This window comes from Candidatus Hydrogenedens sp. (assembly GCA_035378955.1).
Lineage (GTDB): Bacteria > Hydrogenedentota > Hydrogenedentia > Hydrogenedentales > Hydrogenedentaceae > Hydrogenedens.
The window spans coordinates 1-57,671 of record DAOSUS010000005.1; the positions used below are offsets into that span (position 1 = coordinate 1).

Here is a 57,671-nt window from a genome sequence, read left to right on the forward strand (position 1 = left end):
CTGGACATGACGAATATCAAGTGTGATATGTGCTTCAATTGTGTGTTTGGTCTGTAAAACGCAGTTGATACTCAGCAAAATCCCTACTACGAAAAGAAGGGTCAAAATCTTTTTCATATCACAGTTCCTTTTTAATAAGTAACTATCTAATTATTATACGAACTTACTCATAATTTTATTTCATTATACAAACAAATTAAGAAAAAAATAAATTTACTTTCTTTATATAGATATTGTTCTGTTTGCTTTTAAAATAGTGATTTTCTTAATCTAACTATGAATTGAAAATTAAAATTCCTGACAGTAGGAGAAGAGTATGAGGAATATGAACGAACTTGCAATATTAGGAGGAGAACCTGTAAGACCTCCCGAAAAAAAGTGGCCTACCTGGCCTGTGTTCGATGAACAAGAACGAAATGCTATTTTAGAAGTTCTTGAAAGTGGCAAATGGTTTTACGGTGAAAAAGTAAAACAATTTGAAGAAGCCTATTCACGGTTTCAAAAAGCAAGATATTGTGTTTCTTGCAATAGCGGAACAACCGCATTGGAAATAACATTACAGGCAATAGGTTTAAAACACGGTGAAGAGGTTATCGTTCCCCCCTATACATTTATTGCAACGGCTTCGGCTGTCGTGCGTATGGGAGGAGTTCCTATTTTTGTAGATATAGATGATACATGGTGTATTGACCCTGACCTTATAGAGTCAGCAATTTCTCCTCGAACCAGAGCCATAATCCCGGTTCATTTTGGTGGAAGAATCTGCGATATGGATAAAATTAATGCAATAGCCCAGAAACATAATCTTATTGTGATTGAAGATGCCTGTCATGCTTGGGGTGGAGCGTGGGAAGGGAAAGGAGCAGGAACATTAGGGCTCGGGGGTGTATTCAGCTTCCAGATGTCAAAGAATATTACTGCGGGTGAAGGTGGCGCCATTGTTACCGATAATGAAAATTTCGCTGATACCTGCCGTTCTATAAGCAATTGCGGGAGGTCAAAAACAGGTCCCTGGTATTATCATGAACGAATTGGCACCAATGTCCGAATGAATGAATTTACCGCGAATATTCTGTTAGCCCAGTTGTCGCGTGCTGAAAAGCAATTTCAGGTTCGAGAAGCAAATGGGACTTATCTAACCCGAGCACTGATGGAGATACCGGGTATTTACCCACAACCTTTAAGTAATCGTATTACTCGAAGGACATATCATCTTATTTGTATCCGTATTAAGGAAGATGAATTAGGTTGCTCCCGAGAGCAGTTTGTAAAAGCAGTACAGGCAGAAGGATTACCTCTAACTTCAGGCTATCCCTATCCTATTTATAAACAACCGGCATTTCAAAATGCAGATTTTTATGATTATTCAAAAACATATTGTCCTATAGCAGAGGATTTATGTTATAAGAGTGGAACATGGTTGCCCCATCATATTTTATTAGGTAAAGAAAAAGATATGGAAGATATTGTAAGAATTATCCGTAAAGTACAGGAACATACTCCTGAATTAAGGAAATTAGATGCATAAGATACCTTTTCTATGTCAGACCTATGATTTATTTGATAAATCAGACCTATCATGAATAAAAGGAATATTCTCATTTCAAAGCAATTAATATGGATATTTCTTATTCTTTTAATAGGATTAGGGGTAAGGCTTATTTACCTCTCCGATGCAATTCAGAACCCGGATTTTTCAGCACCTCTCCACGATGCAGAATTTAAAGATTACTGGGCAAGGGCTATTTTGTCCGGTGATTACACACCTCCAAGAAATGAGGGAAACCCGTTTATGGAAGGACACCCCCTTCCCAATCCACCGGGTTATCCTTTGTTTCTTGCGTTTATTTATTGGTTAACGGGGGGTAGTTATCTTGCCGTGCGATGGGTACAAATTTGTATTGGACTTCTTAATATATTCCTTGTATATTTGTTAAGCAAAAACCTTTTTGATTATAGAGCAGGACTTTTTTCCGCATTAGGGGTTGCAACTTATTGGGCATTTGTCCACTATGACATGGAACTTAATCAGGTTACAATTTATATAGCCATAAATTTATTATGTTTCCATCTCCTTTTACAGGCACATAAAAGAAACAAATTGCGACTACTCCCTTTTGCAGGTATTGTATTTGGGATAGGGGCATGGTTCCGTGGTGAAGTGTTTGTTTTCATCTTCCCTTTAGCGATATTCGTTATATTCCTTTTTTATAATTCGAAAAAACTCAAAGTTGCTATTTGTGCAGGATTATTGTTTCTTATTTTTGCTCTACTACCTGTAATTCCATTATCTTCATATAACTATTATCTCTGTGGGTCATTTACTTCAGGCTCACATAACAGTGAATGTAGCCTTTCTATAGCCTTTCATCCGGACACTCCAGAATATGCTTCATATACACCCGAGATGCTTCGATGGCTAAATAAAACACCGGAGGATACAGTAGAAATATTTGATTTAGATGGAATGACTCGGGGTTTAGGAAAGGAATTAGGATTAGGTCGAAGAGTAACTTATAAGGAATGGAAAAATTACCTTATTTCAGGGGCTATACATAATATAAAAGAATACCCCTGGCTCAATTTAAAAAAATGTTTTAAGCGGTTTCTATGGACTTTTTCTCCTCAGGAATTGGACGAAAATAAAGTAATTTATTACGAGCGTGAAGTTTCTACAATTCTTAAATATTTGCCTCGTTATCCTCTCCCTATGAGTTTATTCACTTTAAGTCTTATTTTGCTTGGTATTTTATGGTTATCCAAAGGAACTCAGACGATAAGGATAACTATGAATTCATGGAAATTTTTATTCGTTCTACTGTTTTTTGTTGCAATAAATATCAGTATTTTTTCACTTATAATAGCAGGAAGTCGTTATCGTGTGTCCCTTATCCCATATTTTTTCATCTTAGGGGGTGTTGTTTTTTCTTCATTATCGGAAACAATTCGGAACAAGAAATGGAATTTGTCGATTTTGATTGTTTTGGGTTTCGTTATCCTATTTTCGTTAGCCCATATTCCGTTTTTTGATTATCAGCCTAATCGTTCTCGCTGGTTGGATGAGCGGCGAAAATGTTATCAAAGGATTGGTAGGATAGAAGATGGGTTAAGATTTTTTGAGAAATGGTTGGAGAAACATCCAGATGCGGATGCTCATTATCATGCAGGGGTGCTTTGTTATGAATTAAACGAACTGACGAAAGCAGAAGAACATTTTTATACATGTCTTAAACTGTGTCCGGACCATCCTTCTGCTCCCTATAATTTAGGATTGGTTTTTGCAAAAAGAGGTGATTGGACAAATGCGGAAAAGTATTTTAAGGAAGCAGTGAAAAGAAATTCGAACAAGGCGGATATGTGGTTTGCATTAGGTTGGGCAACTGAAAATATCGGAAATACGACTACTGCATTAGAGAATTACACACATGCATTAACTATAAACCCGCTACATGCTCAAGCATTAAATCACAGTGCTGTGATAATGTTTCAAAGAGGAGAACGAGAGCCTGCAAAAAAATATCTTGAAAAAGCAATTAGCATTGCTCCCAATTATACAGATGCTCGATTTAATTTGGGTCAGGTTCTATTAGCGGAACGGAAACCTGCGGATGCCTTGAAGCAATTTATGACCATTACAGGAAAATATTCGCCGGAACATGAATTGTTAAAAAGTATAGGGTTGTGCTATGTCCAGATGCTGGATTACGGGGAAGCACTGAAATATCTCTTAAAAGCGAAGGAGATGAAACCAGAACAATGGAATGAAGAATCTATTCTCGCCGTTTGTTACGCTGGATTGGGAATGAGAGAGGAATGTATTCAAGCAATCGAGGGATTAAAAGGAAAAACATTTAATTCCTTGCAGGTTTTTAATTTAGGTCATGCATGGGAATTGTTGGGGGAATGGGATAAAGCAGAAACTTATTTTAAAACTGTTATTGAAAAAGACAAAAGTAATGCAGATGCGTGGGCAGGTTTGGGAAATATTTCTCTAATGCATGGAGATAAAAACTCCGCTTATATATATTTCAAACAGGCATTGGAAATTAATCCTCATCAAGTTGGAGCATGGTTTAATTTAATCCTGTCGTGGGTAGAAAATCGAGAATGGGAAAAAGCAAAGTCTCAGTTGATAGAGTTTATAAACTATTATCCAGAGCATGTAGAGGCTCATTATCATTTAGGGATTGTAAATGAAGCATTAGGAAATAGGGAGGATGCCAAAAAATCTTATGATAAGGTGCTTGAAAAGAAATCTGACCATCCCGGGGCTTTATTTTCCCGTGCTACTATTGCTCTATCCGAAATGGATTTGGAAAAGGCAAAGGAACTGTTCGAAAAACTTAAACCTATGGAACCTTTCAAATCTTTATATCATTTAGGTATTGTTTATTCGTTAAAGGAAAATTGGGAAATGTCCCATGAATGTTTTTTAAAATCTTTCTTTATAAATTCACCACCATTTTTTAATGATTATATATATGCGTTCAATATCGGTAGAAGTTACGACCGACTTGATTGCTTGTATGATGCAGAAAATTTCTACCGTATTTCTTTCGGATTGAATAATGATTTTGTAGATGTTAAAGATGCCCTTTCTTTTCTTCTTTTTCAACAAGGGAATATTGAAGAAGCCTATTTTTTGTTAAATTCGATGTTCTTATATCAAATACCTACTAACTGGTCTTATTACCACTTTTCCCTTGTATGGGATAGTATGAAGGAACCCGAAATAGCATTAAGTTTTGCGGAAATGGCTAATATAATTTTGCCGAAACAATCGCCAATTCTTCATCAATTAGGTGCGCTGCACCGCAAATTGAAAAATTATAATCTTGCTGAACAATACCTGGAGCAAGCAAAGGAACTTAATCCCGATGATGCAACCATTACAAAAACATTAGCATTTTTACAATCAGACCGTGAGCGTTATAAGGAAGCAAAAGAACTGTTTATAATTTGTACCAACTTACTCCCTGATGACCTGGAAGTTTATGAAGGTCTTGCTGATGTTTATATGAAGACTGGGGAATTGAAACAGGCGGAAGAAAACTATCGAAAAGCATTAAAAATTAAGGAAAGTCCCACGGTGATTAACAAGTTGGGGTTATTACTGGCGGATTTGAATAATGTGTATGAAAGTGTCGGACTACTGGAAAAGGCCCTTAAATATTTTCCAGATGATGCTATTACTCTTACACGACTTGCAGACCTAAAAGTAATTTTACACTCAGATATGGATGCAAAATTACTTTATGAAAAGGCATTAACAATAGATACTCAAAATTATCTAACCCATAGAAACTATGCAGATTTATTAGTCCGTTCAGGTGAATATGAACTCGCTGAAAAACACTATAAACTTGCATTAGAGCTGCAGCCGAAAGATACTATCGCTCAAGCAGGATTAGGATTGCTTTATGCCCGTATGAATAAATATGAGGAAGCAAAAAAATATTTAATCCCTCTGGCTCAAATAAAAACGGATTTACTTAATGTAAACCAACAACTGGCAATGATATTCCTTTCTGAAAATCAACCAGAAAAATCTATTAAATATATAAAGCGGTGTATTCTTGCCCAGCCCGATCGTAAAGAGTTTCGGGAATTGTTACAGCAGGCTACTCAGATGAAACAGTAGAACTATTTACTAATCCCAGTCTTTTTTCCAGATAAGGAATAAGTGTTTCTGCCATAATCTGGGCTTTAAGTTTTATTCCTTCCTGACGCATGTGGCAGATATCACCAAAATATTTTGTGCTGGCAGGAATATTTTCTTCTACAGGGATATAAAGGATAGAATTCTTTTTACAATATTCTTTTAATATCTCATTAAATAATTTCATCACTTCACAGTATTGCTGGAATGTTGAGTGAGGATATCCCCATTCCTTTTCATAATAGAAATCATAATAATCACGGTCTTCACTATTTAGCTTATCGCGATAGGGAACACCTATACTTGAAATACACACATCAATGTTTTTTAAAAAGAATACTTTACAAAGGTAGTCAATGTAGTTCATAATAAATCGGTCTATATACAACTTTATTCTATCCTCAGGATAGGAAATGAATGCCCTCATCTGTTTTCGCACAAAGTGTGATAAAAGAAAAGCAATTCGTGTTGTTAGTAATGTATTGTCAAATGCTTTCTGAAATACCTCATATACTACATTATTAATCCCTTCGTATAAAATAACCAAATCCGGCTGCAAGTATAAGTAGTCCGGTAATTTGGCACAGTGCTTTTTTAACACCATTCCTGATACACCACAATTAAAAACCTCTATACGGTTATCGCCAAAGTGTTTTTTTAATCCCTGTTCTAAAAATTTAGGATAAGTTTCTTGATTTGAAATCCCCTCCTCGGTAGTGGAAGCACCGATACAAAGAATTCGAAAGACCCCTTCCTCTTTTGGCACTTTAAAATCTCTATCCCTAAAGCCAAAATTGTTAATACGGAAAGGCATCTCCGTTGAATTAATATGAGGTATGTATGAAAAATAATTTATGTCCCACAAATCATTTATTGCTAATTTCTTTAATATGGGATTTATCCCCTCGTTTTTACCTTTTTGGGGATGAACGAATACATAATAGGAATAATGATTTGAGGTATTGTATATAGGACAGAAAAAGAACTGGTAACTTTCTCCTTTTATATTTTCATCCCATAAAAAAGCAAGCCCCACTTCAAACTTGCTCTTAGGAATTTGTTCAATAATCGTTTTGTATTCTGAAATATGTGGAATTGCTTCCAGAGGCTCCTTAATGGGGGAGAATATTAAGTCAGAATTATTTTGATTTATTTCTATACAAAATTGATGTATATTGTAAATGTCACAAAAGCTACTCTGAAAAGGTTCTGTTTCTGTGAAATATATCGAAAAACGATAACTCCACATTTCAAGTGGGTCCGGTTCAGCGTAGCACCATAGCTCACCGATTAACAATTGTTGAGGGACAAATATATTTTTCCCCTCACCATAGTGCACACTTTCCTCAGCCCCATTATCCCATTCCTTGATTAACAATTCGCCTTTGCGAATGCGAACAAATTTGTTGGTTTTTTCGATATGTTTCCATCTTAATCGTTCGAATAATTCCAGAGATAAGCAGATAACAATAATCCAGAAGAAAATAAAAAGACTATAACCTAAAATATAGACAATTTTTCTTTTCTTTTTAGATTTTAACTCCATTAACTTTTCCCTAAATGTTCTTCAATATATTTCACCAAATATGGCATTGCTAATTCCGATTTTTTTTGTATCCCTTCCAATTTTTGATGACATAAATCATTAAAATAAGATGGAGGTTTATTCTGAAACATTTCGTACATCGGTATATACAAAATATTTCTGTTGTTAAACTTTTCATTTAATAGTTTATTATATATGTTGAGGACATGGCTATACATACGATAATTTATAAAATCACCTCCCCACCATTTTTTTGTAACAAACTGAAAATAATCTTTTTCCTGCCATGTCATCAAAGAATAATTAGGTGCAGGGATACTCATTACGGCAAACAATACACCCTTTCGTTGAAGGTATTTCTGTATTTTTTCTATTTGACTTAATATATCTTTGCTTATATCACTCTGTATTTGTATATCGTGGGGTAAAAAGAAGAGAGGAAAAATATTTCGACATAGCTTCGATTGTATAAGGATTTTTTTTATTCCGTTCAAGTGATTTAACCAATAAGGTAATAAGATATGGGTTATATCATTTGTCCCTTCACAATAAATAATCAAGTTCGGTTCCATTAGTAGATAATCGGGCAATCGTAGCCATAATTTATTAGCAGTGATACCCGGTATCCCTGCGTTAATCACTTCAATTCTATATTGTTCATGGAACTGCTCGGATAATAGTTTTTCTGTGATATTCGGATAGGTTTCTTGTTCTGTTGGACCCTCTTCCGTGGTTGAACCTCCTATGCATACAATACGGAAGACATCGGGCAGTTTTGGAACTGCGACATCTTCATCACGGAAACCGAAATTGTTTGTATGAAATTCATGAGAATACAATTGGGCATGTTTTTTGTATTCAAAATAGGGTATCTCCCAGATATTATTTTCATCTTTTGTTTTTTTTGTATGGCTATCTTTCGCCTTATATCCGCACACGAACATCCCTTGATTTTCTATTTTTGCAGGATAATAAAGAACAAGGTCTGAAATAGTTCTGTTTCCTACGGTAAAAGAAGCATAATATTTTGAAAAAGCACTGTGGTTTATATCAGGAATTTCTTTTTCTAATGCCGTTAGCAATTCATCATCGAAGTAATTTGTTGTATCGGGTTCAGGAAGATATATTTTCTTTTCCCTTTTATTCCTATCCTTTATAAGAATAGATATTTGATAAAAAGAAGCAAATAATTGTCGGTCGTTTTCATCTAATTGCAGGAAAAATTCTAAACGATTGGAATACCATTGAGACATGTCTGGCGAAGGTAGTTTTTCTGTTGATTGTAATGTATCTTTCGAAGTAACCTGACTGTAACTCCATGGAGGCTGATTATTTAAAGAGGAAATGAGGGGGTTTTTCTGTGCACCAAAATATTCATATACTCGAACGGCACACTCAGCGAGTATAAGTATCAAAATAAGCCATAGGAAGAAGATAAATATTTTGCCTATACTTTTTACGATAGGATATTTCATTTAATCGAAGGAGATGTTTGCTGAGGGTTATTTTTCAGTCGCTCTAATTCGGTAGCAGGACGCAGGTCTGTTGGGTCAAGTTCTAGGGCTTTCTGGAAGTATTCAATCGCTTTTTCACGATTTCCCAGCCCTAAATAAGCTCTACCCATACAGGTATGAGCAAACGAATCATTGGGCAATAATTGAAATGCCTTTTCCAATGCAGAAATAGCCAATTGATATTGGCCTCTGTTAATATGAATGTCCGCAATATTAATCCAATTCCATGGGTAATGTTCTGGCTTCAATTCGACAGCCTTTGTAAATGCATCAACGGCAAGGTCCCATTCTTGTATCTCCTTATAAGACATCCCAAGATAAGAGTATGCTTGAGCATAACCGGGGTCAAGCTGAATTACATGTTTACAAGTATCGATGGCAGACCAAAAATCTTTTACCCGCCAGAATTCCAGAGCCATAGCACATAAATCTTCTAATAAGGCTACTGATTTTTTATTAAATGTTTTAACAGAGTCCTGTAAAGAATAAATCTGGTGATATACAACGACTCGCTGGATACCGGGAAACTCCTGTGCTTGATAGATAATGCCTTTTTCCTTCAAATATTTTTCAAAATGATTGAGGGGTGCAGATTCAAAATAATCTCCCTGAACAACAATCCATAATTTTGCATTGGGTCTCCGTTCAGGCAATAGTTTTGTAATTAAAAATTCAGCAATTTCTGCGGTATTCTCAAACTGCGAACCATAGCAAACAACATTTGGCACAGGACCTAAATTATATAAGAAAACACGCTTCCATAACTCATTATTTACAAGGATAATATCTTCCGTTTTTGCATTGTGCTTAATAAACACACCTGCATTTCTCCAATTGGTATGTTGCGGTTTACCGAGGATTAAACTTCCCTGATACAAATACAAAAGTAGAAATGTGGTAAAAAGAAGTCGTTTCATCCATTTCTTGTGTTCTATATTGCTAAGGGTATAACCAATAATTAGATAAAGAGCAATTGAACTATGCAGGGTGTATCTTGGCATGATGCAAGGACGCCATAAATGTGAAACGAAATATAAAAATAGGGGTGGGAATAGCCACCAGATACAATATAGCAAGATGAGAGAGTGGCTTGTTTCCCCATTGTTATTCGACTGCGAAACTTTATCGTTTTTACTCTTAAGGAAATACCCCCAGATAGCCCAAATAAAACAAATAATATATAAAACGGCCATCACACCCCCTATAAAATATCGCTGAGATACAAGGGTGTGGGCAGTCTCTTTACTAAAAAAATTTATCCAGAAGTCAGGTTCTGCACGGAGTTGATAAGTCCAACCAATGCAATCATCGGCAATAAGGTCTCCGGTAAATTCGCGAAGAGTAGGTATTTTCATCCAGGAAGAAGTCATATCGGGTGACCAGAAATTGATAGTCAGAATGTATAAAGTAGAAGGTAATGAGATGAAGAACAAGGGAATAGCCCATTTAATAAGAAAAAAGACTTCTTTCTTAAAATAATTTTTATATACGAATTTGTCCGGTTTATCGTTATGATATTCCCATGCAAGAATAATTAATCGGTCTACTAGTAGATATACCCCCTGAACCATAATAACCAATATAGCAAAGGGATGTGTCCAGAGAAGGAGAAATGTAATGATAAGATAGCCAATGAATGTTCTTCGTCTCTGTTGTTGATACCAATGTATAAAAAGAAGCATGGATAGAATAGACAGAAGGGTAAACAAACTATACATTCGTATTTCTTGTGAAAATTGCCTGTGTATCGGAGACAAAGATACAAGAAGACAAGCCATAAGTCCTGCAGAAGCATTAAAACTTATATTCCCCAAGATGTAAGTGCTGTATATAACTGTCAATCCAATAAAAACAGAAAGTAAACGAAGAGAATAATAAGATTCATCAATATAGGTGTGCCATAAATATTCAATAGAATAATACAATGGCATGGTTGCAGGGTCCATAGAGCGATTTTTAATCAGGAAATGTAAAATATTCACCGAAGGCTCATAATGAACGCCCTGAGCCCAACGCGTAAAATCTGGCGAAGATTCATATTCTTGCAAAGGTTTCATATGAACAACACTACTAAATTCGTCCCACCATATTGATTCATTACTTAAACCAATAGAACGGTATAAGTAACCAGCAAATAAAATTAAAAATAAATATAGAAATATTTTTGAATTCATATCTGAATGTTAGTTCTCTGTTTGTATGTTAAATCTTTTTACACCTCAAATTATTTATAATAACATATCATAATAAATTTTAAATATCTAGTATAGATAGTTTCTCAATCAAAACGATGGAGTATCGGAATGAAATCGTTTTTTAAGAATATAATTTTGATATTGGCTTCTATATTCTTGGTTCTTGTTTTGACAATGATATTAGACCGAGTTCTTGGAAATATTTTACCTAAGCCCTTCCCCGAAGGAACACATGATTTAATCTTTCCGCCGTTATCACGACAGGAATTTGCTTCTGTTGATTTTAAGTATGTGGTAGAAACTAATTCATTGGGAATTCGAGACCGAGAAATACAAAGACCTAAAAGTGCTGGAACCTATCGAATTATCGCAGTTGGTGATTCCTATACTTATGGTTGGGGCGTGAATATAGAAGAGACATGGCTCCGCAGACTGGAACAAAAACTTTCATTGACGAATAGACAGATAGAAACTGTAAATTTAGGCAAACCCGGAACGGGTCCTCCTTTTTATGCAGAGATTTCTCGCACTGTTGTTCCTTTATTAGAACCCGATTTGATATTGGTAGGAATTTTACAGGGAAATGATATTGCATCTTCAGGTTCGGAAGGTTTGGAGCAAATGAGTTCGGGATTGGTTCGATGGACAAAGTTATTGTATCCCAATTTTGTCCGCACTGTAGAAATGATGCGATTAACGCGTTCCCTTGAAACACGGACACAGGAGCGACCCCCAGAAAAAACGACTGCAGAAGATAACACAAGATGGGCAGCCAATACTGCAAAGGAATTTTACGAGAAAATGTCTCCAGAGGAGAAACAAAGATTTGATAATTTTGATGCAAGTGTCAAACAAGCATTTTTTGACGGGCTTTTAAATCCTTATATGATTGACCTTGCCTTGAAGAATAAACATATTTATACACTAACACTAAATCCCGAAGACCCATGGATTTTGCAATGTATCGAAAATATGGCAAAGGCATTACAAATCATAAAATCAGTAGCAAACCAATCCAACGCTCAAATTGCTGTGGTTAGTATCCCAGATGGACCGTATGTTAACGAGGTTGCATGGAAGAATATTCAACGAGTGGGATTTGATGTCGTTCCAGAAATGCTAAGTTCCGATGCCCCTGATAAAGTTATTCAGATTGCCTGTGAAAAAGCAAATGTCCCCTGTTTTACCGTTTCTGATGCATTTCGCCAGCGAAAACAAGACCCCAATTTGTTTTTTACACTCGATGGGCATTTAACGGCTGAAGGGCATAAATTATTAGCAGAAACACTTGCACCTAAATTGCAAAGGTGGTTAACCAAAAAATGAATGAAACAGCAAAAAAAGAAAATTTAAGTAAAAAAAAGATTGTTCTGTTTACCTTCTTACCCCTTGTTATTTTGCTTTTAAGTCTGGAACTGATAGCACGAGTTGTTGAAATATGGCTTCCACCCCTGGTGACAGATATTGGTTTGGGATTTACAGAAGATTCCCGATTATTTATTCCCGACCCTTACGATAGTCGATATTTGATAACACATCCTAATAAAACGGTTGCATTCCAAAATCAGCGATTTTTAAAAAATAAGCCATCAGGGACTTTACGAATATTCTTTCTGGGAGGTTCATCTGTTAATTATGTTCATTACGAATTGCCAAACTTATCCGAGCGATTAAAAGAAAATCTTAAACCCAAATACAAAAATGTTGAAATTATTAACTGTGGTGGGCTTTCTTATGGAACACATCGGCTCGTTTTGATTGCTCGTGAGATTGTAAATTATGAGCCAGACCTTGTGATGATATATTCCGGTCATAACGAATTTGAAGAGATTGAACAATTACATTTAGCACGAATACAGTCAACAAAATTGCAAAAAATTCTGTATTCTTCCGCCATGATGCGATTTATTCGTGACCGAATCGCAACATATCAAATATCCCAATTGGAAAAAGAGCATAATCGAAGGATATTGGCTCAATCTTTGCCCGATGCCGGTAAAGGCTGGAACCATGTGTTCACGCCACAAGAAATTGCAGAACGAATGGAGAAATACAAAAATAATTTAAATGAAATTATACAGTTATGTAAAGAGAAAAATATAAAAGTCATTATCGCAACCGTTCCCTCAAATTATATAAAGCCAAATTTAATAGGAAAAAGTGCCGAAGAATATGAACAAGTATTACAATTAATCAGAGAAGAAAAGTACAAAGAAGTGTATGAATTGGGCAGAAAGATTATTCGCGAAACTTCACCCCGACATCAGTCTTCCGACCTTGAAAATAATATCGTCAGAGAACTTGCGGAAACAAATCATATTCCCCTGGCAGATGTCTTATCTGCAGTAGAACAGGCAGAACCCCACCACATTCCCGGCGAGACTCTATTTAACGACCATTGCCACTTAAATCCGGAAGGCAACAAAATTATGATACATACATTTGAGGAAAAGATATTACAAGCATTGTCAGAATAATATTGTTTGTTAATTACCTCCCCTTCTCCAATGATGGAATAAAACTTCCAACAAATTACTTCATATAAACAGCATCCTCTATACAGACCTGTACATACTTCTACTTGGAACAATAGATGACTTCAACTTAGTTAAAATAATTTGCAAATAGGATTAGTTAAAAAAAGTTTTTAGTGGGTGCTGAGTTTTAGTAAGGCGACACCATGTCGTGGGATAGATGTAGAGAAGTCTTTTTTGTAAATTCCCAAATCCTTTTGTCTCCATAAGTCTCGGACTTTTTGGTTCTCTGCCAGTCCTAAATCTTGCCACTGCACGGTTATATTTTGCTCAATTTCATCTAAATTAAATAAACCGATAGCAATGGAACCATTATAAAGTGGTTTTATCCATATTTCATAATTTTTTTCTTTATTCGTAACGACAGGGTGCCCCTGAATACCCTTGGAGTCCTGATTGATTTCGATAACTTCGGGATTGCAGAGAACATTTTTCGTAAATTCATCTAATAGCGTCATATCTCCGCTATAAAAAAGAGGAGAAGCCATAAGGCACCATAGAGACATATAGGAATATTGTTCGCTGGGCGTTAGAGGACAAGGTTTAGGTTCTCCCATTACACTGGCATCTCCACTGTAACCAATAAGAATATAATCCGGGTCATTCCAGGCACCGGGACCGGCATATTCCCAATAGCGGGCATTTCTGCGGGCAACTTCATGATATTGAAGCAATTCAAAACCAAGGTCTCCAGCGGTTCTCCAGCAATTTCCACCGACTTCTTTGCCCCATTTCCAGACCTGTCCCATGCCGTATTGACATAAGTTAAAAACAATGTCGCGGTCTAATTTCTTTAAAATAGTCCCCATTTCTTGATAAGGTTTTTTTAAATTCTCAATCTTATTAGGAGATAGAATATTTGAGTAAGAGCACCAGTCATATTTCAGAAAATCAAAGCCCCATTCTGCAAATTGTTTGGCATCTTGTTCCTCGTGTTTGTAGGCTCCGGTAAAACCAGCACAAGTTTTAGGTCCCGGTGAGGTGTATATACCTACACGAAGTCCTTTGGAATGAATATACTCTGTTAACCCCTTCATATCCGGAAAATATTTATTAGGCAAAATGTTTCCATTATCATCTCTCGCGGGACCGACACGCATCGGGTCCCGATGATTTTCCGAATTTGCCCAGCAATCATCAATGCTTACATATTGGTAACCCACATCAGCCATACCGGATGAGACCATCAGGTCTGCAGATTGTTTCATTATGTTCTCTGTTATTCTGTCGTAATGCGTATACCAGTGATTCCATCCCATTGGTGGTGTTAATGCTAATGTATCTCCAACCACAATATCTAAATAATTTTGGTCGCTGCCATGTTGATTTTGTGCTACGATTTTAACCGTATAAGTTTTAGGTTCGCGATTGGTAATAGTTCCGTATATAATCCCTTCCGGGTTTACAGTTAATCCTTCTGGCAAATCTTCCAATTGAAACTGTATAGGTCTTTCACCTGTGCAGGGAATACGGAATATAAAAGGAGAACCCGCTCGAACAGCAGTAATACGCGGACTATTTATTCTTGGAGAAAGAGGAGGAGGAGGAGTGAGAAGGTAAGGGTCTTCTTTAGGTCTAGTTATAAGTTCAGGTTTTCCATTAGTCATTATAAAAAAGGCTTCTGCTATGTCCACATGATCATAAGAAATATCATCATAGGCATCATTAATGGAAATGGTGAAAGTAGATATTCCCTGTAAATCAATATACACCTTTTCAGGTTCTTCTCCTCCTTTTAAAGTGCGTGTGGCATATAATAATTTATTATCGCCAAAAAAGCGAGCAATAACAGACCCTTTCCCTTCTGTTTCATCATCAATTCCTACGGTGGCTTCGAACTTAGAAGCAGAACCATTCAGTTGAATATAGAAAACAACATTTGCATGTGTGCCAACACCGCGATTATATGTTGTCCCTTGCAATTTTATTGGATTTCCTACACAGGATAAATTTTTCTTAGGACCTTCTCCCCAGCCTTGTCGAATATTTTTTAGGTCCAGCTCATCTAAATATGTGGTGTTCTCCTGACAAAAACTATTCCATGCATAAAAAAACACAATACAAACTATGTAAATAAACATAAAGAAATGAACATTGGAATTAGATGATGTAGGTAGCATTGAATTTTCCTCCCCGTAAGGATGTTATTTTAATTTGTTTTTATGAGAAGTCCCTGTATGTCCAAAACCACCGAGACCGCGATTGGATGATGGGAGTATAGAAACAGGTTTCCATTCTACACGGGATACAGGAGCCACAATCATTTGTGCTATACGGTCTCCGCGTTTGATATGAAACGGTTCCTGTCCCCAGTTTATCAAAATGACACAGATTTCACCCCGATAATCAGAATCAATGGTGCCGGGTGAATTAGGCATGCCGATACCATATCTAATTGCCAAACCACTTCTCGGTCGAATTTGTGCTTCATATCCCTGTGGGAGTGCGATTTTAATGCCTGTGGGGATAAGTTTCCGTTCTCCCGGCATAAGGACAATTTCTTCTTTTACTGCCGCATGAAGGTCCATCCCTGCAGATTCTTCCGTTTGATATTCAGGCAGAGGAATATCTTCTGTGCCGGGCTCTCTATAAATTTTTACCTTAACGATATTTTCTATCATACCCATTCACAATTCATTATTGAATAAATTTTATTAAAAGGATGTTGAAACAGAATTCTATTATACATAAGTCCTAATTTTTAATGTATTCGGATTCTAATTGGGCAATTCTGTCGGGATAATCGGATAATATCCAATCCACTTCAGAATAAATATATTTCTTAATGTCTTCAGGTTTGTTTACCGTGAATACGATGATTTGAATGCCTTTTTCTTTTATTTTCTTCATTTCTTCTGTAGTTATATTAAAACTATCTTCCATCTTTTCATTGATTGCCAGCATTTGAGCAGGTGGTTTGTAATTTGACCAATTTTCACTTCGCAAGGCAGACAAGAAATCAGTAGCATCGGAAACTGTAAAACAAGTCTTAATTTGAGGATATTCTTTTCTGATTTTCTCAATTACTTGCGGATGAACGGATGCAAGATAAACTCTGTCTTGCATGTTTCGCCTGATGATAGGTTCAACAATAGGTGATAGATTTTCTGTAAAAGGTTTTATTTCAAATAAAAATGTATGCTTCGGAAATGCTTCTAAAACTTCGTCCAGTGTTGGAACTGTAATGCCTTTTCCCCGAAATGGAAAAGTCTGCCCTCCATCAGTAGAAAATTTATATCCCGCATCCAACTCTTTAATTTCCTTTAATGTTTTTTCTTTAACAGGACCCTGTCCATTGGTTGTGCGGTCAACAGTTGTATCATGCATAAGAATAGCAATGTTATCGGCTGTGATTTGTATATCTCCTTCTAATAAACAATTACTCCATCGGGAAACGGTTTGCTGATACGCATAAAGAGTGCTTTCAGGAAATAAAGCCTTACCTCCACGATGTGCAGCAATTTTGGTTTTATAAGATTTGTTCTGTGCAAGTTTTTCATCGTTATCAGCAAAGGATACAACTGTGCAAATACAAAAAACAAAAGGGGTTAAAAACAAAAAAATACAACATCTACGCATAAAACAAAACCTTGTTTTTTGATTATATTGACAAAAAAACCTTAAACTAAGTTTCATGATAAAATATATGTATATTAAGTATAAAACCATAAGTTTGAAAGGAGTTTGTTATGGAACAGTGGTTCAGTAATCAGGTAGTGATTGTTACAGGTGCCGGAAGAGGAATTGGTTTCTCAACCGCTAAATTATTCGCTCAATATGGAGCCAGTGTAGTGATTAACGATTACGATGCAAACTGTGCAGATAATGCGGCAAGCGAACTGAAAAATGCAGGGTATAAAGTATTATCTATTCCCGGGGATGTAACCGACCCACAATATCCGGATATGTTAATGAAAAAGACCGTAGAAACTTTTGGTAAGGTCAATGTAATTGTGAACAATGCTGGTTATACCTGGGATGGTATGATACATAAAATGAGTGATAAACAATACATGGCGATGTTAGAAATACATAATGTTGCTCCTTTCCGAATTATCCGAGCGGCATCTCCTTATATGCGTGAAGTAGCCAAGCAAGAAAAAGCAGAGGGCAAAACACCAGAACCAAGAAGTATTGTTAATGTTTCCTCTCTTTCCGGTTTGCATGGGAATACGGGACAAGCCAACTATAGTACTGCTAAAAGTGGTATTGTAGGTTTAACAAAAACTGTGGCTAAAGAATGGGGACCGTTTGGTATTCGTTGTAATGCGGTGGCGTTTGGTTTTATTGAAACGCGGTTGACACAAGACCAGGAAAGTGGAGAACAAATAGAGGTAGAAGGTGAGAAAGTGCAATTGGGTATTCCCTCGCACATGAAGGGAATGATAACCATGCTTATACCTTTAGGAAGACCCGGAACACCTGATGAAGCAGCAGGAGCCATTGTTTTCCTTGCTTCACCATTATCTTCATATATAACAGGTATTTGTCTCGAAGTTACTGGAGGATTGCAAGTTTAATAATGAAACCCCGTGATGACATACAACTGGTTCGCACCATTCCCGAACGATGTAGGATTTGCTATACCTGCGTTCGGGAATGCCCTGCTAAGGCTATCCGTGTAGTTCATGGGCAGGCAGAAGTCATACGGGAACGATGTATTGGTTGTGGAAATTGTGTTAAGGTTTGCAGTCAACGCGCAAAAGAGATATACAGTCCAATTGAGAGTGTTTTAAATCTTTTAAAGAGAAGTGAACCTTGTGTCGCATTATTAGCACCAAGTTTTCCAGCGGAATTTACAGAATTTCCTCCTCGAAAACTATGTGCTATCTTGAAGCGATTTGGTTTCTCGTATGTAGTAGAAGTAGGAGCCGGAGCAGACCTCGTTTCAAGAGCCTATCGTCAATTACTAACAGAAAATCCATCGCGTTCTTATATTGCTACGACCTGCCCTGCTGTTGTTGCTTATATTGAACGATATTTCCCTCAACTAATTCCATTTATGGCTCCAATAGTCTCACCAATGGTAGCTGCGGCAAGAGCAGTCCGACGCATGTATGGCAAGAAACTATCTATAGTGTTTATTGGTCCATGCATTGCCAAAAAAGGGGAAGCCCAATCCGAAGCATTAAACGATGAAGTAACAGAGGTGCTAACTTTTTCGGAAATGAGACAACTTTTAGAAATACATTTTCCGGAATGGAAGCAGGTAGATGCAGAACAAAACTTTGACCCGCCTATTGCCGGTCCGGGAAGTCTATTCCCTATAAGTCGTGGCTTAATACAATCTGCTTCAATCCCGGAGGATTTAACAACGGATAATGTTATTGTCGCAGAAGGTAGGTCTGATTTCGTAGAAGCCATACGGGAGTTTGATGAAGGACAATGCCGTCCGAATCTTCTGGAAATATTAGCCTGTGAAGGCTGTATTATGGGTCCCGGTTATTCCCAAAAAGCGACACTGTATCGAAGACGAACCTATGTAAGTCAGTATGTTCGCGATAAACTCAAACATATTGATTGGCAATTATGGCGTCAACAAATGGCTTTGTTGGCACAAATCAATATGTCTCGTCAGTATATCCCTTATGAACAGCAAACACCAGAACCTACCTCTTTACAAATCGAAGAGATTATGCATTCTTTAGGAAAATTCAAACCTGAAGATGAATTGAATTGTGGGGCGTGTGGTTACGATACTTGCTTGGAACATGCGATTGCAATATATCACGGATTAGCACAAACAGAAATGTGTTTGCCTTTCACTATTCAACGATTAAGGGAAACTATCCAGAATCTGGCAGAATCCAATGAAAAACTGGAAAAAACTCAGGAAACCCTCATGCAAGCAGAAAAACTGGCAAGTATCGGGCAACTTGCAGCAGGAATTGCTCATGAATTGAATAACCCGTTGGGTGTTGTGCTTATGTATGCACACCTTCTTTTAGATGAATACGGCACAGAGGAATCCTTGAAAGAGGATTTAAAAATGATTGCGACTCAGGCAGACCGTTGTAAGCGGATTGTATCCGGATTACTTCACTTTGCACGACAGAACAAGATTTCGATGGAGACAACGAACATACCTAAGTTGTTAGAACATGCATGTAAATTGGTTATTATTCCATCGAATATTCAGTTAAAGATAGCAAACCATATGCGGAACCCCATTGCAGAATTGGATAAAGAACAGATTACCCAGGTGCTTACAAATCTAATGACCAATGCTATACAAGCAATGCCCAATGGAGGAACTTTAACTTTAATTACTGAAGATGCCTCAGATGAAATTTATATAACTGTTGAAGATACAGGTACAGGTATCCCTAAGGAAAACCTATCTAAAATATTTGAGCCGTTCTTTACTACAAAAGAGATGGGAAAAGGGACCGGAATGGGGCTTGCTATTACTTATGGGATTATAAAAATGCATCGCGGACAAATCACTGTTGAGTCCAATGATAATCCTAAAGATGGACCTACAGGAACCCGTTTCTATATTTCTTTACCCCGAAATGTAAACCCTATCAACGGGATTAAAGAAGTAGACATTAAAGAATGGTTTCACGAAGCAGAAATGATAGAAAATATGCCGAAATCTTCGTAAACAAATTAAGTGAGGAAGTAGTGTATGAAGGAAGAAATTTTTCGCGTGCTGGTTGTTGATGATGAGCCGGGTATTCGTATTGGTGTTTCCCGTGTCTTACAAAACTATTCCATCGAAATGCCTGAGGTAGAAACAAAAACATTATTTGAGGTGGAAGTTGTAGAAACAGCGGAAGAAGCCATTGAAAAGATTAAAACAAAGCCCCCTCATATTTTATTATTAGATAACAAGCTACCCGGAATGAGTGGACTTGAAGCATTGGAAAAGATTGTTGCTATGAAATTATTAGAAACATATACTGTGGTAATAACTGCGTATGCTTCTATTGAGACTGCGGTTAAAGCTACAAAACATGGGGCTTATGATTTCCTTCCCAAACCCTTTACACCTACCGACCTTAAAAACACTATTTACAAGGTGGTGAAACAATTAATCGTAGAACGCAAAGCACGTGAATTAGCCAATGAGAAGAAACGAATTCGTTTTGAATTTATATCATTGCTGGCACATGAACTTAAGGCCCCTATAAATGCTGTTGATGGTTATTTAAGAATTTTGAAAGATATGAACATTGCAGATAATCCACAACTTTGTCAGGACCTTGTAGAACGTTGTCTTATTCGCAATGAATATATGCGGAAAATGATTAACGACTTGTTAGATTTAACGCGTATCGAATCCGGGCAAAAGGTGAGAAATATCGAAGAAGTCAATTTGAAAGACATCGCGCAACTGGCTATAGAAACATCTCTGGTAGAAGCCCAAAAACGGAACATTACGATGACCCTTCATGTGAATGAACCAGTTATGATTAAAGCAGACCGAAATGAAATGGAGATTATATTAAATAATTTAGTGTCCAATGCAGTGAAGTATAACAAAGATAACGGTAAAGTTGATGTGTTTTTATCCAAAGAAGGAGACAAAATTAAATTGCAGGTGAAAGATACGGGTATTGGAATGACGACTGAAGAATGTGCCCGTCTTTTTCAAGATTTTGTTCGTATCCGAAATAAAAAGACAGAGTCTATTTTAGGGAGTGGGCTGGGTTTGTCTACGGTGAAGAAATTAGCCCAAATTTATGGGGGAGATGTATCTGTCCGAAGTGCTCCTGATGAAGGAAGCACTTTTACTGTCGAATTGCAAGATTATGAAGAGCCAGTAGAGAAAACGCCTGCTCCTGCAAGTTAAAGATTCTCTTTATTTCTTTGTTTTTGAACCAAATTCCTGATATAAGCAATTTCCGCAGGGGTTAAATACCGCCATTCCCCTGTATGTAAATTACCAAGATTTATACCTGCAAAAGAGATTCTTTTCAAAGAGGTAAGAGGAAAGCCCACTGCATCAAACATCCTTTTTACTTCTCGTTTTCTTCCCTCATGAATGGTGATTTGAAGCGTGGAAGATTTTAAGTTTTGCTGTAAAACCTTTACTTGGGCAGGACGGGTTTTCCCATCTTCAAGCATAACCCCTTTTTCTAATTTCTTAATAGCAAGGGTTGTTATAAAACCTTTTACGACCGCAATATAAGTTTTGGGGATTTCATTGCTGGGATGTAACAATTTATTTGCCAATTCTCCATCGTTTGTCAGGAGTAAAGCACCTTCAACATCTAAATCTAACCTCCCAACAGGAAATACTCTTGTCTTCAAATTTCTGATGAGGTCAATAACAGTGGGTCTTCCAAATTCATCACGGGCTGTAGTAACATATCCCTTGGGTTTATTAAGCAAGATATATACTTTTTCGGGGATTTTCAAGGAAATAGGTTTGTTGTCTAAAAAAATCTTATCTGTTTCGGGGTTAATTTTTTGTCCTAAACAAGCGGGTATGCCGTTTACGGAAATTTTCCCTTCCTGAATAAAACGCTCTATTGCTCGTCGTGAACCAATACCACATTCTGCAAGATATTTCTGTAATCTAACCAAGGGACTACCTGAACTCCTTTAATTCTTCAACATTAGGTAAATCCTGCAAACTATTTAGCCCGAACATGCTCAAAAATTCATCAGTGGTTCTGTATAGTTTGGGTCTACCAGGGAGTTCGGATATACCACAAACGCGTATGAGATTGCGTTCCTGAAGTTGTTCAAATGCATGTGCAACAGATACCCCACGAATAGCCTCAACTTCAACGCGTGTAATGGGCTGTTTGTAGGCAATAATGGCTAATGTTTCAAGTAAAGAGGGAGACATTCGCCGTGTCTTTTTAATTTGCAAAAACTTGCGGATAAATGGGGCAAATAACGGACGCACAAGCAATTGGTAACCACCAGCAATTTCTTTCAAAATATAAGGCAAGCTGTTATTGTTTATCTCCGTTTTGAGTTCTTCCAGCAATGATTTCACAATTTCTGAGTCTATATCCCCGAGTATTTCCGCAATACGATTAGCACTTAACGGCTTATCACTAACAAAAAGTAATGCATGCATGGCTTGTTTGGTCTGGTCTCGGTCAAGAGAAAAGAGGAGAACTTCTTCTTCACTCATTTCCTCTTCGGAAGAAGTATTTACAGCAGAAATATTATTCTCCGAAGGGGTATTATCAGCCCTTACTTCCATGTCCATGTTATTTTTTTCTATCCTTAATTTCAGAGGTTTGTGTTATAGAGTCCTGTTTACAATGCCCACAAGCGGTTTAATTTCGTTCATCAATTGCTCAAATGTTTCCAGTTTTAATGATTGAGCACCATCGGATAATGCTTCTGCAGGATTGGGATGTACTTCTACAATAATACCATCTGCTCCTGCGGCAATGGCCGCTTTTGACATAGGAATTACTAAATCCCATCGCCCACTTGCATGGCTTGGGTCAACAACAACGGGCAAATGGGAGTATTTTTTTACTATAGGAACGGCCTGAATATCAAGTGTGTTTCGTGTTTCGGTTTCAAAGGTTCTGATTCCGCGTTCACACATAATTACATTTGGGTTCCCTTCAGCGATGATATATTCCGCAGACATAAGCCATTCGTTAATTGTGGACATCATCCCGCGTTTTAATAGTATAGGCTTATTTAATTTGCCTACCGCCCTAAGAAGTCCGTAATTCTGCATATTGCGAGCACCTATCTGGATAATATCTGCGAAATCTGCAACTACGGGAACTTGTTCTACGGTCATGGCTTCTGTAACTATAGGTAGGTCATACTTTTCGGAAGCCTCTTTAAGTAAACGCAAACCTTCCAGCTCCATACCCTGAAAACTATACGGCGATGTGCGAGGTTTATAAGCACCCCCTCGGAGAATGTGAGCTCCACACTTTTTTACAAATTCCGCAGTCTGCAAGATTTGTTCACGGGATTCTACGGCGCAGGGTCCTGCCATAATACAAAAAGATTTTGGTCCTATTCGGGCTTTACCTACTTGTATAACGGTATCTTCTTTTTTTACTTCCCGACTGGCTAACTTATAAGGTTTTAAAACAGGCATTACCTTTTCTACATGGGGTAGTGCCTCTAAAGCTAATACTCCTTGTAAAATCCGTTCATCACCAATTACTGCTATAACTGTTTTTTCAACACCTTCAAGGACATGAGGTTTCAGCCCTAATTCTTCAACACGGTTTACAACATAAGCCACATCTTCGGGTTTTCTACTTGCCATTACTATAATCATAATTTGCTTCCTTCCAACTTGTTTCTATTATTCAAATATATTTAAAAGGTCTGTATTCCTGTCCAAATTTGAGATTATATAATACCTTTTTTAAGGCTTAATCTTCAATATCCGATTTTATAAAGCATGTTTTAAGATTTTTTCATTTTAATTATAAGTATTGGTTTTCAGAACGAAAATAGCATTACTATTTCCATTTGTTGCATAAGATAGAGGAGAGAAATAGGATATATGAGGCTAACCGAAGGATGCGTTAACAAAAGATTAAAATTATGCATTCGTTTATGAATAATAGGATTGTCCTTTTTCCTTTATAAGAAGATATTTTTAATTGTTTGTTTGTGCGTATTTTTATCCTGATTTTGCGTTCCTCCTTATTAAATTATGATTCGGGATGGGTAGGTGTTTCAGCATGAACGCGAACACGATAGAAATGAGAAAGAGCATTAATATAAAGAGCCATAGTTTCAATGGAAATCCCGGCAGAATTTATATCTGAGTTCGATGGCGATAAATCAAGGTAAGGTGTATCCGAATTTTGGGAAGTAGCACGAATTCCGAAAGGAATTACACCCACTAATTTTCTCGAATCTACACCCGATTTAATATAAGGATGAGCATAAACAGGTAGATTTTTCGTCCCTAATCCTTCAATAAAACAAATCCCAAAAGGATTTACACCTAATATCCAGTTTATATGGTCAAAAAATAATTTTTTTGCTGTATCTTCGGGAATAAAACGGAATGCTTTCCCTGCTAATTGTGCTATTTGGAGTAGATATAAATTATTCCCCATTTTGTCTTCATCTTTTTGGGTTGTTATACCGAAGAAATCCATTTCGGATTTCCATCTCATAGGGCAGATTCCGAAAGGATTCTGATTTGCTTGTTCCGAATAAAGTTGAAGGGTGTTTTTTAAAGTTTGAACCAATTCATAAGTTTTAGTTTCATATGTAAAAGCGTCATATCTTGGAATGGCTTCAGATATATTAAGAATATTTTCAGGCATGTATGTTTGTAGGGTAGATATATAATTCCCTGTATTTTTGATTTCTGCCAGGTAAACAAGAGCAGAGAATAGTCCAGCATTTTTCTTCCCCTGGGCTAATGCAGACTGGGTTAATTTTTCCGTTTTGCTGATATAAGGGCTTTCCATCTTTGTCTTTGATGATAAATAGGAAACATTTCCCATAGCCGCAAAAACAACCTCTTCATCTGTAAGGGATTGTTCGATAGGTCTCTCATTGGCTGTGTTCGGTTGATTGTCCGTTTCTTCTTCAGGTTTTTTTACAGTACTTTCAGGTTTTGAAATAATATTGCCCAAAAGTGTTCCATCTTCCTTGATACGGTTGGCAATATATTCAGCACCCCAATCTATTTCTTCCTGCATTTTTGAAATCAGGTCTTTATCTTTTAATAAACGCCACATGCAAATGTTATAACTCTCGGCAAGTAGGTTCAAACAAAGGGCTGATTTTGTTTTGCTATATGTTTCTCCATCATGCCATCCTCCTTTTAGTGAAATACCTTCAAAAGAATCATCTATATGACAGGGTTCGTGAATACCTTCTATTTTTGTGCCACAACGATGTAATCGAATCCCATCCAATACCTTAGGAATGGTTTTTTCCCAGAGAATATCCTTGCCTATTAAAAAATAAGGACTGTAATATCGCTTTTCTCCAATATTAACCATAATCCGATAATTCCCCTCCTCGTTATAATCCGAAAAATCTGCACGATAGAACCATTTCCCCCAGTCTGATTTATTTGCTCCGATAATCCGTGACGGTTCTCCAAAATATATTTCTCGCACCTCAAGGTCAGATTCACCTAAAAGGTAAGAAGTTATTTTTTCAGGCTTAAAATTTGTTGCAAGAATACATGTTTTAGGATAGAGCAAATCGTAACCTACCTGATTTACAAAAATATCAACGGTTTTGGGCTGTTCAATAACTCCTGTGAAATTTGCTTCATCCCACCAAACAGTCCCCGTAGGATTAAATTCAGTAATTAATTGAAGTCGTATAGCAACCGCACCTGAAGGGACAGATGTCTCAGATAACATAAATCGTTTCCATTCCGAAGCCGCATTTTCTATCAATCGCAACTCTTTTTTATCTATCGTTTCATCGCCTTTTAACCATTCTATAATGACTTTTGAAGGAAATGTCCCTTTATAAAAAATGCTTCCTGTAACCGATACCATACCCGGGGGAATGGGAATATCTTCTGTATGGATATTTAGCACTTCTTTTCCCTTAACCCGAAGAGAACTTTTCCCTGAAAGATAGGTTGTATTATCAAGAGAAATTTTGTTTTCTGTGTTTTCGGAAGAAAATTTCCAGTTATTTAATATGGATACCACATCCGAATCCTTTTCAGAAAGTTCAAAACCCCCATTATAAATCAGAGGAATTGTTTCCCAAATAAAATCATCCTCATTAGAGGTAGAGGATGAAGTATCTTCACTAAAAGAAGGATAAAGACAGAATAATACAATCCCTGTTACAAATAGTAAAAGGAACAAATAATTATTAAAAAAAAGTTTTTTCATATATCCGTCCTATCTTAACTATTTAATTTTATTATTTGGAAGGGAGGTTCGTTTTGTATTTCCTGAACGAGTTCATTTGCGTGATATTCTTGTTCCTCTGTTCCGCTAATGGCAAACCATAAAGCCCCTTCTGCCCCATTAACTCCACCTCCACCTATTAACTCTACATCTGCACCTGTGAGGATTTTTATGGCATCTATTTCTGTGAAAACCTCACCCGGAACAGGAAAAAATCGAGGACCATTTCCATGAGCAGAGTTTATTTTTAATGCAATTGTATCAAGATTTCCAGAAATTCGTTTTTCAAGTCCCACAGGAATAATAAGTTTTACACGACGACCTATTACGGCCGGTATTGTAACACCGATTGTTCCACCTTGTGGATGTGCCACAAAAATTCCGGCACGCCGATTATTCATATCCAGTGCATTTGCCCCTTTTAGAATAACATCGGATTGTGCTAATTGTTGGGCTACATCGAAAAGATTTTTACCTCGTTCCCAATTCCCTTTGACAATTACTACATCTCCGGGAAAAGTAGATTCATCAGGAAGCCTTCCCATATCTGTTAGTGGATAAAACGGAGGTAATGTTATACCTCTAAAAAAACGGTTTTTTGGAAAAGGGTCTTCGTATCCTAAATATTTCAATATTTCCTCAGCGATATATCCATTCGTTGTCCCTGCAACAATCACTATCGTATGAGCATTTATGGCTCTTTGTATTTCAGGATGTCGAACTATCCCTTTTGCTATAAGCCGTTTACATGCCGATACAGTTAGCACCACTTGCAACATAAAAACATCTCCTTTTTACAATTGTTTTTGAAACGGGAATAGGTAGTAGTATAAATTATAAAACATATCTTGTAAACGAGTATAAATAACAAAAGTTAATGAAGATATATTTAAAACAATGAAAGGGTTTGTTTATGTCAGGTTTGCGTATTACAGTTTGGAATGAAGGTGTTCATGAGAAAATTAGTGAAAAGGTGCAAAAGGTGTATCCGCATTCTATTGGTGGGCAAATTGCTCAATATTTGGAGAAACAACCGGGTATTGCCTCTGTTCGTTCTGTGCAGTTAGATGACCCAGACCAGGGACTATCCGATGAAATTTTAGAAAATACGGATGTGATGACATGGTGGGGACATCTGGCTCATGATAAAGTATCCGAAGAGAATGCAGAAAAAGTGCAGAACCGTGTTTTGAACGGGATGGGCTTGGTTGTCTTGCATTCAGGGCACATGTCAAAGCCATTTCGTCGTCTTATGGGCACAGGTTGTATGCTGAAATGGCGTGAGTGGCAAGGCGAAGGGGAACGGGAACGCGTTTGGGTAGTTGACCCGGCACATCCTATAGCAAATGGTATCCCTGAGTATATTGAATTAGAACGCTCAGAAATGTATGGAGAACATTTTGATATACCTCAGCCCGACCAATTGGTTTTTGTTAGTTGGTATCAAGGGGGAGAAGTTTTCCGTAGTGGTTGCTGCTGGCATCGAGGATTGGGAAAAGTATTTTATTTCAGTCCTGGACATGAAACTCTGCCAATTTACTATAATGAACATATCTTAAAAGTTATCTATAACGGGGTCTTATGGTGTGCCCCGACAAAACCTGTGAATGGTGTATTTCGTGGAAATTTTGACCCACCCATTGAAAAAATAGGATAAACATTATGAATAAAAGAAGATGCTATTGGATGGTTATATCGTTATGTATAACCATCACCTGTATGTTTTCTCCTATGTATGGGGATTCCTCTAATTCATCAGACTTACCTCCCTTGTGGAAAAAAGCAGAAATTTTCCAACAAGATATGGAAGAGCGGTTTTTACTGGATGGACAGGCTCTTTGTAAGTTGATTCTTCCACGAAAGGACAGAGGACTAACTTATAACATGCCGGACAATGCCTATATGACAGGTATTTATGTGGGTACCTTATCCATGAAGTATTCCATAACAAAAGAGGACAAGGATAAGACAAAATTAATTCAATCCGTTAAAGCCCTGAATTTTCTGTGTCGTGCCAGTGGTATAGATGGTTTACTTGCCCGTGCTGTTATTCCTATTGATTCTCCGTGGCAGGATAATGGTATTTGGAGACCTACTCCTGATGGTAAATATAAGTGGCGGGGCGATGTAAGCAGCGACCAGGTAGATGGAGTTTTGTTCGGATTTTCGTGGGCATACGAGACGATTAGCGATGAAACTGTAAGAAAAGAGATAGCCAGAGATGTAACGGCAATTGTAGACCATATATTGAGGAACGACTTAAGAATTATTGATGCAGACGATAAGCCAACGACCTGGGGTAAGTATTTCCCCCAATATACAGTGATAGAATCGTTAAATGCTTTGCTATGGCTACAAGCCTTAAAAATTGCATACCAGGTCTCCAATGATAATAAATATGCTGAACTTTATAAAAAATATGCTATAGAAATGAAATATGCAGAACGAGCTATCCAGGCGAGGAGAAATCTTGACCCAACACGAAAAGGTTTTGTTAACCATTCCGATGATGTCCTTTTCTTCTTAGGAATAGAACCTCTCCTACGATTGGAACAAGACCCTAAAATACGGAAATATTACATTAAGTCCTTAAAACATGCCTGGGAAGGTTCTCCACCTTTTCCAGGATTAAAACCTGAGGCAAATCCGCTATATTCATTCTTAACGGCAAAGTATTTGAAGGATACCTCTGAAATTGAAAATGCCATAAAAACGCTTGAGTGGTTCCCTTTTTCTATTAAATGGAATAAAGATACTATTGCGAAATATGAACAACGATATGGCATCCGATTGATTTGGGATGTCCAAAGTCCAGAGCCAGAAGAAGGGAAACCGATACCTATTGATAGACGGATGAACACATGGTCAACATGGGTTCAAGACCCATACCTTTCTCTCGGGAACCCGATGAATGATTTTCTTGCCGAATACAATGGACATGACTATCTTTTAGGATATTGGCTCGGAAGATATTACGGCTTTATTGATAAAGACAGATAAATTTTCTTTTATCAGGTGTTTCTAATAGTTTGTTTCACTCGTTTACTACATACGATATATATTCTTCAAAAGAATATAATGTTTATTAACGAAATACCTGATGTTAAATTCATAGGACAAAATAAATGCTTGTTTTTTATCTTCTTACTTTATGGATTTGCTCCGGAGATTTTTCTGATAATCAGAATGCTTTTCAGCAATTAGAAGGTAAATATGCGATTATTTATTATATGGATGCAGACAGGACTGAAGCGGAAAAAGTGCAGGAAGTCGTTGAAAACTCCTGGCTTGAATTAACCCAATATTTCCCAATTTCCAATAATAACCCCGTCCAAATTTGGATTGTTCGCTCACCGGAGGATTTTTCTAAAATGGCGTCGGGTCGTTCTTCTTTCCTTTATGGAGGTATTGCCAGACCGGGGTCAGGGATAATCGTTGTTAAATCTTCTCGTTTGAGAAGTTGGGGAGAAGATTTTGTGGGAACTATACGACATGAATTGGTGCATGTGTTTATAAATCGTGCAGGATTAGAAGAACGCATTCCCCTATGGTTCAATGAAGGGCTTGCCATGTTCCTTGCAAACGAATATCATTGGAGTACTGGAATTCGTATGTCTCATATTGTACTGACAAATCGTCTCATTGATTATAAAGATTTAGACCGCGAATTAATGTTGACGACATCACCCGATACTACCAGCAGTGCCTATATTCAGTCTCTTTCAATGCTTCAGTATCTTTACAAAAAATTAGGAGAGGAAAAGTTTTGGAATGTGGTCCGAGGTTGTAAAGACAAACGATTTGTCCAGTCGTTGAAAGAGATAGGAGGAATAAGTCTTGATGAGTTTTGGTATGGTTATCGAAGGTCTCTATGGGTAGTTACTTTAATGGGAGCCTTAGCCACAGGTTCGATTTTTACACCCATAGCCATATTGGCTATTTTCGTGTTTCTATGGATATGGCGAAGAAATCGTAAAAAGATGAAGGTATGGGAAGAGGAGGAAGAGGAAGATGAACGATTAGGAATAAGAACAATCCCCTGGGAACATCTTACCCAAGAACCCTACGATTGGGAAATGAAAGATGACGATGACTGATGTCCTATTTATCTGCTTCGTCTAACTTGTTTAATATTAAAGTTGCAAAGGTTCCATTTCTTCAAGAGCCGTGCGAATAGCGTGAATATCTTTTTCATCTAAAATGACAGAACCCGCCTTTGCGTTTTCCTCTATCTGCAATTCGTCTCTTGCACCTACCAACGCAGTGGTAATTCCTGGTTGATGAAAAGTCCATGCAATAAAGAGTTGCCTCAGAGTAATTTCATACTTTTCCGCAATCGGTTTTACTCTTTCCAACATATTTAGAACACGACGGCGATTTACAGGGGAAAACATCGTTTTATCTCGACGCAAATCCCCATGTGGAAATTCCCTATCTAATGTAACCTTTCCCGTGAGCAGTCCCTGAGCAATCGGACTGTATGCAAGAACAGAAATGTTATTTTCACGACAGAAAGGAAGTATCTCTGCCTCAATTTCGCGTTCTAATGCGTTATATTTGGGCTGATTACTTTCAAATTTTCCTTTTTTAAGACAAGTTCTCATCATTTCCACAGTAAAATTGCTAACCCCGATGTGTCGTATTTTCCCTTCTTTTTGTAAGGAGAGTAAGGCTTCCATTGTATAATCTAACGGTGTTGTTTTGTCAGGCCAATGGCATTGATATAAATCAATTACATCTACTTTTAACCTACGAAGACTGTTTTCACATTCTTTCCGTATAGATTCAGGACGAAGGTTTTTGTAAACTTTCAGGGGTTCTCCATTACGGTCTACGGTATCAAAGAAAAATTCCCCTTGCTCTGTGTCCCATCGCAAACCACATTTGGTAGCTATAATAACCTTATCTCTTCGTCCTTGTATGGCTTCTCCTACAATCATTTCACTATGTCCAAAACCATAAACAGGTGCCGTATCTATACAGGTTACACCGAGGTCAATACCTTTCTGGATAGCCCGTTTTGCCTCTTCATCATCCGTCCCACCCCAGAGCCATCCACCAATTGCCCATGCACCAAAAGAGACTACGGGTAATTTTATATTCGTTGTTCCTAAAGTTCTGTATTGCATAATTAAGTTCCTTTCATTGTTTCGTTTTAATTATTTTAACGAATTGAATAAAAGATTATAAAACATTTTTGTATCAGGAAGGATAAAATAAGTATGATGTAGTGTGAAACTCTTTTCTTAAAAAAATTGTCATAAAGGAGAAAAAAGAGTGCGAGATATTCTGATGAGTTTACCGTTACTTTTTGTAGTTGTAACATCCTTTTATCTGGCTTTACGAGCCATTAGTCGCGTGTGGATTAATTACCGCGTTCGATTGGCTCTGTTAGAACGACTTGAAAATTCTCCCGAATTGATTGAAGAAGTCCCCCAGATACGGGAACTTTTTGAGGATGAAAATAAAGAAATTACAGAGCGATACCCGATAGATTTTGTTTTTACAGGTGTATTTCTTGTCATTTTGGGTTTGATTTGTGTCATTTTTGATTTTCTATTAGGCACAGGACAGGTAGCTGTAGGTGCCTATTGGGGAGGGGTAATTTGTTCCGGATTAGGGTTCATTATAACTCTTTTGGGATTATTCCTCCGATTCCTTTCCACACCCGTAAATATATAAAAACCTTATTTTGTATAAAATCACACAATTTAGTATATTAATAGGTATGTAGGTGTTTTTTTTGCTCAATGTTATTTTTCTATTATAAAACATATTTTTTATAGGAAAGGAGTTTTTTATGTTTGAAATGAGGTATTGGATACTTATTACCCCGATGTTATGTTTCGGATGTGCTACAGGATTTGTTCCAGGGGCTCCCGAAGGTTGTATTGATGTTATTGCTCATCGTGGAGCCAGTGCCTATGCGCCAGAGAATACACTAGCATCTTTTAAAAAAGCGATAGAATTAAAAGCAAACTGGTTTGAATTGGATGTTCATCTTACAGCAGATAATAAGTTGGTTGTGATACACGATGATGAATTAAAAAGAGTAACAGGTGTAGAAGGGAAAGTAACCGAGAAGAAATGGAAAGAAATAAAAGATTTGGATGCAGGGTCCTGGTTCTCCCCAGAATATAAAGGGGAAACATTACCCTCTTTAGAAGATGCTTTGAAAGTGGCTAAAGGGAAAATAGGTGTGTATATTGAAGTAAAAAGTAGTGATAATAATACTCCCCTTCTACCATTAATTATGATGAATATCGCCGGTAAGGATAAAATGACCCCTGAATTGAAAAAACAATTAGAAGATGTGATTTATGGTAGCCAATCGCGGAACATTATATTAGCACGCGAAACGGTTAAAACCGTGCGTAAAATGAAGATGGAGAAACAGGTAGTATTACAAACCTTTTCACCTGTGATTTGTTTTACCTTAATTAATGAAGCACCTGATTTGCGGATAGAATTTTTAGGTGAGGAATCGGAAGAACATCCGGAATGGTGGAATTATTATGTGTTATTTGGAAAATTGTTGAATGTAGCGGGAATGAATGTTAACCGGGAGCACCTCACCAAAGAACGGATAGACCAGTTCCATGCAAATGGAGCCACTGTAGCCGTATGGACTGTAGATGATGTGGAAGAAATGAAAAAGTTTGCAGAATGGGGTGTAGATGGAATTATTACCAATAAGCCTGATGTTGCCCTCAAAGTTCTGCGGGAAATGGGCAAAACAAAATAATGGATAAAAATGTCTTCAATTTATTTCTACATTAGGGAAAAACATATTTAAGATATAAACAAGGCATTAAGGAAGTTTTTTATGGCTATTGAAATAAAACCTTTAGGTCCGGAATATCGGGTCTGGCGATGGAAAATATTGACTACTACATATATTGCCTATATCGGCTATTACATGACCCGTAAAATTTTTACAATATGTAAAACAAGGATTGCAGAGGATTTCGGCTGGGAATTGGGAGATACGGCATATATATGGGCGTCTTTTCTTATTGCTTATGCTATAGGGCAATTTTTAAATAGTTTTATAGGTAGAAAATGGGGTCCTCGTGTGATTTTGCTTGGTGGATTGGGCATTTCTATTGTTTGTAATACTATCTTTGGTTTTTCTAATTCGTTTGAAAACTTCATTTTATTTATGTTTATCAATGGTCTGGCACAGGCATCCGGTTGGCCAGGATGTATCGGAGGTATTTCAAGATGGCTTCGCAACTATGAACGGGGTACCATTATGGGAGTATGGACTACAAATCATATCATTGCAAATATTATATATAAGTCTGTTGGTGGTTTCCTTTTAGCGTCTATGGGATGGCGTTGGTCCTTTTTTGGAATGACCCTTTTGACTTTATTTGTTTGGGCTTTGATTTTAATATGGCAGAAAGACCGCCCTGAAGATGTTGGTTTACCTCCTATTATAGATAAGGAGGAAGACTATGGACAGGCAATAAAAGCATCGCAGGAAGACCATATCTCCGTATCTGAATATTTACGCGTAGCGTTTAATCCATTGATTTTTATTATGGGTATTGCCTATTTTTCTGTAAAATTTCTTCGGTATGCTCTGGACTCATGGCTTCCTTCTTTTCTGAATATTCAAGGGCTACCTGTGGACCAGGCAAGCTATTATTCTATGATATTTGATATCACGGGTGTTGTTGGGACTATTGTCGCTGGTTATGTGCTTGACCGATGGTTTCGTGGCAATTGGGCAGGTGTCTGCTTTGTTTGTAGTATAGGAACAATTTTAGGATATGTTGCGGTAATGTATGCAGGGGTAAATCCTATTTTAATTGCTTTTTGCTTTGGAATTGTTGGTTTTATGCTATATGGACCGGATAGTTTGTTAACTGGAGCAGCGGCGGTGGCAGTAGCGGGTGAGGCAAATGCAGTCGCTATTACAGGGGTTATTAATGGAATAGGAAGTATCGGACCCGTTGTTCAAGAGTTGGTTATAGGCAAGTTTATGAAAACGGAAAATTTGCAAATAGGTATAGATAGGACGAATATGTTGGGGCTTATTATGAGCATTGCCCTTGCCATGTCTACGGCATTTTTAACCTGGTATTTATACCGTGTTCATGGAAAAAATAATAAACCTGTGGATAAGGCAAATCCATAAAGATGAAATTTTAAAATATTTCAAGTCGGAATAAGAACATTTCAAATATGCTTTCATCTATTCTAATTTTTGCCCCAAATTGGGTCGGTGATGCAGTTATGGCAACACCTTTATTTCGGATAATAAAAAAACAATATCCGCATATTTCCTTAAATGTGATAGCCAAAAAATCCATCTGCGAACTTCTTCATGGTTTGGATTATATTAATGAATTTATTCCTTTACCAGATAACTCGGTTCAACAAATTTTATGTGCCTTAAAATTGAGAAATAGACACCATTCTGCTGTAATAATTTTACCGCATTCTTTCCGTTCTGCTTTTTTATCTTTTTTATCAGGAGCAAGACTTCGGATAGGTTATGATTGCAATTCCCGTCGGTCCCTATTAACTCATCCTGTCCCCTTTCCGAAAGATGAAGCAGGAAACCGAAAAATTCAATATATGACTTATGAATATTTAAAGTTATGTGAAGAAATAGAAATTTTGCCGGATGGTCAGGGGCTGGAATTGGTTATTGCGGAGAAAGATGAAAATGACTGGAAGAGAGAATTGGGAGAACAGAAAATAAAGGGACCTATTGTCGGGATAGCCCCCGGTGCTTCATTTGGACCCAGCAAACGATGGGATGTAGAACGATTTGCTCAGGTTGCCCATAAATTAAGTGAAAAATATAAGGCTACAACAATTCTTATTACAGGTCCGAATGAACAGGATATTCGGGAACAATTTTTGGAATCTAATTCAGTAGAAGTTATAGACCCCTTTAAAAAATGTCATAGCCTTTCTCGACTGAAAGCAGTAATAAAAAATCTTGACCTTTTAGTATGCAATGATAGCGGACCGCGTCATATTGCTGTGGCATTTGGAGTTCCTGTAATATGTATTATGGGACCAACAAAACCAGAATATACAAATAGTCCATGGGAACGAGGTTTTGTCATTCGGGTTCCTGTAGAGTGTGGTCCATGTCAATTACCCGAATGCCCTACAGACCATCGTTGTATGAAGTTAATTACAACTCAAATGGTATTAGAACATGTAGATAAAATTCTACAATCTCATGTATAAACGAAGTTCGTTTGTGAACTTTCTCTATATTATTCAGGACAACAATAAATAAAAACTTGCTCTTTTGTGTTTAATTTGGTAAATTAATCTAATAAAAAGATAACATTTAACTTGTAGAGAGACGAAAGTGCAAGAACGAAGAAAATTTATACGAAGACAAGCGGACAGAGACCTGCTTCAACGCTATCAGGCTCTGTATGATAGAATACAACAATTAGAAACGATGGCAAATGCAGACGAAAGCCGTGAACTCCGACATAAACGGCGCAGAACAATACGACATTTATGCCATGTGCGAATAGGTCTACCTATTGGTTTTCAATCCGGTAGAGATGATATATGGACGGTGGAACAGTTGCCAATTAAAGGTAGATTGCTCGACCTGAGTGCCGAAGGATGTGCTTTATTTACCCATCAGACCTTTGATATTGGACAAAGTGTTAATTTAAATATTGAAGTGAGTGGCGGAAGACATATTAAAGCAACAGGTATAGTGCGATGGACAAAACAACTACCCGAAAAAGGAGGTTATGCCACAGGTGTTCAATTTAATAGAATGGGGGAAGATGACCAAAAAATTTTACATTATTTTTTAGATGAGTTAGATAGAACAATCGGTTTATAGGGATTATTATTATGAGAACAGTGTATGTTGTTACAATGTGGTCCGGTGGTAGACCTGCTAAGAAATGGAAATCTTTTGAATATCCCAATTTATTACCCCAAGGAACGGGAGTTGAATTTGTTTGTTGTGAAACAAAACTTAAAGTTCAGGTAATCGGTAGTGTTTCGGTAGAAGAATATGAATCGGGTAAAGAAGACCTAGAAATGGGTCTATATCGTGAACTGAACAATGAAAAACCCAATAGTAAAGATACCAATTCCCCTAACAATATCGAACGCATTTTTTAATCAATTTCCGAAAATAATATACAACTTGTCAATAAACAGAAGGAGTATGGCTCTATGCGGTATCCTCTTTTTTTCTTATCTGTTTTTCTAACTTATTGTGTCTTTGCACAAACGCCAAACTGGCACGAAGATAGTTTCTTGGGTATCCATTTTGACCTGCATCCTAACGCTCATGATACAGAATTAGGCAAGGAGGTCGATGCAGGACAGATACGCCAATTTTTAGTGAAAGTGAAGCCTGATTTTGTGCAGTATGACTGTAAAGGACATCCAGGTTATACAGGGTATCCGACAAAAATCGGTTTGCCTTCACCGGGTATTGTAAACGACGCACTTCGGGTTTGGAGAGATGTAACCAAAGAGTTAAACATTCCCCTTTCTATTCACTATTCAGGTGTATGGGATACACGAGCCATTGAACTAAACCCCGATTGGGGGAGAAAAAAAGCAGATGGGACATTGGACACCAATAATACCTGTAGGACAAGCGATTATGACACAAAATTAATGATACCGCAACTTCTGGAAGTGGTTCAGGAATATGATATTGATGGTATGTGGATTGATGGGGAAAATTGGGCAAGTTATCCTTGTTGGTGTGACCGCTGTAAACAAAAATTTACAGAGACGACAGGAATAAAAGAGATACCAGTTAAAAAAGATGACCCCCACTGGGAAGAATGGACAGCATTTCACAGAAGTTTATTTGATAAGCATGTCCAGCAGGTAGTGGATGCTGTTCACAAAGTAAAACCCTCCTGTATGGTGTGTAGTAACTGGCTTTATACGATGCGTCAACCCGAGGCGATTACGGTAAGTGTGGACTATCTTAGTGGTGATTTTACACCTTCCTTTGGCGTTCAGGAAGCATGTTATGAAGCCCGTTTCCTTGCTTCGCGTGGCAAACCATGGGACTTAATGGCATGGAGTTTTATCCATTCATCCAGTATCGGGAAAGTAATGAAAACAGTTCCTCATCTATGTCAGGAACTTTCGGAGGTTTTGGCACAGGGTGGGTCTGTTTTTATTTATGATAATCCGAAACGCTCCGGCCGACTTGTAGATTGGCATACAGACCTATTAGCAAAGACAGGAGAATTCTGTCGAGAACGAAAAGAATGGTGTTTTAAGACAAAAACACTTCCCCAAATAGCCGTTGTTCATAGTGAAACAACATTCTATAAAGAGAATGAACCGTTATACCAAAAATATGGAGCCGTCCTTCAGCCGATAGAAGGAGCAACAACAATATTACTGGAAGCAGGATACTCTGTAGATATATTGAATGAAGATACATTAACAAAAGTTATCTCTCAATATCCCATAGTTATTGTGCCAGAGCGTTCTGCAATTCCAGACTCAGTAATATCCGTTATAAAAGAATATGTCCAGAAAGGAGGAAAACTAATCCTTTCGGGTTCCTTCCTTGCAGAAAAATATGGAGAATGGTTAGGTGTTGAACCTGTAGAAGGAAAAATAAAAGGTTGGTTACCTGTTCCCGGCGGGAGCGCTGTCCCTACCGCAGGCGAATATCAAAAAGTCCGCCCTACTACGGCAAGAGGGATTTTTACTATCATGAATAATCAAGAGCAAGGAAGAGATGAAACGGAATTTCCTCCTGCAACATTAACAAAACTGGGAGAAGGAATGGTTCTTGCTATCCATGGTCCTTTCTTTAAATACTACAATTCCCATCCTGTCCCTGCTTATCGTCAAATATTAGCATTCTGGATGAATGAATTGGGCACAGAAAAATTAATCCGCCATGAAGGTCCATGGTATATAGAATTATCTGCTCGACAACGAGAAAATCAAATACTGCTGAATTTAGTTAATCGTGCTGTAGAAGGATATTTGAGTTCCGAACGACACATGGTAGAAGGGGTTCCAATTGTTCAGGGTATTATGATTACTATCCCTAAAGCATGTATTCCTTCAGATAAAAAACCTATAAGGGCTTATATAGCACCTGCTCAAATTCCTGTTAATATTGTAGAGGAGAAAAATCAATACAAGATAGTTGTGCCTCAAGTTCATATTTATGATATAGGAGTGATTGAGTTACAATAATATTGTAAGTTCCTTCATATAAATTGAAAGGAGATGTTCTATGGCTGAACTCAAAGTTGGAAATAGCGTAATCCAGGTTATTCAAGGCGATATAACAAAAGAAACAACAGACGCAATTGTCAACGCAGCGAATAAATCACTATTAGGTGGAGGTGGAGTAGATGGAGCCATTCATCGAGCAGGGGGTCCAGCAATTTTAGAAGAATGTAAAAAATTAGGTGGTTGTGAAACAGGCGATGCAAAAATAACTACAGGAGGAAGATTACCTGCGAAATATGTAATTCATACGGTAGGTCCTGTATATCGTGATGGAAAACATGGCGAGCCAGAACTATTAAAAAATTGCCATATCCGTTCACTGGAGGTAGCAATTGAAAATAATGTGAAAACAATTGCTTTTCCTGCAATTAGTTGTGGCGTTTATGGGTATCCCATAGAAGAAGCCAGCAAAATTGCTATTGGAACGGTAAAAGAATTTTTAGAAAAACATCCTGATTGCGGCATTACCCTGGTCCGTTTTGTAATGTTCGGTAATGATACCTATTTCCCTTTCAACTCTACCCTTTGTGATTTAGGCGGAATGTAAAAAGAAAAAATACAGAATTTACTTTTTCTGTTTTCGTAATTTTTCAGCAGATTCAAGGATAAGTGTTTCCGTTTCTTCCCAACCGAGACAGGGGTCTGTTATACTTACACCATATTCTGGCTCTTTCCCCGGCGGAGGGAAAGGCTGATTTCCCGCTTTAATATTACTTTCCAGCATTGCCCCTAAAAGAAAGGGATTTCCCTCTATTCGTTGTTGTACTACATCACGCAAAACATGAGCCTGCAACGGATATCTCTTACCACAATTCGCATGACTACAATCTACAACAATCCGCGGCGGTAAACCTGCCTTTTGCATTTGTTCCGTAGCCTCGATGACGCTTACAGGGTCATAGTTCGGTCTGCCTCTGCCTCCACGGAGAATAATGTGGGACATCGAATTCCCGGCAGTTTCAATTACACAAGAAATGCCATCTTCATCAATTCCTAAAAAATGATGACTTCCACGGGCTGAAACCATAGCATCAATAGCAACCTGTAAATTTCCATCGGTGCTATTTTTAAATCCAATGGGCATTGAAAAACCGCTTGCCATTTCACGATGCGTTTGAGATTCTGTAGTTCTTGCTCCAATAGATGCCCAGCAGACCAAATCCGAAATATATTGAGGCACAATCGGGTCCAATAATTCTGTCCCTGTTGGAAGTCCCATTTCTGCGATACGAGTTAATATCTCACGGGCAAGCTTAAGCCCTTTTATAATATTATGAGTATTATCCAAGTCAGGGTCGTAAATCAGTCCTTTCCATCCTAAGGTAGTACGAGGTTTCTCGAAATAGGTTCGCATAATGATGAAACAAACATCCGAAACCTGTTGCTGCACCTCTAATAATCGCCTTGCGTAGTCCAGGGCTATCTCTTTACTGTGAATGGAACATGGACCTACAATCAACATGAACCGAGAATCATTCCCGTTTAATATATTCCTAACGGTTTCTCGGGATTGAGCTATATGCTCTTTTATATTTTCTGATAAAGGATATAACTGTTTTATTTCCCTTGGAGAAATCAACGGTGTAAACGATAAAACATTGATATTTTCTATTGCTCGGGGTATTTGCTTATCCATGAAATACACTCCACTTGTGTTTCACAAAGAATTTATATATATTCTAACAAATTTACTGCTAATTGCTTATAATTGAATATGAAACAAAAACGATATATGGGATTTTTTAACTCCAAAAAAGTAATATAATATAAAAGAGGAGAAAAAAAGAATGTGTGTTCACTTCAAATTTTGGTGTAGTAGAATAAATTCATTAAAACAGTTTTCAAATTGAAAGTAACGATGATTCGTATAAGAAAAACAGGATTAAGGTCTTTACGGACAAGTGTGATTTTTTTGATAGCGATTGTTATAACCCCTATTGCGTCGCTATTTTTACTCCGTTTATTTGTTGTGACTGATGTTATTTGTTCGGAATATAATGATGTAATCAAAAAAATAAAATCGGGCAAATATGAGAATATTCCTCATTTAGCAAACATAAAAGAAGGGATTAAATTGGTAAGAGATATATTCTGTAGTTTCTTCAAGCCTATGGAATGGAAAACTTATGTTCTGAATAAAAAGACAGGAGACTTAATTGAAGATGGATATAGTAAGACATGGAACAGAGAAAATTCCCCTTCCGAATACTCTTTAAAGACATGTTATTATTTTTTAACAAATAATAAGATGATAGGCAAAGAATTGGATGATTATAGTAAGAACGAGGATTTGTTTTTGCCTAATAAGGACAGGGTTCCAGCGGATTGTGTAAAACGGGAGAAGGACTGGAAAACGGATTTTAAGTATTATTCGGGAAAACTTTTGGATAAGATTCAACAGATTGTAAAAGAACAGGGAGAGCAACCCATTATATACTTTCCCTATAATTCTAAAGGAGAGCTATTAGATATTCTTCAAAATAGATCACAATGGGAGTTAATTGCATATTTAAACACTATTATAAGTTTAGAAGAAGGAGATTATGCTCTGGCATTAGAATGGATAAAAGAATATGTACAGTTTTTAATACTCCTTGATGAAGGTTCTTCGTATATTTTCTTTTACAGCAAATATATATTAGAACTAATCAATTGTTTACCTTTTTATTATCCATTTCCGGAGTATTTCTACGAAGAACTTATAGATTTTATAATAAGATTAAAAAATAAATATGAAACAAGAAACTTCTGGAGAACGATTTGGTTTGAATTATTTGAGGTAGAAAATAGGTATACGGATTTAGATATGAATACAGTCAGTTTAATAAAAAACTGGTATAAGTCAGGGGAGAAGTTTGGAACATTGTTAAGTAGAAGAAAAGCATATAAAGGTTTGTCACGGATTGTGGCAAAATATCGTCCTATTTTAGAGTCCGCAACATGGGAAGACGCGGAAGAGGCTGTTTTTTATAAACGAGGCAAATTAGTTTCCTTTTTCGATAGTGTAGAACAGCATGCAAACCAATATAAATTTACTCCGACAATCTATTATGATCAAAGAATTGGTATCCCTGTTCAATATACAATCCCTACACTGGAACATACGAAAAATATTATTTATTATCGTCATTTGCAGTTATCTTATTTTTATGCCACTATTACACGAGTAGCGTTGGAATATTATCATTCATGCTATGGCGTCTATCCGGAGTCATTGGAAAACTGTTTGAGGGATTACCTTAAAGAGGAAGAAATCACATGGATCAATGATTCTCTGGATATATTCTTTTATGAAGATAAATATATTATTTTCTGTTATCCGATGCCTAAACATGTGAAAGCAACGCTACCTAAAAAACATCGTTTCTATAATGTAAATATTGTGTTGCCTTTTCATCTATATTGAAATTATTTTCCTGAGGTTTGTTTCCTACTATTGATTTCTATAAAAGAGATTGATTACAAGTTAAAAACTTCTGCAAAAAATCAAGCATATATATCTGGGTTACAGTTGGTAGATCTTATTGCGTATCCATCGTATAGATATATTGTGGAACATTATAAATTATATGAGATTAAACAATATACTTTTGGGGATAGAATAATAGATATAGTTAAAAAAAGGTATTATAAAAGTAGAAATGGGATAATCGATGGCTATGGGATAAAAAAGTTGCCATAAAAAAACCCCGATTGCTCGGGGCAAAGGCTTTTATATCCTTCCACCTCCATAATTATGGATTGATTACATATTACCATAAAATTTTTGAAAATGCAAACTTTTTTAACACTAAATTAAGAGCAAATCGAGACATTTCAGAAAAAAATAGAATTAATATAATTAAATCTATTAGTTAGTATTGATTTTTAGTTGTTATTTTTCTATATAGTGTTCAATTTGGAGGAGTTTTTTCTTCCATTCCAATCCAGCGGAGAAGCCACCTAAAGAGTGGTCTGCACATAATACCCGATGGCAAGGAATGATAATAGGAATAGGATTAGTCCGTAAAGCCTGACCTATTGCCCTTGCATATTTTTTTAAAAATCCTGCTCGGTTTGCCAATTCTGCATAAGTACATGTGTTCCCCCATGGAATTTCTCGAAGTGCATTCCATATCCGTTTCTGGAATTCTGTCCCACTTGATATATCCAGAGGAACCTGGTCAAATAACTCAGGTATTCCAGAAAAGTATCTATCAAAGAGGGCTGTTAATAATCGCCCTAATAGGATGTTAGGTCTCTCGTGAAGTAAATAAGGTTTCGCTGAACCTTCTTGGTATAAAAGAATTTTTTGCAATCCTATCGAGGAAATATAACCGTAAATCGTGCCTGTGTTGTGTTTATAAACAAAGTTAGCAGAAGTTAGGGACACTTATTGGTTTCCTTCAATAATTATGAACATATTACAATATATCCAAAATATATCCAAAATTATATCATGCATAGGAAAACTACCTTATGGTTCCTATTATTCTTTCTACGATAACAGCACGATATTCACACTCTGCATTTGGCTTGCGGTATTTGCGTGCCAATCTTGGGAGGTGGAAAGGGCAATGCGTAGTTAAAGAATTTCACTTAAAACAAACACCTTTATTTGTTGCGGAAAGTATTTTACAGGAAAAACCACAAATGGTAGGCTTGGGAGTTTACATCTGGAATGTTCAGGAAATAACCCAAGTGGCACAGATAATAAAAGGAGTTGCTCCACAGACGATAATTATCATTGGAGGACCTGAAGTTACTTATGAATACGAAGACATGCCTATTTTCCATGTAGCCGATTATTTAATTCAAGGAGAAGGGGAAATTGTTTTTTCTCAGTTGGTAGAGGCAATTTTAGCGGGTCAAAAGCCAGAACAAAAGGTATGGGCAGGAGAAATTGACAATTTAAACACGATACAAATGCCTTATGATGATTACACAGAAGAAGACATAGCACACAGAATAATTTATGTGGAGAGTTCTCGGGGTTGTCCTTTCCATTGTGAATTTTGCCTATCTGCCATAAAGACGGGTGTCCGTTTCTTTGATAGGGGACATTTTTTAATGGAAATGGAAAAACTTATACAAAGGGGAGCGAAGAACTTTACTTTTGTAGATAGGACATTCAATGTACGCGATGACCATGCCCTCGAAATTATACAGTTCTTCCTGAAATTTGTGAAGAAGGATATGCGTATCCATTTTGAAATTGTCCCGGATAGATTGAACGATAGAATATTAGAGGAGTTTAAGAAATTTCCTGATGGTACTTTACATCTGGAGGTTGGGTTGCAAACAGTAAACAGAAAAACACAAGAATTAATCTCGCGTCGTCAAAATTTGACAAGAACCTTTGAAGTATTGCAATTCCTGAAAGAGAAAACAGGGGCAAAGATACATGCTGATTTAGTCGCAGGTATGCCTGCAGAGACCTGGGATAGTTTTCGTGAAGGATTTAATTATCTTATTGAAGCCGCTCCACAGGAAATTCAATTGGGGATATTGAAACGACTACGCGGAGCACCGATTTCAAGACATATTGAAGAATATCAAATGGCTTTTGCCCCTTTCCCACCTTATGAAATATTGCAGACAAGCACCTTATCTTTTGAAGAGTTACAGAAGTTAAAAAGAATGGCTCGATATCTTGAACTTTATTATAATCAAGGGAATTTTTCTTACTCTCTTAATTTGTTGTGGAAAACAGGGACTACTCCTTTTGACGCTTTTTCAGATTTTAGTGATTATGTTTGGAAGAAGACAGGAAAAACACATGAATTATCCCTTTCCACCCTTGCTAATTTATTATTTTCATATCTCCTTGCTATGAATAAGTTTCCGCCAGATATTATTGAAAAAGCCATCCGTGAAGATTACAATCAAAAACCCGGGAGAACTGAAAAACTAAATATGTCAAAGAAAATTTCTGATTAGAAAAACATTCCTTTACGAATAATGTTGTAGAAAAAGAATTCTTCATATATGTAAAATAACATTGAAAAATATATTAGACAAAGGAGAAATATATGACAGTTCCAGAAAGAAAGCCCATAGTAAGTGTTATTATGGGAAGTGCATCAGACTGGGATGTAATGTCAGGTGCAACAAAAATATTAAAAGATTTTGACATCCCTCATGAAGCCCGTGTTTTATCTGCACATCGGACTCCTGATATGTTAAGAGAATATGTGAAATTTGCAGAGGAGCGTGGAGTAGAAGTATTTATCACAGGTGCTGGTATGGCAGCTGCATTACCGGGCGTAGTTGCTTCTTGCACGATATTGCCCGTATTAGGTGTGCCGATTCCTTCGGGTGCGTTAAACGGATTAGACGCCCTCTATTCCATTGTGCAAATGCCGCCTGGTATCCCTGTCGGTTGTTTTGCCGTAGGAAAATCAGGTGCTATCAATGCAGGACTGATGGCAGTGGCTATTCTCTCACAAAAATATCCAGAACTGAAAGAAAAATTAACAGAATATCGCGAGAAACAGGCAAAGAAAATTCTGGAAACAAATCTTCCTGAAGAGTAATTTTTCTAAAACATAGGAATTGTATTTTTGCTATCTGGTTGTTTTGTCTTTTGTGCTTTTTTTATTGCAAGTTTTGTGCATGCAACAACAGGTTTTGGTTCTGCGTTGGTTGGCATGCCTATACTTGTATTTGCTATTGGGCTACAGATTTCCGCTCCACTTTTAGCCCTGTTAGGGCAGATTGTTAATTTAGGGGTCCTTTGGCAGAACTGGAAAGACCTCGATTGGAAACATTCTCTTATACTGATTGTTCCTTCCATTTTTGGCGTTCCTATCGGATTGCTACTTCTTAAAGGGGGTAATGAGGAACTTTTAAATGCTGTGTTAGGAATCATTCTTGTAACCTATGGAATCTATTCGTTCTTCTATAATAACAACCAAGAAATAAATAAAGAAATATCTGTTGTGAGTCGTCCTCATTTTTTTTGGGGTGCCATAGCAGGTTTTTGTGCCGGTATTTTGGGAGGAGCATACAATGCTAATGGTCCTCCGGTAATTATTTATGCAAGTACTACACACAAAGATAAGGGCTCTTTCCGTTCTATATTACAGGCATTTTTCTTTGTAAATGGTTTCATTATCATAGCAGGGCATATCTTTGCAGGTCTGATAACAAAAGATGTTTTCTATTATTCCCTTTGGGGCTTACCTGGTCTTATTGTGGGAATGTATTTAGGTTTCTATGTAGACCGGTTTATTACCCCCCAAAGGTTTCGGAATATTGTTATTACTGGGATAATTATATTAGGTATAGGATTGCTTCTCCCTGTTTTTTATTCCCTATTATTTTAATCCATGTGAAACACTTCACGGATGGGTATAAAACGCGGTTTATTCCCATCCGTCTCCATAAGTGGATTGGTTTTTGCCCACCATTCTTTCATGATGGGTTCTTGAACAATACGGGTAAAGCACCTTTCCGGGTCTTCCGACTCAAAATAGGCAAACAAGTCCAATCCATGACGGTAAATTGAATAATTTCGAAATCCTGCTCGCTGATGAGCCTCCAACACTTCTTTGCCTATATCTTCATGCAATTGTTCATATTCCTCTATAACGCTTGTATCTTTAAGTCTCATCATAAAAGCATATCTATACATACACATCTCCTTTATTTTACTTTTTTTATATTGTATAAATTTGTATAATTTTATCTATTCCTCAACTTTAATGTAAACATGAAAGGTTTGAATTATGGGTATCCTATCAGTATTCTTATTAGTAGGTGCAGCTTTTTCAGAGACAGGAAATGAAACTCTTTTGCAAAATGCATATCTTAATGGTGAAGCCCTTCTATTTTGCAGGAATGTTTTAAGTGGATGGATGCAATTTGTAGACCCGGAAACTGATTTATTCCCACGAAATTTAAAAGGCGATACTTACTGGAATGCGAAAGATTGTTCGGCAGATAATTATCCCTTTCTCACTTTGAGTGCTTATTTTACAGACCGTTATATATTCGAAACACGGATGAAGAATATTCTTAAGAACGAACAAAAATTATGTAATCGGATAGACCGACTTCCCGATGATTGGGACCTCGTTAAAAAATCTTTTCGTCAACCTGAACCTAAATTAACCGACCTTATCTTTGGGGCATCGGAATATATCAAAGATGGGTTATTACCCTTAACGGAATATCTGGGGCCCACAGAATGGTCTAAACGAATGATAGGGCTTATGGATGATATATGGAAAAATTCAAAAATAGAAACAGAAGTAGGTTTATTACCCGATGTTTCCCATGAAGTTGGAGGAGATTTATTACAGGGATTGTGTCGAATATATTGGTTAACAGGAGATGATAAGTATAAAGAATGGGCGTTTCGGTTAGGCGATTACTTTTTCTTATATCATCTACCAACCGATAGTGAATATTTCCAATTGGATGACCATGGTTGTGAAGTTTTTGGAGGACTTTCTGAAGTATATTTGTTGTCTGCATATAAAGCCCCTGATAAAAGGGAACAATGGGAAGAACCAATGCACAGGATGATACAGAAAATACTGGACATTGGGCGAAATAAAGAAGGGCTATTCTTTGAGGCTATTAATCCAAAAGAGAAAAAGGTTCTTCGAGAAACACTGACTGATAATTGGGGTTATAACTATAATGCAATAGCTACCGTAGGAATTCTGGATAATCAAAATGAATACTTGCAGGAAGTACAAAAAACTCTCGATAATTTATGGTCTTCACGAGATTATCCCTGGGAAAATGATGGAGCCGATGGATTGGCAGATTCTTTAGAAGGCTGTATAAATTTAATAAATCGTTTTCCGTCGGTAAATGCAGAAAGATGGGCTGATTATACGGCACAGCGTCTTTTGAAAAAACAAAGACCGTCTGGAATCGTGGAAGGTTGGCATGGAGATGGGAATACCGCAAGAACCATGTTAATGTATGCGTTCTGGAAGTCTCAGGGATGTTATGTTTTTCCATGGAACGCAGAGGTATATGTTGGTTCTATAAAGACCGAAGTCAAAACACTACGAATTGTAGTAAAATCACATTGGAAATGGACAGGAAAACTACTATTTGATGTGCCAAGACATAAGGTTTATTTCCATTTTCCTATGGATTATCCACGATTAAATCAATTCCCAGAATGGTTCACTGTGGATACGGATAAAGAATATCTTGTTCACATTGAAGGAAAAGATGAAATAAAGATTAAAGGGGAAGAATTGCAAAAAGGATTGTTCTTAGAACTTATGCCGAATACTTCAATTTTAATTACTATAACTGAGTTATAAAAGTTAATTGCTCGTTACTTTTTGTTTTTTCTTTCGATAGATGTGAGAGATGAGCATCAAGACTAAAAATGCAATAACGATACCAATCCCTTTATAACCTACTTTTGATATTATAGACCAAATGGCACCTATTAGCGATAAAGTGAATGCAATGAATAATAAAATGTTCCATGACCAGAATTTTAGCCCTTGTGGAAAATCATCTTTCAATAGTTTTTTCTGGTTTAAAAGTAGCCAGAAGGATAGATAAGCCAAAGGTAACAAGGTCATGCAAAATACGGAAGTTGGTATAGCAAGCCACATTTGAGCATCTTTCCAGAATAATACGCCGAGCAGGCTAATCGAGACCATAGCACCACCTATAAATTGAGGGAGACCCCGTAAAGGACGGTTTAAAAGTTCACAAAAGCATAGACTATTAATTAACATTAACATAGAGGATACCCCTAACCCCATTCCCAAAACACCAATGCCAAAGATATATTTTGCAACGGTAGGACCTGTTAAAGGTGTTAAGGCATCGGAAAGATTAAAAGCATCTCGACGAACCATCATAGCCGATAATTTACGGTCGGCTTCTGGTAGTCTTTTAATTCTTGCTTCTTTTTCTTCTTTTGATAGAATGTTCCATTGTTCCTTCCCTATTTCATAGATAATTCTTCCTTCGATAAGGCTCTGGAAACTACCCATTAAATTAGGGGCGGGTTGGATAAGATTTCCTTTTTCATCTTGTTCCCCTAAGAAACCGGGAGCAGGTTTTGCATGGAATTGTGCAGCTGAAGCAATAACTACACAACTTGTTGCTAAGATAAATGGAATAAACAAGCCTGTTGCAAGGTCGAATATTGCAAGTCCACGAAATTCCCTGTCCCATCCTTTTCGTAACATGGAGTAAGGGAGCATAAAAGTCATGTTAATTCCTACGGCTGTGGCTGCAGAGCTTATCATTACATCCCGCTGTTGTGAGACAATCAGGTTTATCCAATAGGTTCGAAACTTTTCCGGAACTTGTTCTATATAGGGCATTAGTTCTTTTGATGGGTAGAAAAACAAGGAGAAATCAGGAATAAACCCTGCTAAATATTTTTGCCAGTGGATTTGCCCTTTGATGTTTAATACAATAAATACACCGAAGAAGCAAATGACAACAGAAGCAACCATAAGTTTTATGATAACTTCAAAGATCTTTACACCTTTGCCTCCGAAGGTATAGAGCGTAAGAAATGTTAGATTAATGCATAGTATCAGTATCCCTATGATAACCTTTCCTATAAACGGTTCAACCGTTGGGGGGCCGAATAGGTGAGGGAGTAAATTTTGTTGTATAGACGCAATGGCAATAGAGTATTGAGGCATTGCCCAAACAAAATTTGCAAGCATGGCTGCCAATAGCCAGCTCCAGCCTAATAGGGGGTTTACATGTTCGTTAATCATTCTAACGGGACTGCGACCTGTTGATAAAGTTACATAAGATATCGCACTTAACATAATAATACCTGCTATCATGGCTAACGGTTGTAGCCAGAGAAAGCCAAACCCAACAAGCACTCCCAAATACATGCTGGAGGATAATGAACCTCCACCTAATGTGGTAGCACTTTGTAACCATCCTGGACCTGAAAATCGAACAAAGGTTTTAAATAATGCCCACTTTCCTTGTTGACGGGACTGAACTAATAATTCTCGTTCTTTTTGTATGTTGGGTGCGATGGATTTTATTTGCTCTAATATGACATCTTTTTTTTCTGACACGAATAAGACCCTTATATATTATGAAAATAAATTTTTGTTTAGTATATATATATTATTTTTATAATAGATTTATTGTATTTAAACTTTAAGGGGATAATCCTGTTCAGGATTATTCCCAATTTTAGATTGTTTGAAATTTTATCTTATGTAATCATTTAAGATGTTTTCAAGCAATTCCTGACGACCACTTTGGAGTTTTGGTTCACCATGTTCTTCAGCGTATTTTGCTAATTCGACGAAAGAAACCTTTTTACTTTCAATTTTCTTGCCTAAGTCTTTATCCCAGCCTGCATATCGCTGTGCAATGGCTTTTTCGAATACTTTGTCTTTAATAAGTTTTTCGGCTATTTTAAGACCACGAGCAAAAGCATCCATTGCTCCGATATGTGCATAGAATAAGTCTATGGGGTCTATGGACTGACGGCGAACATGAGCGTCAAAATTTAGTCCACCTGTAGTAAATCCACCTGCTTTTAAGATGATATACATGGCTAAAGTCGTGTCATATAAGTCTGTTGGGAATTGGTCTGTATCCCAACCTAATAGTAAATCTCCCCGATTAGCATCCACAGAACCCAATAGCCCATTTATTGCGGCAAATGCTAATTCGTGATGGAAAGTATGGCCTGCTAAAGTGGCATGATTGGCTTCAATGTTTAACTTAAAATGCTCCACCAATTTATAATGTTGAAGAAAAGCGTAACAACTGGCGGAATCAAAATCATATTGATGTTTTGTTGGTTCTTTAGGTTTTGGTTCAATGTAAAATTGTCCTTTAAATCCAATTTTTTTCTTATAGTCCACAGCCATCTGTAAAAACAGGGCTAAGTGGTCTAATTCGCGTTTCATATCTGTGTTAAGCAGTGTATCATATCCTTCGCGACCACCCCAGAATACATATCCGGCACCATCTAATTCATGGGTTATTTCGAGAGCCTTTTTAACCTTTGCAGAGGCAAAGGCAAATACTTCTGGTGAAGGGTTTGTTCCGGCTCCTGCCATAAAGCGGGGATGAGAGAAAAGATTACAGGTGCCCCATAAAAGTTTTACGCCTGTATTTTTTTGATATTTCTTTGCAAGTGAAACAATATGGTCTAACCGTTTATTGGTTTCGGATAATGTATCTGCTTCAGGTGCTATATCTGTATCGTGAAAACACCAGAAGCCGACACCTAACTTTTGATAAAATTCAAACGCTGCCTCAAGTGTCTGCTCTGCAATTTTCATCTCATCACTTCCACTACGGAAATTACGAAAGAGTGTTTGCGACCCAAACATATCCGCACCAGTTCCGCGGAAGGTATGCCAATAACATACCGCAAAACGAAGGTGTTGAGCCATTGTTTTTCCCAACACCTTTTCTTTGGGATTGTAATACTTAAATGCAAGAGGATTTTTAGAATCAGGACCTTCATAAGCAATAGGTTTCTTTATTTCAGGAAAATATTCAGCCATGAGTTAAACCTCCTTTGATGGTTATTTTTAAGTTTTATACATTATACTTATATAATATTTTTTATTACATCTTTGTTCATCTACAATCTTGTTTAAAAAATGATTCATTGGGTGCTTTCAGGACAAAAATAGTGCGTGGAAAATCATCGCTACCTGAACCTGTATCGGGCATAAATTCTAACCAATGTCTTATTGGCTTTTCTCCGCTGGTATCGAGGTCATTGGCTATAAGCGAAAAGGTCGTTTTACTGCCTGCTTGTAATTTAATAGGTGTTAATTCTGAAGGTGGGAAGTGAACCTCATAGTAGGTATATGGGTCTTTCCGTATTACGGCAAGTTGAACGATGTTATTAACAGTTTCTTCCTCACGACCAGGTCCTACATAAAGAAAAACTTCAGGACCTTTGGCTGTTCGTGTTAAACTCCATTCCCATTCCCCCAAAAACAATTCCAGATTATCCGCACACCAGACAATATCCCCTGCAAACGGTTGATAAAATTCATTATCATAAACCTGAACCGCCATGTAAATGCCATCCTCATTCCAGGCACATTTCAAGGATGCTTGCAGGTCTTGTGTGTTTTGTTCGGGGTCAAAACGAATGGGATATAACAGTGGATATTCAGGAATATTTTGCCATTCTATCAGGTCTCCATCTATAGAAGGTTTATTATGAATATAAGGAATGGATATTGATGGATAAATGGGGAAAGGCAAATCAAAAGAAAGTGTAGAACTATTTTGATTTACTATAACTTTCGCTTTGGGAACAGGATATAATTTGGGGAGACCTGTATCTCGATTTATTTTTATCATCGGAGAAACGGATTGTCGTCCAGCAAGTTGGAATTCGTTGCAAGGGAACGAAAGGTTCCAAGGGGAAGGAATGTCCCAGAGAATTTTCACCATGGCCGCTTCGTCTGTTAAATTATTTATTTGCATGGGGATTTCAATCTGAATTGGACTACCCCATTCCCACTCAATAGGATGTATCTGAATAGAAGATTTCCATAAATTACGCAGGTCTATTTTTTCTTTTGAAACAATATCTATTGGCTCGATGTTGCCCGGTTTTATAACTGACCAGGAAACAGTGTTCCCATTCACTTGAACCCATAGATAATGATGAAAACCACCTTCCTCCGGGTCCGTGCGAATAGGACCTCCGCCTCCACCGGATATTGCATATTGGATATTTCCGCGTCTGCCTACATTTAGATAGCGATGGTCATGTCCTGCAAATACAAACACACTTGGAAACGGTTGTAAAAGGGATTCAATGGTAGACCATCCTGGATGTTTCGGGTCAACAAAATAAGGTTTATGGAAGAAAACAAAAAGGTGTTTTTCCTTTACTTTTGCTAATTCTTTTTTAAGCCATTCTATCTGAATATCGGAAAAGGTGTCTATCTGACCAGGCTCTTCAGTATCTAAAAATATAAAACGAGCATTTCCATAAGTAAACGCATAACATACAGGACCCATTCTCTGTTTATATATTTCCTCGGATGCTTTATCGGATATATCGTGATTACCCGGTGCTGGGAAAAAAGGTATATGAAGTTTAGCAATAATATTTTCAAATTCTGACCATTGAGAATCTAAACCTTCGACGGCACCTCCTAAAATTAAATCACCCAGACTTATGACAAATGGAGGTTTTAATATATTCCATTCATCTATCATCCGAAAGAAGAAAGGAGAAAACTCATGAGGTTCGCCGGGCTGTGTATCCCCAACGACAATAAAATGGAATTGTTCTGAACATAAGGGAGGATTTTCTCGAAGTGATTTGAATGATTTTTCAACAATAGTCTCTGGGTTTCCGTTAATAGAAAAGAGGAGGAATATTGAAAGATAAAAAATAATCGTTGAGATTGCTTTATTTAACATTTTTGTGTTCCTAACTTCTGGTAAAATAAGTTTGCTTATTATTTTATAACGAAAGGACCCTTGAGAGAAAAATTTATTGTTAATGACTAGATGTTAGTTTATATAAAGACTGTAAAATAGGTACAAAATTATTGTTCAGAGATACTCTTCCAGATTGAATAGGCGAGTTTTTCACTTCCATCTATTCTAATCAATCCAATGGTATCCTTTTCATCTAAATCATGTAGCCATGGCCAGCCTAACATGAATAACTGTATTCCTCTGTCCTTTGTAAGGCGAGTAGTTAACTGAGTTAAGAATTCGGCTTGTGCTTGTTCACCTCCCAATGCTTCAAGAGATGACCAGGCAATTTCAGAAAATCCAAAGGGCTTCTCAGGCATGTAGTCAACACAACGAGAATAGTAATCATCTTGAATTTGGGAGGGATGGGTTATTCCTAATGAGTAGGGATAACTGGTGAAAATGAGCAAGTCCATTTTATCAGGATTGAAAAAGCGAAGTACTTCTAAATCTGCTTCCCTGTTTTCAGAGACTATTTCTCGGGCAAAAGTGCAAAATAGGTTTGTAGCAGGCGAAATCTTTTTTGCTTCATCGTATATCTCTTCATAAAGTGAAACGAAATGCTCAAATCCATTATTGCCCTCCAATCCATATTTTTCATACCATCTATTTACTTCATTACCAATGGAGAGATATAAAGGTTTTATGACTTTAATCACATTTAAGACGCTTTTTTTATACTCTGCTCTCCATTTTGAGTCGCTTAAACTTGGATTGTCCATCCCTGGTGGTGCCACAAGAGATAAACCGGGTCCTATAAATGACAAATGAATAAGGGGAAACATTCCGTTCTCACGAATGAATTGCTGAACAAAGATTTTTCCCCAATCCCCTTTCAAGTCGCTTGCAAGATTGTAAAATGGTGTAGGTCTACCCCATACAGGAACAAATTCTGAATACTGTTTTGCTTGTGAATAGGCATCCTCAAAAGATTGTCCCTGGGCAGGAATAGGTAACAGTCCCATAAAGAAACCTCGTACAGGGATTGGAGGGTTATCTATTGGTTTTAATATTTCTGGCTTCTTACAGCCGATAGATAAGAGGAGTAATATAAAAATTAAAATTTTGATAGAAAGAATCTGTTGTTGTGAAGTTCCTCTGAACATAAGTTTTATCCTGAGATATATATATATTATACAAATTATTTAATAAAAAACTATAAACTATAAAGAAACAAGGGAGCAGTTTTGAAACTGCTCCCCTGCCTTTATTAAAAAGGTATAGGGTTTAATTGTTCATAAAAGGTGATACTTTACGCCAACGAAGCAATAGCAATCCGGAGACTAATCCTAATGCAATCATATCTGGAATATGCGAACTATCCGAGGTAGTTCCCGAACCGCATGACACGATGAAGCGACGTTTTACACCCTTGCTGATGACAAGGTCTACCGCAGTTCCGCGGTCTACTTGTGTCCCCGCAGTCGGTGCTTGGCGAATTACTTTCCCTTTCGGAACTTTATCACTATATTCCTGAGTTACTTTACCTACAACCAGGCCTGCCGAAGTAATTAAAGACTTTGCTTCTGCTTCGGTTTTACCAACAACATCTGGGACGGCAACTTTATTGCTTTGCGGTTCTCCTTCGCCTTCAACTGCACCTTCTGGGATTCCTTCGGGAGTTCCTTCGTGTGTACCTTCGGGAGTGCCTTCAACTATACCTTCTGGAGTTCCTTCGGGAGTTCCTTCGGGAGTGCCTTCAACTACACCTTCTGGAATTCCTTCGGAAGTGCCTTCGGGAGTGCCTTCAACTACACCTTCGGGAGTTCCTTCTTGTGTGCCTTCTCCTTCAGGAGTTGGTTCTTGGCTTATTATCTTTGGTGCTTTCGGGTCATTGAACATAGGGACATAAGCATAGATATCGTTGATCCTTACCTGTGCCAATACTAATTCGGCATTTCCTCCATTGCCTATCATGGTAAAGTGGATATTGACTAATTCGATGCCATCTCCTTTTGTCCCTAAGTTTTCTTCGCCCGCAGCACTAATTCTTAAACTACCACTGGAATTTGCATCATCGTTGTAAACCAATACCAATCCACTTGCAGAAGGACCTAATTCTACGCTATCCACCTGAGCTAAATCTTTATCAAAATTAAGCACCATCACAAACCCGGAGATGTTTGATACATTATCCGCTAATACGGATATAGTTTTCTTTGTCCCAGGTTCGCCTGTTAATGGTTCACTTAACTGGACATTTACAGAGGCATCAGATTTTTCTATTGCAGCTAAGATGGCTTCTGCGGATAATGAACCTGCATCGGCTAACCACAAAACATCCTGAAGATATTCATCATAACTCTTTTCTAATCCTTTGGTCTTGGGCGGTGTTATATTTTTTCCGGCTAACCAACGCTGGATTAAACTGGAGTCAGCACTGTCTACCAACCCATCAAGGTTAATATCACCCGATTTCATGATGCATGCATTACCGGGAACATTCTTAACCCAATAGGAGAGAATATATTGTGCATCTGCTGTTTCTACAATTTTGTTATTGTCCGCATCACCATGGATACAGCCACCGGTAACACATAACTGTCCATCTTCTAATTCTAAATCCAGAGGTTTTGTTTGAGAATTTATCTCTCCTGTGTTTGAAACATCATAAAGTCTTACACCATTTCCTGCTCCATCATCAGGAATAAGATGTAATGGCCCACATTGAGTATCTTCTAAAGATAGATTGGGTTTTGCCAGAATATTGAATAATGTTCCTGAACCATATAAACTTCCACCTTCCGCACCAGCCGCAGCAATACGGACATTATAGACACCTGCTCCTGTGTATATTGCATTTGCAGAAATCATCATACCTACGGTTATACCCGAAGGTTCTACTTCCATGTTATCCATATCTAATAGCAAGTCAGCAGGAAGTTCCGCGTCAATCTGTATTGATGTTGTAGATACATCATAAACCGATTTTGAATTTACAGGGATACGCACCCGTGTCTGTTGTGGATCTTGTGGGTTTCTTTCCCATAGATACAAACTAGGTTCCTTGTAGGCAACATCATCAGGGAAGAATACTGTCAAAAATTGACCTTTAACCTGTTCGGATGCAGGCGATAGAGTAGTATAACGGTCTACATCACTCACGGCTTGAATGGCATATTCATAATAAGTTGAAGGCTGGACAGTTGTATCTTCATATTCAAGTCCAGAAATATAACCTTCATAGGGCTGAGCCGATGGATTATTTAATCTCTCCCAAGCAGGATTTCCCACTACACGGCGGTATACATTATATCCGGCTATGTTGTATTCTGGATTTGTGTCCCATGCGATACGAACACTACGCGGTCCACTATAAACCCGTGGTTGGGTCGGAACCTGTATGTTTCCAGGTTCTAATTCTACAAGAATATAGGCTCCCGCATTTACAGGTTGTAATGTTTTTGGCTTATATTTGCGTTTTGTGAAGTCTAACCGGTAAGGTGGATTTAATGTTCCCAAATTAGTCCATGAAAAGCGTCCATTGGCATCAGTTACAACCGGTGCAGTGCTTTGTTTATCCGCAATACTTATTTCAACGGTTACACCTGCTATGGGTTTACGACTGATACTATTAATGACTACCCCTTGAACTGTGTTGGTTGTTTCTCCTTCAACAGTTCCTTCCGGGGTTCCCTCAGGAGTTCCTTCGGGAGTGCCTTCAACTACACCTTCTGGAGTGCCAATATATTCACCCGTGAAACTAAAAGTCTCTATATTTGAATACAATTGTCCACCTGTTAGGCGATATAGAGCCTGAGATTGGATTTGAGCAGGACCTTGAGCAGAAGACGGAATGCTTATATTCATACTTAGTGTGAATGGGAAAGATGGTACAAATATCCATCCAAATTCTAATGGATTTGTTCCGTCTGAAACAGTACCTACGGCAGGAGCAATAGGAGGCTGATTTGTTCCGCCCTGATATTGCCATCCTGCGGGAAGTAAACAGGTCAAACCCAATGCGGTTATTGTGTTCGATGTGTTTTTATTAAATGTAATGTTTACATTGATTGTGCTTCCGGGAACATATTTGTTTAGCCCTACAGCATCCCCAAAAACTCCTTGAACAATGTTTATTTCATTGCTCGTTTGTGCATTTCCTTTTGTTATTGAAATAAACAATAGGACTGTTAGCACTAAATAAATGCTTATGATTTCCCTACATCGGTTGGGAAAAGCACTTGTTGTAAAAAATTTTTTACTCATATTTGTCTCCTTCTTCTAATCATTTGTTGGTTATTTATTTGTCTAAACTAATTTTACCATAATTAAAATACATTTACCGTGAGATATTGTAACAGTGAAAGAAATTAGAGGCATCCCCTTTTGCAGCAAGTAGGATGCCTCGTTGATTCATTGCAATAACCCTTCTCTATTATTAGTTGAGAAATGGGGATTTTGTTTTCCGACCTATGTGAATAAATAGTAATCCGGATGTTAAACCAAGCAGAATCATGTCAGCCAGATAAGAACCACTGGTATTGCTGGAACCACAAGACACGATAAACCGAGGTTTAGTCCCTTTACTCACAACGATATTAACAGCACTTCCTGCATTTACTTGTGTCCCTGCAGATGGGGTTTGGCTAATTACCTTACCCGCAGGAATGCTATCACTATATTCTTGAGTAACTGTTCCTACAGTCAAACCAGCCGAAGTAATTAAAGACCTTGCTTCTGCTTCGGTTTTACCAACAACATCTGGGACGGCAACTTTATTACTTTGCGGTTCTCCTTCGCCCTCAGTAGT

At 37.4% G+C, this 57,671-nt stretch carries 44 protein-coding genes (1 of these 44 running past the window's edge); 23 read left to right on the forward strand and 21 right to left on the reverse strand.

Features of this window, described 5'->3' with window-relative positions; genetic code table 11:
- Positions 1-316 precede the first annotated feature (316 nt).
- Complete coding sequence (locus tag PLA12_01955; GenBank protein HOQ31253.1) at positions 317-1,528, forward strand: DegT/DnrJ/EryC1/StrS family aminotransferase; 1,212 nt, start codon at positions 317-319, stop codon at positions 1,526-1,528.
- Between the two features lie 51 nt (positions 1,529-1,579).
- Positions 1,580-5,641 (forward strand): tetratricopeptide repeat protein, encoded by a 4,062-nt coding sequence (locus tag PLA12_01960; protein HOQ31254.1) that lies wholly within the window; start codon positions 1,580-1,582, stop codon positions 5,639-5,641.
- Here the strand turns inward: PLA12_01960 and PLA12_01965 are convergent.
- The 3 genes from PLA12_01965 to PLA12_01975 are packed head-to-tail and all read right to left on the reverse strand — an operon-like array spanning position 5,622 to position 10,893.
- Positions 5,622-7,205 carry a GDSL-type esterase/lipase family protein gene (locus tag PLA12_01965; protein ID HOQ31255.1) on the reverse strand — a complete coding sequence of 528 codons (1,584 nt, stop codon included), beginning with the start codon at positions 7,203-7,205 and terminating at the stop codon, positions 5,622-5,624. The genes PLA12_01960 and PLA12_01965 overlap by 20 nt on opposite strands.
- Positions 7,205-8,680, reverse strand: coding sequence for an SGNH/GDSL hydrolase family protein (locus tag PLA12_01970; protein HOQ31256.1), 1,476 nt, complete (start codon positions 8,678-8,680; stop codon positions 7,205-7,207). Before PLA12_01970 ends, PLA12_01965 begins: the two co-directional genes overlap by 1 nt.
- Complete coding sequence (locus tag PLA12_01975; GenBank protein ID HOQ31257.1) at positions 8,677-10,893, reverse strand: tetratricopeptide repeat protein; 2,217 nt, start codon at positions 10,891-10,893, stop codon at positions 8,677-8,679. Before PLA12_01975 ends, PLA12_01970 begins: the two co-directional genes overlap by 4 nt.
- A gap of 129 nt (positions 10,894-11,022) precedes the next feature.
- On the opposite strand from PLA12_01975, the gene PLA12_01980 reads away from it, so the two are divergent.
- Positions 11,023-12,240, forward strand: a complete 1,218-nt coding sequence (locus PLA12_01980) for an SGNH/GDSL hydrolase family protein (GenBank protein HOQ31258.1) — start codon at positions 11,023-11,025, stop codon at positions 12,238-12,240.
- Complete coding sequence (locus tag PLA12_01985) at positions 12,237-13,391, forward strand: SGNH/GDSL hydrolase family protein (GenBank protein HOQ31259.1); 1,155 nt, start codon at positions 12,237-12,239, stop codon at positions 13,389-13,391. The genes PLA12_01980 and PLA12_01985 overlap by 4 nt, the downstream gene beginning before the upstream one ends.
- 170 nt (positions 13,392-13,561) lie before the next feature.
- On the opposite strand, the gene PLA12_01990 is transcribed toward PLA12_01985, so the two are convergent.
- From PLA12_01990 to PLA12_02000, 3 genes are all read right to left on the reverse strand, one after another.
- A complete protein-coding gene (locus tag PLA12_01990; protein ID HOQ31260.1) occupies positions 13,562-15,568 on the reverse strand; it encodes an NPCBM/NEW2 domain-containing protein in 2,007 nt (668 codons plus the stop codon).
- 24 nt (positions 15,569-15,592) lie between these two features.
- Positions 15,593-16,075, reverse strand: a complete 483-nt coding sequence (gene dut / locus PLA12_01995; protein ID HOQ31261.1) for a dUTP diphosphatase — start codon at positions 16,073-16,075, stop codon at positions 15,593-15,595.
- A gap of 67 nt (positions 16,076-16,142) precedes the next feature.
- A complete protein-coding gene (locus PLA12_02000) occupies positions 16,143-17,027 on the reverse strand; it encodes a glycerophosphodiester phosphodiesterase family protein (GenBank protein ID HOQ31262.1) in 885 nt (294 codons plus the stop codon).
- Between the two features lie 110 nt (positions 17,028-17,137).
- Here PLA12_02000 and PLA12_02005 point away from each other — a divergent pair, with 110 nt between their 5' ends.
- Genes PLA12_02005 through PLA12_02015 form a run of 3 tightly spaced genes read left to right on the forward strand, consistent with a single transcriptional unit; the run spans position 17,138 to position 21,246 of the window.
- Complete coding sequence (locus PLA12_02005) at positions 17,138-17,968, forward strand: SDR family oxidoreductase (GenBank protein HOQ31263.1); 831 nt, start codon at positions 17,138-17,140, stop codon at positions 17,966-17,968.
- A gap of 2 nt (positions 17,969-17,970) precedes the next feature.
- Complete coding sequence (locus PLA12_02010; protein HOQ31264.1) at positions 17,971-20,055, forward strand: [Fe-Fe] hydrogenase large subunit C-terminal domain-containing protein; 2,085 nt, start codon at positions 17,971-17,973, stop codon at positions 20,053-20,055.
- Positions 20,056-20,079: 24 nt separating this feature from the next.
- Complete coding sequence (locus PLA12_02015) at positions 20,080-21,246, forward strand: ATP-binding protein (GenBank protein ID HOQ31265.1); 1,167 nt, start codon at positions 20,080-20,082, stop codon at positions 21,244-21,246.
- On the opposite strand, the gene PLA12_02020 is transcribed toward PLA12_02015, so the two are convergent.
- The 5 genes from PLA12_02020 to PLA12_02040 form a co-directional block, all read right to left on the reverse strand.
- Positions 21,243-21,983, reverse strand: coding sequence for a pseudouridine synthase (locus tag PLA12_02020; GenBank protein HOQ31266.1), 741 nt, complete (start codon positions 21,981-21,983; stop codon positions 21,243-21,245). The genes PLA12_02015 and PLA12_02020 overlap by 4 nt on opposite strands.
- A gap of 4 nt (positions 21,984-21,987) precedes the next feature.
- Positions 21,988-22,623: an SMC-Scp complex subunit ScpB gene (gene scpB / locus PLA12_02025; GenBank protein HOQ31267.1), complete on the reverse strand. Its 636-nt coding sequence runs from the start codon at positions 22,621-22,623 to the stop codon at positions 21,988-21,990.
- Positions 22,624-22,659: 36 nt separating this feature from the next.
- Positions 22,660-23,673: a 3-deoxy-7-phosphoheptulonate synthase gene (gene aroF, locus PLA12_02030; protein HOQ31268.1), complete on the reverse strand. Its 1,014-nt coding sequence runs from the start codon at positions 23,671-23,673 to the stop codon at positions 22,660-22,662.
- Between the two features lie 382 nt (positions 23,674-24,055).
- On the reverse strand, positions 24,056-26,230 hold the full coding sequence (locus PLA12_02035) for a glycoside hydrolase family 9 protein (GenBank protein ID HOQ31269.1): 2,175 nt from the start codon (positions 26,228-26,230) through the stop codon (positions 24,056-24,058).
- A gap of 14 nt (positions 26,231-26,244) precedes the next feature.
- Complete coding sequence (locus PLA12_02040) at positions 26,245-27,027, reverse strand: hypothetical protein (GenBank protein ID HOQ31270.1); 783 nt, start codon at positions 27,025-27,027, stop codon at positions 26,245-26,247.
- 134 nt (positions 27,028-27,161) lie between these two features.
- Here PLA12_02040 and PLA12_02045 point away from each other — a divergent pair, with 134 nt between their 5' ends.
- From PLA12_02045 to PLA12_02055, 3 genes are all read left to right on the forward strand, one after another.
- Complete coding sequence (locus PLA12_02045) at positions 27,162-27,905, forward strand: ThuA domain-containing protein (GenBank protein HOQ31271.1); 744 nt, start codon at positions 27,162-27,164, stop codon at positions 27,903-27,905.
- A 5-nt stretch (positions 27,906-27,910) separates the two neighbouring features.
- Entirely contained in the window at positions 27,911-29,248 is a 1,338-nt protein-coding gene (locus tag PLA12_02050) for a hypothetical protein (GenBank protein ID HOQ31272.1), read from the forward strand.
- 125 nt (positions 29,249-29,373) lie between these two features.
- A complete protein-coding gene (locus PLA12_02055; protein HOQ31273.1) occupies positions 29,374-30,345 on the forward strand; it encodes a DUF1570 domain-containing protein in 972 nt (323 codons plus the stop codon).
- Between the two features lie 36 nt (positions 30,346-30,381).
- Here the strand turns inward: PLA12_02055 and PLA12_02060 are convergent, their stop codons facing one another.
- The gene (locus tag PLA12_02060) at positions 30,382-31,377 is read right to left on the reverse strand and encodes an aldo/keto reductase (GenBank protein ID HOQ31274.1); all 996 of its coding nucleotides are present in this window, start codon (positions 31,375-31,377) and stop codon (positions 30,382-30,384) included.
- 148 nt (positions 31,378-31,525) lie between these two features.
- Between PLA12_02060 and PLA12_02065 the strand changes: the two genes are divergently transcribed.
- The 8 genes from PLA12_02065 (at position 31,526) to PLA12_02100 (ending at position 39,032) form a co-directional block, all read left to right on the forward strand.
- The gene (locus PLA12_02065; protein HOQ31275.1) at positions 31,526-31,930 is read left to right on the forward strand and encodes a hypothetical protein; all 405 of its coding nucleotides are present in this window, start codon (positions 31,526-31,528) and stop codon (positions 31,928-31,930) included.
- Between the two features lie 118 nt (positions 31,931-32,048).
- Positions 32,049-32,993: a glycerophosphodiester phosphodiesterase family protein gene (locus tag PLA12_02070; protein HOQ31276.1), complete on the forward strand. Its 945-nt coding sequence runs from the start codon at positions 32,049-32,051 to the stop codon at positions 32,991-32,993.
- Positions 32,994-33,074: 81 nt separating this feature from the next.
- Positions 33,075-34,394: an MFS transporter gene (locus PLA12_02075; GenBank protein HOQ31277.1), complete on the forward strand. Its 1,320-nt coding sequence runs from the start codon at positions 33,075-33,077 to the stop codon at positions 34,392-34,394.
- Between the two features lie 47 nt (positions 34,395-34,441).
- Entirely contained in the window at positions 34,442-35,464 is a 1,023-nt protein-coding gene (gene waaF, locus PLA12_02080; protein HOQ31278.1) for a lipopolysaccharide heptosyltransferase II, read from the forward strand.
- A gap of 127 nt (positions 35,465-35,591) precedes the next feature.
- Positions 35,592-36,089 (forward strand): PilZ domain-containing protein, encoded by a 498-nt coding sequence (locus PLA12_02085; GenBank protein HOQ31279.1) that lies wholly within the window; start codon positions 35,592-35,594, stop codon positions 36,087-36,089.
- An 11-nt stretch (positions 36,090-36,100) separates the two neighbouring features.
- Positions 36,101-36,376, forward strand: a complete 276-nt coding sequence (locus PLA12_02090) for a hypothetical protein (GenBank protein HOQ31280.1) — start codon at positions 36,101-36,103, stop codon at positions 36,374-36,376.
- A gap of 54 nt (positions 36,377-36,430) precedes the next feature.
- Entirely contained in the window at positions 36,431-38,446 is a 2,016-nt protein-coding gene (locus PLA12_02095; GenBank protein ID HOQ31281.1) for an alpha-L-fucosidase, read from the forward strand.
- Between the two features lie 40 nt (positions 38,447-38,486).
- Positions 38,487-39,032: an O-acetyl-ADP-ribose deacetylase gene (locus tag PLA12_02100; GenBank protein ID HOQ31282.1), complete on the forward strand. Its 546-nt coding sequence runs from the start codon at positions 38,487-38,489 to the stop codon at positions 39,030-39,032.
- 18 nt (positions 39,033-39,050) lie between these two features.
- On the opposite strand, the gene PLA12_02105 is transcribed toward PLA12_02100, so the two are convergent.
- Entirely contained in the window at positions 39,051-40,121 is a 1,071-nt protein-coding gene (locus tag PLA12_02105) for a 3-deoxy-7-phosphoheptulonate synthase (protein ID HOQ31283.1), read from the reverse strand.
- 222 nt (positions 40,122-40,343) lie between these two features.
- Between PLA12_02105 and PLA12_02110 the strand changes: the two genes are divergently transcribed.
- Positions 40,344-41,891: a hypothetical protein gene (locus PLA12_02110; protein ID HOQ31284.1), complete on the forward strand. Its 1,548-nt coding sequence runs from the start codon at positions 40,344-40,346 to the stop codon at positions 41,889-41,891.
- A gap of 468 nt (positions 41,892-42,359) precedes the next feature.
- Here PLA12_02110 and PLA12_02115 read toward each other — a convergent pair whose 3' ends face one another.
- The gene (locus PLA12_02115; protein ID HOQ31285.1) at positions 42,360-42,857 is read right to left on the reverse strand and encodes a methylated-DNA--[protein]-cysteine S-methyltransferase; all 498 of its coding nucleotides are present in this window, start codon (positions 42,855-42,857) and stop codon (positions 42,360-42,362) included.
- A gap of 86 nt (positions 42,858-42,943) precedes the next feature.
- On the opposite strand from PLA12_02115, the gene PLA12_02120 reads away from it, so the two are divergent.
- The 3 genes from PLA12_02120 (at position 42,944) to PLA12_02130 (ending at position 45,792) form a co-directional block, all read left to right on the forward strand.
- The gene (locus PLA12_02120; GenBank protein HOQ31286.1) at positions 42,944-44,404 is read left to right on the forward strand and encodes a DUF4080 domain-containing protein; all 1,461 of its coding nucleotides are present in this window, start codon (positions 42,944-42,946) and stop codon (positions 44,402-44,404) included.
- A 92-nt stretch (positions 44,405-44,496) separates the two neighbouring features.
- Entirely contained in the window at positions 44,497-45,000 is a 504-nt protein-coding gene (gene purE / locus PLA12_02125) for a 5-(carboxyamino)imidazole ribonucleotide mutase (protein ID HOQ31287.1), read from the forward strand.
- A 27-nt stretch (positions 45,001-45,027) separates the two neighbouring features.
- Positions 45,028-45,792 carry a sulfite exporter TauE/SafE family protein gene (locus PLA12_02130; GenBank protein ID HOQ31288.1) on the forward strand — a complete coding sequence of 255 codons (765 nt, stop codon included), beginning with the start codon at positions 45,028-45,030 and terminating at the stop codon, positions 45,790-45,792.
- Here the strand turns inward: PLA12_02130 and PLA12_02135 are convergent.
- On the reverse strand, positions 45,789-46,100 hold the full coding sequence (locus PLA12_02135) for an L-rhamnose mutarotase (protein ID HOQ31289.1): 312 nt from the start codon (positions 46,098-46,100) through the stop codon (positions 45,789-45,791). The genes PLA12_02130 and PLA12_02135 overlap by 4 nt on opposite strands.
- Before the next feature lie 94 nt (positions 46,101-46,194).
- Here PLA12_02135 and PLA12_02140 point away from each other — a divergent pair, with 94 nt between their 5' ends.
- A complete protein-coding gene (locus PLA12_02140; protein HOQ31290.1) occupies positions 46,195-47,757 on the forward strand; it encodes a hypothetical protein in 1,563 nt (520 codons plus the stop codon).
- A gap of 3 nt (positions 47,758-47,760) precedes the next feature.
- Here PLA12_02140 and PLA12_02145 read toward each other — a convergent pair whose 3' ends face one another.
- The 6 genes from PLA12_02145 to PLA12_02170 form a co-directional block, all read right to left on the reverse strand.
- A complete protein-coding gene (locus tag PLA12_02145) occupies positions 47,761-49,509 on the reverse strand; it encodes a divalent metal cation transporter (protein ID HOQ31291.1) in 1,749 nt (582 codons plus the stop codon).
- 138 nt (positions 49,510-49,647) lie between these two features.
- Positions 49,648-50,964 (reverse strand): xylose isomerase, encoded by a 1,317-nt coding sequence (xylA, locus tag PLA12_02150; protein ID HOQ31292.1) that lies wholly within the window; start codon positions 50,962-50,964, stop codon positions 49,648-49,650.
- Between the two features lie 76 nt (positions 50,965-51,040).
- The gene (locus PLA12_02155) at positions 51,041-52,858 is read right to left on the reverse strand and encodes a metallophosphoesterase (GenBank protein ID HOQ31293.1); all 1,818 of its coding nucleotides are present in this window, start codon (positions 52,856-52,858) and stop codon (positions 51,041-51,043) included.
- Between the two features lie 128 nt (positions 52,859-52,986).
- The gene (locus PLA12_02160; protein ID HOQ31294.1) at positions 52,987-54,024 is read right to left on the reverse strand and encodes a hypothetical protein; all 1,038 of its coding nucleotides are present in this window, start codon (positions 54,022-54,024) and stop codon (positions 52,987-52,989) included.
- Between the two features lie 121 nt (positions 54,025-54,145).
- The gene (locus tag PLA12_02165; protein ID HOQ31295.1) at positions 54,146-57,127 is read right to left on the reverse strand and encodes a PASTA domain-containing protein; all 2,982 of its coding nucleotides are present in this window, start codon (positions 57,125-57,127) and stop codon (positions 54,146-54,148) included.
- 172 nt (positions 57,128-57,299) lie between these two features.
- Positions 57,300-57,671: the 3' portion of a PASTA domain-containing protein gene (locus PLA12_02170; GenBank protein ID HOQ31296.1), read on the reverse strand. It continues 219 nt past the right edge of the window; only the last 372 of its 591 coding nucleotides appear in the window; the start codon falls outside the window, past its right edge — the gene reads right to left on this strand; the stop codon is at positions 57,300-57,302.

Excerpts from the sequence above, each read along its gene's own strand:
- PLA12_01955 (HOQ31253.1), top strand. The coding sequence starts at position 317 with ATGAGGAATATGAACGAACTTGCAATATTAGGAGGAGAACCTGTAAGA.
- PLA12_01960 (HOQ31254.1), top strand. The coding sequence starts at position 1,580 with ATGAATAAAAGGAATATTCTCATTTCAAAGCAATTAATATGGATATTT.
- PLA12_01965 (HOQ31255.1), bottom strand. The coding sequence starts at position 7,205 with ATGGAGTTAAAATCTAAAAAGAAAAGAAAAATTGTCTATATTTTAGGT.
- PLA12_01970 (HOQ31256.1), bottom strand. The coding sequence starts at position 8,680 with ATGAAATATCCTATCGTAAAAAGTATAGGCAAAATATTTATCTTCTTC.
- PLA12_01975 (HOQ31257.1), bottom strand. The coding sequence starts at position 10,893 with ATGAATTCAAAAATATTTCTATATTTATTTTTAATTTTATTTGCTGGT.
- PLA12_01980 (HOQ31258.1), top strand. The coding sequence starts at position 11,023 with ATGAAATCGTTTTTTAAGAATATAATTTTGATATTGGCTTCTATATTC.
- PLA12_01985 (HOQ31259.1), top strand. The coding sequence starts at position 12,237 with ATGAATGAAACAGCAAAAAAAGAAAATTTAAGTAAAAAAAAGATTGTT.
- PLA12_01990 (HOQ31260.1), bottom strand. The coding sequence starts at position 15,568 with ATGCTACCTACATCATCTAATTCCAATGTTCATTTCTTTATGTTTATT.
- dut (HOQ31261.1), bottom strand. The coding sequence starts at position 16,075 with ATGGGTATGATAGAAAATATCGTTAAGGTAAAAATTTATAGAGAGCCC.
- PLA12_02000 (HOQ31262.1), bottom strand. The coding sequence starts at position 17,027 with ATGCGTAGATGTTGTATTTTTTTGTTTTTAACCCCTTTTGTTTTTTGT.
- PLA12_02005 (HOQ31263.1), top strand. The coding sequence starts at position 17,138 with ATGGAACAGTGGTTCAGTAATCAGGTAGTGATTGTTACAGGTGCCGGA.
- PLA12_02010 (HOQ31264.1), top strand. The coding sequence starts at position 17,971 with ATGAAACCCCGTGATGACATACAACTGGTTCGCACCATTCCCGAACGA.
- PLA12_02015 (HOQ31265.1), top strand. The coding sequence starts at position 20,080 with ATGAAGGAAGAAATTTTTCGCGTGCTGGTTGTTGATGATGAGCCGGGT.
- scpB (HOQ31267.1), bottom strand. The coding sequence starts at position 22,623 with ATGGACATGGAAGTAAGGGCTGATAATACCCCTTCGGAGAATAATATT.
- aroF (HOQ31268.1), bottom strand. The coding sequence starts at position 23,673 with ATGATTATAGTAATGGCAAGTAGAAAACCCGAAGATGTGGCTTATGTT.
- PLA12_02035 (HOQ31269.1), bottom strand. The coding sequence starts at position 26,230 with ATGAAAAAACTTTTTTTTAATAATTATTTGTTCCTTTTACTATTTGTA.
- PLA12_02040 (HOQ31270.1), bottom strand. The coding sequence starts at position 27,027 with ATGTTGCAAGTGGTGCTAACTGTATCGGCATGTAAACGGCTTATAGCA.
- PLA12_02045 (HOQ31271.1), top strand. The coding sequence starts at position 27,162 with ATGTCAGGTTTGCGTATTACAGTTTGGAATGAAGGTGTTCATGAGAAA.
- PLA12_02050 (HOQ31272.1), top strand. The coding sequence starts at position 27,911 with ATGAATAAAAGAAGATGCTATTGGATGGTTATATCGTTATGTATAACC.
- PLA12_02055 (HOQ31273.1), top strand. The coding sequence starts at position 29,374 with ATGCTTGTTTTTTATCTTCTTACTTTATGGATTTGCTCCGGAGATTTT.
- PLA12_02060 (HOQ31274.1), bottom strand. The coding sequence starts at position 31,377 with ATGCAATACAGAACTTTAGGAACAACGAATATAAAATTACCCGTAGTC.
- PLA12_02070 (HOQ31276.1), top strand. The coding sequence starts at position 32,049 with ATGTTTGAAATGAGGTATTGGATACTTATTACCCCGATGTTATGTTTC.
- PLA12_02075 (HOQ31277.1), top strand. The coding sequence starts at position 33,075 with ATGGCTATTGAAATAAAACCTTTAGGTCCGGAATATCGGGTCTGGCGA.
- waaF (HOQ31278.1), top strand. The coding sequence starts at position 34,442 with ATGCTTTCATCTATTCTAATTTTTGCCCCAAATTGGGTCGGTGATGCA.
- PLA12_02090 (HOQ31280.1), top strand. The coding sequence starts at position 36,101 with ATGAGAACAGTGTATGTTGTTACAATGTGGTCCGGTGGTAGACCTGCT.
- PLA12_02095 (HOQ31281.1), top strand. The coding sequence starts at position 36,431 with ATGCGGTATCCTCTTTTTTTCTTATCTGTTTTTCTAACTTATTGTGTC.
- PLA12_02100 (HOQ31282.1), top strand. The coding sequence starts at position 38,487 with ATGGCTGAACTCAAAGTTGGAAATAGCGTAATCCAGGTTATTCAAGGC.
- PLA12_02105 (HOQ31283.1), bottom strand. The coding sequence starts at position 40,121 with ATGGATAAGCAAATACCCCGAGCAATAGAAAATATCAATGTTTTATCG.
- PLA12_02110 (HOQ31284.1), top strand. The coding sequence starts at position 40,344 with ATGATTCGTATAAGAAAAACAGGATTAAGGTCTTTACGGACAAGTGTG.
- PLA12_02120 (HOQ31286.1), top strand. The coding sequence starts at position 42,944 with ATGGTTCCTATTATTCTTTCTACGATAACAGCACGATATTCACACTCT.
- purE (HOQ31287.1), top strand. The coding sequence starts at position 44,497 with ATGACAGTTCCAGAAAGAAAGCCCATAGTAAGTGTTATTATGGGAAGT.
- PLA12_02135 (HOQ31289.1), bottom strand. The coding sequence starts at position 46,100 with ATGTATAGATATGCTTTTATGATGAGACTTAAAGATACAAGCGTTATA.
- PLA12_02140 (HOQ31290.1), top strand. The coding sequence starts at position 46,195 with ATGGGTATCCTATCAGTATTCTTATTAGTAGGTGCAGCTTTTTCAGAG.
- xylA (HOQ31292.1), bottom strand. The coding sequence starts at position 50,964 with ATGGCTGAATATTTTCCTGAAATAAAGAAACCTATTGCTTATGAAGGT.
- PLA12_02155 (HOQ31293.1), bottom strand. The coding sequence starts at position 52,858 with ATGTTAAATAAAGCAATCTCAACGATTATTTTTTATCTTTCAATATTC.
- PLA12_02160 (HOQ31294.1), bottom strand. The coding sequence starts at position 54,024 with ATGTTCAGAGGAACTTCACAACAACAGATTCTTTCTATCAAAATTTTA.
- PLA12_02165 (HOQ31295.1), bottom strand. The coding sequence starts at position 57,127 with ATGAGTAAAAAATTTTTTACAACAAGTGCTTTTCCCAACCGATGTAGG.